At 39.8% G+C, this 57,671-nt stretch carries 49 protein-coding genes and 4 riboswitches; of the genes, 12 read left to right on the forward strand and 37 right to left on the reverse strand.

Features of this window, described 5'->3' with window-relative positions; all coding sequences use genetic code 11:
- Positions 1-851: 851 nt before the first annotated feature.
- A complete protein-coding gene (locus JOD45_RS06210; RefSeq protein ID WP_205003012.1) occupies positions 852-1,181 on the forward strand; it encodes a YolD-like family protein in 330 nt (109 codons plus the stop codon).
- Between the two features lie 368 nt (positions 1,182-1,549).
- On the opposite strand, the gene JOD45_RS06215 is transcribed toward JOD45_RS06210, so the two are convergent.
- The 9 genes from JOD45_RS06215 to JOD45_RS06255 all read right to left on the reverse strand — a co-directional run bounded on the left by JOD45_RS06215 (position 1,550) and on the right by JOD45_RS06255 (position 10,609).
- Positions 1,550-2,473 carry a hypothetical protein gene (locus JOD45_RS06215; RefSeq protein ID WP_205003013.1) on the reverse strand — a complete coding sequence of 308 codons (924 nt, stop codon included), beginning with the start codon at positions 2,471-2,473 and terminating at the stop codon, positions 1,550-1,552.
- Positions 2,403-2,663 (reverse strand): hypothetical protein, encoded by a 261-nt coding sequence (locus tag JOD45_RS06220; protein ID WP_205003014.1) that lies wholly within the window; start codon positions 2,661-2,663, stop codon positions 2,403-2,405. Before JOD45_RS06220 ends, JOD45_RS06215 begins: the two co-directional genes overlap by 71 nt.
- Before the next feature lie 211 nt (positions 2,664-2,874).
- Entirely contained in the window at positions 2,875-3,162 is a 288-nt protein-coding gene (locus tag JOD45_RS06225; protein ID WP_205003015.1) for a hypothetical protein, read from the reverse strand.
- 16 nt (positions 3,163-3,178) lie between these two features.
- Positions 3,179-4,345: a Tle-like phospholipase domain-containing protein gene (locus JOD45_RS06230; protein ID WP_205003016.1), complete on the reverse strand. Its 1,167-nt coding sequence runs from the start codon at positions 4,343-4,345 to the stop codon at positions 3,179-3,181.
- Positions 4,346-4,357: 12 nt separating this feature from the next.
- A complete protein-coding gene (locus JOD45_RS06235; RefSeq protein ID WP_205003017.1) occupies positions 4,358-4,594 on the reverse strand; it encodes a hypothetical protein in 237 nt (78 codons plus the stop codon).
- A gap of 276 nt (positions 4,595-4,870) precedes the next feature.
- Positions 4,871-5,329: a hypothetical protein gene (locus tag JOD45_RS06240; RefSeq protein WP_205003018.1), complete on the reverse strand. Its 459-nt coding sequence runs from the start codon at positions 5,327-5,329 to the stop codon at positions 4,871-4,873.
- A gap of 756 nt (positions 5,330-6,085) precedes the next feature.
- Entirely contained in the window at positions 6,086-7,429 is a 1,344-nt protein-coding gene (locus tag JOD45_RS06245; protein ID WP_239549116.1) for an N-acetylmuramoyl-L-alanine amidase, read from the reverse strand.
- A 420-nt stretch (positions 7,430-7,849) separates the two neighbouring features.
- Positions 7,850-8,467 (reverse strand): cell wall hydrolase, encoded by a 618-nt coding sequence (locus tag JOD45_RS06250; protein WP_205003019.1) that lies wholly within the window; start codon positions 8,465-8,467, stop codon positions 7,850-7,852.
- Positions 8,468-9,040: 573 nt separating this feature from the next.
- The gene (locus tag JOD45_RS06255) at positions 9,041-10,609 is read right to left on the reverse strand and encodes an alkaline phosphatase family protein (RefSeq protein WP_205003129.1); all 1,569 of its coding nucleotides are present in this window, start codon (positions 10,607-10,609) and stop codon (positions 9,041-9,043) included.
- Between the two features lie 211 nt (positions 10,610-10,820).
- Here JOD45_RS06255 and JOD45_RS06260 point away from each other — a divergent pair, with 211 nt between their 5' ends.
- Positions 10,821-11,762, forward strand: a complete 942-nt coding sequence (locus JOD45_RS06260; RefSeq protein ID WP_205003020.1) for a superoxide dismutase — start codon at positions 10,821-10,823, stop codon at positions 11,760-11,762.
- A gap of 134 nt (positions 11,763-11,896) precedes the next feature.
- Here the strand turns inward: JOD45_RS06260 and JOD45_RS06265 are convergent, their stop codons facing one another.
- A complete protein-coding gene (locus JOD45_RS06265; RefSeq protein WP_205003021.1) occupies positions 11,897-12,139 on the reverse strand; it encodes a spore germination protein in 243 nt (80 codons plus the stop codon).
- 138 nt (positions 12,140-12,277) lie between these two features.
- Positions 12,278-13,099, reverse strand: a complete 822-nt coding sequence (gene proC, locus JOD45_RS06270) for a pyrroline-5-carboxylate reductase (protein ID WP_205003022.1) — start codon at positions 13,097-13,099, stop codon at positions 12,278-12,280.
- 183 nt (positions 13,100-13,282) lie between these two features.
- On the opposite strand from proC, the gene JOD45_RS06275 reads away from it, so the two are divergent.
- Positions 13,283-13,951, forward strand: a complete 669-nt coding sequence (locus JOD45_RS06275; RefSeq protein WP_205003023.1) for a GDSL-type esterase/lipase family protein — start codon at positions 13,283-13,285, stop codon at positions 13,949-13,951.
- 78 nt (positions 13,952-14,029) lie between these two features.
- On the opposite strand, the gene JOD45_RS06280 is transcribed toward JOD45_RS06275, so the two are convergent.
- The 9 genes from JOD45_RS06280 to JOD45_RS06320 all read right to left on the reverse strand — a co-directional run bounded on the left by JOD45_RS06280 (position 14,030) and on the right by JOD45_RS06320 (position 24,849).
- Positions 14,030-15,319 (reverse strand): MFS transporter, encoded by a 1,290-nt coding sequence (locus JOD45_RS06280; protein ID WP_205003024.1) that lies wholly within the window; start codon positions 15,317-15,319, stop codon positions 14,030-14,032.
- A 407-nt stretch (positions 15,320-15,726) separates the two neighbouring features.
- Entirely contained in the window at positions 15,727-16,767 is a 1,041-nt protein-coding gene (locus JOD45_RS06285; protein WP_205003025.1) for a ThiF family adenylyltransferase, read from the reverse strand.
- Entirely contained in the window at positions 16,760-17,530 is a 771-nt protein-coding gene (locus tag JOD45_RS06290; RefSeq protein ID WP_205003026.1) for a thiazole synthase, read from the reverse strand. Before JOD45_RS06290 ends, JOD45_RS06285 begins: the two co-directional genes overlap by 8 nt.
- 1 nt (position 17,531) lies before the next feature.
- Positions 17,532-17,735 carry a sulfur carrier protein ThiS gene (gene thiS / locus JOD45_RS06295; RefSeq protein ID WP_205003027.1) on the reverse strand — a complete coding sequence of 68 codons (204 nt, stop codon included), beginning with the start codon at positions 17,733-17,735 and terminating at the stop codon, positions 17,532-17,534.
- Entirely contained in the window at positions 17,732-18,868 is a 1,137-nt protein-coding gene (thiO, locus tag JOD45_RS06300) for a glycine oxidase ThiO (protein WP_205003028.1), read from the reverse strand. Before thiO ends, thiS begins: the two co-directional genes overlap by 4 nt.
- Positions 18,852-19,475: a thiamine phosphate synthase gene (locus JOD45_RS06305; protein WP_205003029.1), complete on the reverse strand. Its 624-nt coding sequence runs from the start codon at positions 19,473-19,475 to the stop codon at positions 18,852-18,854. Before JOD45_RS06305 ends, thiO begins: the two co-directional genes overlap by 17 nt.
- Positions 19,476-19,658: 183 nt before the next feature.
- Positions 19,659-19,758, reverse strand: a riboswitch (TPP riboswitch).
- Positions 19,759-19,880: 122 nt separating this feature from the next.
- Positions 19,881-21,206 carry a nucleobase:cation symporter-2 family protein gene (locus JOD45_RS06310; protein ID WP_205003030.1) on the reverse strand — a complete coding sequence of 442 codons (1,326 nt, stop codon included), beginning with the start codon at positions 21,204-21,206 and terminating at the stop codon, positions 19,881-19,883.
- 17 nt (positions 21,207-21,223) lie between these two features.
- Positions 21,224-21,811 carry a xanthine phosphoribosyltransferase gene (locus JOD45_RS06315; protein WP_205003031.1) on the reverse strand — a complete coding sequence of 196 codons (588 nt, stop codon included), beginning with the start codon at positions 21,809-21,811 and terminating at the stop codon, positions 21,224-21,226.
- A 118-nt stretch (positions 21,812-21,929) separates the two neighbouring features.
- Positions 21,930-22,031: riboswitch (purine riboswitch) on the reverse strand.
- 139 nt (positions 22,032-22,170) lie between these two features.
- Positions 22,171-24,849 carry a phosphoenolpyruvate synthase gene (locus JOD45_RS06320; RefSeq protein WP_239549117.1) on the reverse strand — a complete coding sequence of 893 codons (2,679 nt, stop codon included), beginning with the start codon at positions 24,847-24,849 and terminating at the stop codon, positions 22,171-22,173.
- Between the two features lie 548 nt (positions 24,850-25,397).
- Between JOD45_RS06320 and JOD45_RS06325 the strand changes: the two genes are divergently transcribed.
- Positions 25,398-25,760, forward strand: a complete 363-nt coding sequence (locus JOD45_RS06325; RefSeq protein WP_205003032.1) for a zinc ribbon domain-containing protein — start codon at positions 25,398-25,400, stop codon at positions 25,758-25,760.
- A gap of 514 nt (positions 25,761-26,274) precedes the next feature.
- Here JOD45_RS06325 and JOD45_RS06330 read toward each other — a convergent pair.
- The 6 genes from JOD45_RS06330 to gltB all read right to left on the reverse strand — a co-directional run bounded on the left by JOD45_RS06330 (position 26,275) and on the right by gltB (position 39,564).
- A complete protein-coding gene (locus tag JOD45_RS06330; protein WP_205003033.1) occupies positions 26,275-26,460 on the reverse strand; it encodes a hypothetical protein in 186 nt (61 codons plus the stop codon).
- Between the two features lie 275 nt (positions 26,461-26,735).
- Positions 26,736-27,782 (reverse strand): ribonucleotide-diphosphate reductase subunit beta, encoded by a 1,047-nt coding sequence (locus JOD45_RS06335; RefSeq protein ID WP_205003034.1) that lies wholly within the window; start codon positions 27,780-27,782, stop codon positions 26,736-26,738.
- A 36-nt stretch (positions 27,783-27,818) separates the two neighbouring features.
- A complete protein-coding gene (locus JOD45_RS06340; RefSeq protein WP_205003035.1) occupies positions 27,819-30,050 on the reverse strand; it encodes a ribonucleoside-diphosphate reductase subunit alpha in 2,232 nt (743 codons plus the stop codon).
- A gap of 160 nt (positions 30,051-30,210) precedes the next feature.
- Positions 30,211-30,402: riboswitch (cobalamin riboswitch) on the reverse strand.
- Positions 30,403-30,673: 271 nt separating this feature from the next.
- A complete protein-coding gene (ppc, locus tag JOD45_RS06345) occupies positions 30,674-33,445 on the reverse strand; it encodes a phosphoenolpyruvate carboxylase (protein WP_205003036.1) in 2,772 nt (923 codons plus the stop codon).
- Positions 33,446-33,568: 123 nt separating this feature from the next.
- Complete coding sequence (locus JOD45_RS06350) at positions 33,569-35,035, reverse strand: glutamate synthase subunit beta (RefSeq protein WP_205003037.1); 1,467 nt, start codon at positions 35,033-35,035, stop codon at positions 33,569-33,571.
- Positions 35,036-35,046: 11 nt separating this feature from the next.
- Positions 35,047-39,564, reverse strand: a complete 4,518-nt coding sequence (gene gltB / locus JOD45_RS06355) for a glutamate synthase large subunit (protein ID WP_205003131.1) — start codon at positions 39,562-39,564, stop codon at positions 35,047-35,049.
- Between the two features lie 150 nt (positions 39,565-39,714).
- Here gltB and gltC point away from each other — a divergent pair, with 150 nt between their 5' ends.
- Positions 39,715-40,629, forward strand: a complete 915-nt coding sequence (gltC, locus tag JOD45_RS06360; RefSeq protein ID WP_205003038.1) for a glutamate biosynthesis transcriptional regulator GltC — start codon at positions 39,715-39,717, stop codon at positions 40,627-40,629.
- A gap of 49 nt (positions 40,630-40,678) precedes the next feature.
- Here the strand turns inward: gltC and JOD45_RS06365 are convergent, their stop codons facing one another.
- The 3 genes from JOD45_RS06365 to JOD45_RS06375 all read right to left on the reverse strand — a co-directional run bounded on the left by JOD45_RS06365 (position 40,679) and on the right by JOD45_RS06375 (position 42,836).
- A complete protein-coding gene (locus JOD45_RS06365) occupies positions 40,679-40,864 on the reverse strand; it encodes a YjzC family protein (protein WP_205003039.1) in 186 nt (61 codons plus the stop codon).
- Between the two features lie 236 nt (positions 40,865-41,100).
- Positions 41,101-42,003: a lipoyl synthase gene (gene lipA / locus JOD45_RS06370; protein ID WP_205003040.1), complete on the reverse strand. Its 903-nt coding sequence runs from the start codon at positions 42,001-42,003 to the stop codon at positions 41,101-41,103.
- Positions 42,004-42,020: 17 nt separating this feature from the next.
- Positions 42,021-42,836 (reverse strand): lipoate--protein ligase family protein, encoded by an 816-nt coding sequence (locus JOD45_RS06375; RefSeq protein WP_205003041.1) that lies wholly within the window; start codon positions 42,834-42,836, stop codon positions 42,021-42,023.
- A 339-nt stretch (positions 42,837-43,175) separates the two neighbouring features.
- Here JOD45_RS06375 and JOD45_RS06380 point away from each other — a divergent pair, with 339 nt between their 5' ends.
- The 5 genes from JOD45_RS06380 to JOD45_RS06400 all read left to right on the forward strand — a co-directional run bounded on the left by JOD45_RS06380 (position 43,176) and on the right by JOD45_RS06400 (position 46,944).
- Entirely contained in the window at positions 43,176-43,505 is a 330-nt protein-coding gene (locus JOD45_RS06380; RefSeq protein ID WP_205003042.1) for a hypothetical protein, read from the forward strand.
- A gap of 75 nt (positions 43,506-43,580) precedes the next feature.
- A complete protein-coding gene (locus tag JOD45_RS06385; RefSeq protein WP_205003043.1) occupies positions 43,581-43,895 on the forward strand; it encodes a hypothetical protein in 315 nt (104 codons plus the stop codon).
- A gap of 202 nt (positions 43,896-44,097) precedes the next feature.
- A riboswitch (TPP riboswitch) is annotated at positions 44,098-44,198 on the forward strand.
- A 121-nt stretch (positions 44,199-44,319) separates the two neighbouring features.
- A complete protein-coding gene (gene tenA, locus JOD45_RS06390) occupies positions 44,320-45,006 on the forward strand; it encodes a thiaminase II (RefSeq protein WP_205003044.1) in 687 nt (228 codons plus the stop codon).
- Between the two features lie 289 nt (positions 45,007-45,295).
- Positions 45,296-46,108 (forward strand): CsxC family protein, encoded by an 813-nt coding sequence (locus tag JOD45_RS06395; protein WP_205003045.1) that lies wholly within the window; start codon positions 45,296-45,298, stop codon positions 46,106-46,108.
- A 167-nt stretch (positions 46,109-46,275) separates the two neighbouring features.
- Entirely contained in the window at positions 46,276-46,944 is a 669-nt protein-coding gene (locus tag JOD45_RS06400; protein WP_205003046.1) for a hypothetical protein, read from the forward strand.
- Positions 46,945-47,020: 76 nt separating this feature from the next.
- Here the strand turns inward: JOD45_RS06400 and JOD45_RS06405 are convergent, their stop codons facing one another.
- Positions 47,021-47,182 carry a Fur-regulated basic protein FbpA gene (locus JOD45_RS06405; RefSeq protein ID WP_205003047.1) on the reverse strand — a complete coding sequence of 54 codons (162 nt, stop codon included), beginning with the start codon at positions 47,180-47,182 and terminating at the stop codon, positions 47,021-47,023.
- 143 nt (positions 47,183-47,325) lie between these two features.
- Here JOD45_RS06405 and JOD45_RS06410 point away from each other — a divergent pair, with 143 nt between their 5' ends.
- Positions 47,326-48,411, forward strand: a complete 1,086-nt coding sequence (locus tag JOD45_RS06410; RefSeq protein ID WP_205003132.1) for a CotH kinase family protein — start codon at positions 47,326-47,328, stop codon at positions 48,409-48,411.
- A gap of 202 nt (positions 48,412-48,613) precedes the next feature.
- A complete protein-coding gene (locus JOD45_RS06415) occupies positions 48,614-48,817 on the forward strand; it encodes a hypothetical protein (RefSeq protein ID WP_205003048.1) in 204 nt (67 codons plus the stop codon).
- Positions 48,818-49,376: 559 nt separating this feature from the next.
- Here the strand turns inward: JOD45_RS06415 and JOD45_RS06420 are convergent.
- The 7 genes from JOD45_RS06420 to leuC all read right to left on the reverse strand — a co-directional run bounded on the left by JOD45_RS06420 (position 49,377) and on the right by leuC (position 57,664).
- Positions 49,377-50,714: a family 4 glycosyl hydrolase gene (locus tag JOD45_RS06420; protein WP_205003049.1), complete on the reverse strand. Its 1,338-nt coding sequence runs from the start codon at positions 50,712-50,714 to the stop codon at positions 49,377-49,379.
- On the reverse strand, positions 50,711-51,040 hold the full coding sequence (locus JOD45_RS06425) for a PTS lactose/cellobiose transporter subunit IIA (RefSeq protein ID WP_205003050.1): 330 nt from the start codon (positions 51,038-51,040) through the stop codon (positions 50,711-50,713). The genes JOD45_RS06420 and JOD45_RS06425 overlap by 4 nt, the downstream gene beginning before the upstream one ends.
- A 36-nt stretch (positions 51,041-51,076) precedes the next feature.
- Complete coding sequence (celB, locus tag JOD45_RS06430; protein ID WP_380896648.1) at positions 51,077-52,432, reverse strand: PTS cellobiose transporter subunit IIC; 1,356 nt, start codon at positions 52,430-52,432, stop codon at positions 51,077-51,079.
- Between the two features lie 12 nt (positions 52,433-52,444).
- Positions 52,445-52,747 carry a PTS sugar transporter subunit IIB gene (locus JOD45_RS06435; protein WP_205003051.1) on the reverse strand — a complete coding sequence of 101 codons (303 nt, stop codon included), beginning with the start codon at positions 52,745-52,747 and terminating at the stop codon, positions 52,445-52,447.
- 128 nt (positions 52,748-52,875) lie between these two features.
- Complete coding sequence (locus tag JOD45_RS06440) at positions 52,876-55,557, reverse strand: sigma-54-dependent transcriptional regulator (protein ID WP_205003052.1); 2,682 nt, start codon at positions 55,555-55,557, stop codon at positions 52,876-52,878.
- Between the two features lie 66 nt (positions 55,558-55,623).
- Positions 55,624-56,217, reverse strand: coding sequence for a 3-isopropylmalate dehydratase small subunit (leuD, locus tag JOD45_RS06445; protein WP_205003053.1), 594 nt, complete (start codon positions 56,215-56,217; stop codon positions 55,624-55,626).
- 34 nt (positions 56,218-56,251) lie between these two features.
- On the reverse strand, positions 56,252-57,664 hold the full coding sequence (gene leuC / locus JOD45_RS06450; protein WP_205003054.1) for a 3-isopropylmalate dehydratase large subunit: 1,413 nt from the start codon (positions 57,662-57,664) through the stop codon (positions 56,252-56,254).
- Between the last annotated feature and the right edge of the window lie 7 nt (positions 57,665-57,671).

Genomic DNA, 57,671 nt, shown 5'->3' on the forward strand with positions numbered 1-57,671 from the left:
CTCCAAGTTAATTCTCTAGTTGTATTTATTCATTATATAAAAAAGTACCCTATAGGTAGACTTTTTTATGTGTCTACTCTATAGGGTACATTTTATATTCGGAAGGGGTGTTTTTTTTAAATCAACAGCCTTAATATGCCATAAACCCGGAATAAAAATTATTCCGGGTTTATGGCATATGACAACTTATAAAAAGTTCAGCTTACTCATTGCTCATTAGCCTATATTAATTAGGTGGCTTAAATTCACAACATGATTAAGAAGATGAAGCAGAATCATAGTCAGCACCTCCATTTATAAATTCGAATTATATGGTCATTTGTCATATAATCCCTAACATCATTTTACCGTTAATATATTTTTTAGTATATAATGAATTGGAACTAAAATTCAGAATAGTAGTATTGGCACCCCAAACAGACTCCAACTTTTATTTCCGCAGTATTGACTATTTCTCTATGAATCCACAAATCCCTTCAATATTAATTAAAAAATCCGAATCGTTTATGCGCATATTCTGCTACTTAAAATATTCTCTAAAGCGAAAATCCTAACACAGCGGCGGCGATAGCAATAAGCCTTTAAATAATTATCCGCGACTGAAATTATTTTGACTTTACGTTGACTAAAATTACCGGACTTATCTACATAAATCATTTCAATAATCTCGCCGATACGGTTTTTAAGGTTCATTATTTTCCCCTCTTAACTCATTTTTTAAACATCATACCGAACATTTGTTTGATTTACCAGTATAAATCGAACGTATTTTCGTATATAATAATTTCGAGGTGATAAACGTGAATAAAATACCTCCAGGATCGAATATGCGCTGGGAGGCAAGCCGCATAATGTTGCCAGAGCATATCAACGCTTTAAGAAAACGAAAAATTGAACAAAAGAAAGTTGAAAAGCCAATTTTGGATGAACAAGAATGGGAGATCATTGAACAAAATATTGCTTATGCAATGGGCGAGACTTTGCCTTTGGAAATCCGTTACTTTAGGGATGGGTTTATAATCACTTTGGTAGGTTTTGCACTTTACTTTGATACACCTAATAAAATTCTTAGATTTGAGGATAAAAACGGAGATCGGCGCAATTTGTTTTTTGGAAATATTCTTGGGGCTGAAATCAGCGATGAGAAAATAAGGCCTTATGTGGATAGTCTTGATTGTTGAGCCGCAATTCATTCGACAAAGTTCTACGAAAACGCAAAAAAAGGCCACCTTTTTGGCGTTTTGCTTAGATATAATTTTTATTTTAAGATAGGTATTTTCCACATATTTTATATATTTTTTAACCTGTAATATTAATTTTTTCTTTTAATGTTCACATTTTTCTTTCTTGAAAAATATACATATTGATGGGATCATATAATTAGAATAAGAAGGAGGAGGAGAGGAGGATATGATTAAGTACATTCAGATTATTTATGGTTATTTTTTCACGATGTCCATAATTTATCTTTTTGTGAAATTGCTCTCCTTTTTCCTGCCAGTCGATTTAACTTTTTACGTATTAACGTTTTTGCTATTTCTCGTTATTTTTAGAGTTCGTCCACATTCGGATTCCCAAAATTATCCGTTTGCGTTTGATCTCCAACTATTCTTCCAGCATCGAAACTAGAGATTTGAAGCTGTTGCCGTATCTGCTCAGCTTCAATCTCTTTTTTTATTTGCCACATTTCTTTTTCTTTATATAATTCAAATTCAGCTTTTTTATTTTCTAATTGTTTTGCTTTTTTTTCCTCGTCCATTAACTCTAGTTCTTTTTCCGCTTTTTTATTTTCTATTTTTCGTTTTTTATGAGATTGAAAGTAAGGTATTATTCCCTGCGATTTAATTCCTAATATCTTGACTTCCCCTATTAAAAATCCACCTAAAGCAATTGTTACTGCCAATATAGTTCCATAGTTATTAGAAACAAATTCAATTAAACCAGGACTTTGAACATTTGATTTTACAACAATTTCCTCTGGAACTTGATCAGCATACTTTTTTATTGCTGAGTATAATTTATACCACTCATCAGAATTTAGTCCTTCTCTTTTTGATATTTTTACTGTTCCATGACACGTTCCATTTTGGATATATATAGGGGATAACAATTGATTAACATAATCTTTTTGGTCCTGTAAATCAAAAATAGTTTGATGAGCTGATAATACCCAATAAAGTTTTTCAGAAATCTCGGAACGTGAAACCTCCTTTAGCCAATATACTTTCCTTCTCTTCAAATAAGGATTTATCGCATAATGAACATTCTCACCAGATGGAACTTCGTCATCCTTTATTTCATAAACTGTACTATTTATGATTCCTAATAAAAAGCTAGTTGACCTTTTTGACGGAACTAAAATTAAATCCCCAACCTTCATTTCATCACAAAATTTTTCAGTCCTACTCGCTGCGTGGGCTATTTGTTGATTTGTCTGAATATTTTTCTTTATAAAGTTCTTTATAATGGTCAAGAGTAATACCAGCAATACTATTATTCTGGCATTCACGAATCATTTCAAGTGTTATTTCATTATCAGAAATAGCTACAAAGTCATTAAGAAAAAAATCATCATAATATTTCCCACCATCAGCCCGCAACAACCAATACCCTACGTTTTCAGGTATTTCAAGTATACTAACTACTTCCGGCTCTTTCACCATAAAAATCCTCCTGAAATTAAAAAAATTATACCAATAATAATATAACACTTTTTACATACTTATAATTTTAATTCTATGAATAATCTAAGACAGATAAATAAAAAAACGCATCCAAATTATAATGGACACGAGGAAATTTTTAAAAATCTCAATTATATTGCAACCCTTGATGAAAAATTGAGTCCCTCTCAATAAGAAGGAACCAATTTTTCTATTTACTTTCATTAACCATATTAACAGGTGGAAAGGCTGCTTGAAGTTGTTTAGCGTACAATTCCCCTTTGACTGCTTCCAGATCGCTTGCCTTTTTCTGAATATCAAAAAATGCCGAGTTGAGTTTTTGCTTGCTTTTATCAGCGGAATGTCCTTTCCAATCATTCAGCTGTCCAAAAGTTTGTTTCATTTTAGTTTCTGTTTCTTTTAAAACGCTAATCTCCTCATCTATTCTATAAGCAATTAATCGGCATAGGTTTTCCGCTTCACCAAATGACTTTGTCATCCTTACACCTTCTTACTTATTCCTCATCCGCTTGTTCGAATCGAGAAGCCGCATCTTTTAACATCTGTGACTGTTCCTGTATTTTTTCTGTATGAAAATACTGAACACCTTTAACCGTTTGGATAACGCGTTCTGCAAGCTCCGCCAAATTTAATTCTTTAGCACCTTCCACACTGTATAATCCTTCCGCAGCCATAACAACAGAGCCGGTCGCAGATTCGACAGCACCAATCCTTTGTTCAAGTTCGGTTGCAAGTTCTCGCAATCTATCAGGGGTAACCTCGATTGTTTGACCTCCACTAGAATATCTCGGAGAAGCCATCAGTTGTTCACCTGTTTTTTGATCATAAAGTGGATTAGCGATGTTGCCATCTTTATCAAATTTATAATCTGTATCTAAAGAATGATAACTTGGTCCCGCCACTGCTTGACCATACCACTCAACGTTTGTTAACCCAGCAGTTGCTAGGTCGATTGTTATATTACCTGTCAACAGAGTATTAGGTTTGCCCTTATAAGGGGAATTAATATAATAGGTTGAACCTACATGTTGTTTAAATTCTTTTATGTAACCGCTTCCTATCCAATCTTTCGGATTAACATAGTTCGTTACTTTACCATTGAACTTGCCTTCTTTTACTTCTTTTTGAAGGTCTTTTGGGAGCGTATTGGTTATATCTGGCGCGTTAAAGGTTACACCTTCAAGATCATGATTGGCAGCCGTATATTGGGCTAGCGCACCGCCTAAAGAATGACCAGTCACTGAAATTTTAGCAGAAGGATATTTCTTTTTTACATCCTTTACAAGATTATCTGCTTGTGTAAATTGATCATGTTTAGATTCATAGTTGTCGACAGCAGCCATTGCCTTTTCTCCCCATGTAGGGAAAGAAGGTTCATTCATCATTTCTTGCCGTCTCTTTCTCTCATTAAGAGCCATTTCAACATCTGTCCGAAGATCACCTAGGTCACTTGGACTAGTGCCAGCGAAGGCGATGACGACTTGATCGTCATGTTTAAAAACTTTGGCTTGAAAGCCGCTTTCATTATCATAGCTAAGCCACTTTTTGAAGTCCATTTCTTCCCATTTATGGTTACTCTCAGTTTTAGAAACGCTTATCTTTCTGTCACTGTCATATGATTGCTTGGCTAAAATATGGTAGTCCTTATCTGTTATATTCATCAAAAAACACTCCTAATCCTTATCTTCATAATAGCCATAACTTTCAATAATGAACTTACCATTTTGTCTATTAACTAAAACAACAACTTTATCCTTTTTTTGACTTACTCCATATAAATGAAGTGTATTTGTAGGATCAATCATGTAATCCTTAAAATGAACATTTAAATTCGCCTTTTGTTTCAAATAGTTTTGGGCTGCTTTTTCCGCCTGTGATATTATTTCCTTTTCATCATGCTTATGCTTCAAATAGACCCCTCCTATCAAAATTACGAAAACTAAAACCACAATACCGATAGTTATCCATACTTTCTTTTTAATCTTCAACCAACACCTTTTTATTGTGATTAAGTTAATTTTACCATTTGTTCCAATATGGTTAAAACCATTTTTTTGAATTTAAAAATAAAAGCCAATTGTATCATTGCTCCAAATAAAAAAAATCCCGCATCCAAACGGATACGGGGAAATTTTCCTTTGATATAGCACCTGTTTAGGGGGTGCCTATTTACTTAACACTAATATTTATTTTTTCTGCAACATTTTTGGCCCACCGTTATCATTAGTTATAAGTGTTTTGGAACCAATTTTGTGTTTATACTTAGAATCAGAATATACTGTCATAACGTGTTTTGTTTGCATAGTTGCCCCAGCCATTCTTACATATTGCTTGTCTACTATCCATACAGTTTTTATATTATCATTAATAATTTGCGCAGCTATTCCACTAAACATTCCTGCAACTCTATTTGATATTCCTACTGCTCCAGCTATCGCATTTACTATAGTTTTCGTTCCTTCATCTTCGAATTTTGTACTTCCCTTTACAGTTTTAACATATTCCCAAGAAGATGCATCGGCTTTATTTACTCCAACTTGTAAACTGCCATTTTGATTTGTTACATTGATAGTAGAAACAGAAACAAATCCCAGCACAAACATCCCTAAAATACCCAAAGATAGAATCCTTTTTCTTATTTTCATAATAACACCTCCTTTTGAATATAATAAAATGTTAGAATATAATCAATAGAAAAGCAAATAGGACTTTTTGTTTATTTACAATATAAAGTTTGAATGATAATTTGTTACTAAATTGTTTTTAAAAAGTATTGCAAAATACAAATTTATATACACCTTGACATGAAAGGATTGTTTCACTTGAAATGGAATGATGGTAGACTTATCGTTTGTATATATTTGTTGGCTTTAGGAGTTGTAGAGATGATAACGCCTTCCTATCAACTTTTACATTACTCTCTTTTATCCTTATTATTAGCGATTATTGGTTTTACTGGGAAGAAGACAATAATTGATAAAATATGTATTATTGTAGGGATTGTCGGTTTTTTGATATTACTTGTTTTGTTTTTTATTAAATTGTAAAAATACATATAAATAATATAAACGGCCTTATTTGGCCGTTTATTCTTGTTTCTTTCTCTCTTTGATGTAAAGCACAGTAACTATAATTAACCAGGTGGCAGAGAAAATAAATCTAACCAAAGATTGATATTGAAGAGGGACTATATAACCTAAAAAAAATACAACCACTCCTAATAAGATTGACCCTATTATGTATAATAAAATGTATTTCCATATTAAATTTTTCATAACAATCTAAATCTCCCCCTTTCTCTTTATAAATCAATACCCTTTTTACTGCATTTACAATCCCCCGCATCCACACAGATACGGGGGAGTTAATCATTATTGGGCAGTCTATCATGACATCTTTTTTTAACAGCCTTGCTTTTCAACTTTTTTATTAGAAAAGTTTTTCATCTCATCATATATTCTCAAAATAGATTGGCCATAAGTATCACCAGGAACCGCCCACTTTCCGTTTAAATCTATCCAGGTTGGGGCTGATCCTCGATCTACCCGATCAAAACGCGGATCAACTAATGGATATTTATTTGGCAGCGGATCATTAGTCGCATATGCAAATAAATGTTGGATTTGTGCAAGAACCCCGTCTTTAGGCGTATCAAAGCTTATACCAGGGTTATCTGGTCCCGTTGCGCCTATGCCGGCAAAATTATTTTGTTCCTTCTTCACAATACCTGTAAATTTAAAATAATTGGTTTCAAGCAAGCTTTGAGCAAATGCCATATCTCCTCTAATGCCATAGTATTTGCCAAACTCAGAATAGTAGTCCGCTATACTGAGGGCATCAGGGTTCACTGATTTGACATACTGGTTCATTTGCTCTGGCGTTAAATGAACCGCTCCTTTAATGCTGACATCTTCAGTTATGATATAAGCATCGTTAATCCCCAACGCTTTGATTTGCGAAAGGGTGTTTTCCGCATTTTTCTTATTTGTAAATGCGCCTGCCTGAACGCGATACCATAATTCTCCTGACATTGTCAAAGTAACTATGAAAGATTCTATGCCTTTTGACTTAAGTTCATTGACACGTTCTTCAGCATTTTTTTTACTCTTAAAAGACCCTGCAATAACCTTATAAATAATCTGAGATACTTTGCGTTCAAGATTAAAAGCTTTTTCTAATCCATTAACATGCCCTCTTGCGACTTTTTGCCTCCAATCTGAGTTCTTCATCAACTCAGCATCATGCTTGCTGTCAATAAATCCATTTTCCGACAACATCGCCGGCATGGCAGATTCACGCAAAACGAAATAATCGGCCTTCTTTTCTCCTCTGTCATGCAATTCATTCATCTTTACAACTTCTTTATGAATGATATCGCGATATTTTCCTGTCTGAGATGAGTCAGAAATATTTATATAAATATAATCCTCATACCCGTCGGCTGTTCCATCATCCGAATTGCAATGAATGGATAAAAAATAATCAGCCCCCCAAGCATTTGCTTCACTCGTTCGCTGATTTAAGCTTATAAAAGTATCTGTTGTCCGGCTCATTTTGACATCAATATTTTTATATTCGCTATTTAAAATATCACGTATTTTCAAAGCAATATCTAATACAATATCCTTTTCTTGCAGACCATTTCCTTGTGCCCCAGAATCCTTCCCGCCATGACCCGGATCTAAATAAAGTTTCATAGCCATCCCTTCCTCATCATAGATTTGGCACATATCAAGTACAACCAAGAAAAACGGATGATAAATCAATAGACTTATAAACCATTAACGCAGCCTCCCATTATATGATTGAATATTCAAAAATATAATGAGACTTTTAGCTTCATTCACCTCCATTCTTATATATAAGAAAATATTATCATGGACTGGTATTTATTACTATCGACGTAAGCACTACTTTTTTTTAGGCTGAAAGTATGAAAATCAAGGATTTTCCTGAAACCTCAACTGTTTTACCAGTTTTTTTTAACGGTTTTAGTGTATGCAGACCGTTTTTAAAGCATCAAAAGATCTAATTTTTTCTATCAAAAACTAAAGCCGGCTAAACAAAACATTGTTTAGCCGGCCGCGTTGTCATTTTACCTTCTAACACCTTTTTAATTGATAAAGTTTAATCCATCATCTTCTAAAAGTTTAATTAAAGAGCTTTTACTGTTTAAAAACATGGTTGCCAATCACTTGTGATGTTGGCAGATGATCCAGCCAATGGTTGGTGGCTATAGTCGGATTATAGAAATAAAGTGAGTGAGTTTGCCGGTTTCCACTTGCAAGTGCTTGATTAACGGCTTGGTAATCTGCCGCATTAGGCGTATTATTTATTCTGCCATTTTGAACGGGTGTAAACTGCCCAGGCTGGTAGATGACATCGTGAACGTTGTTTGGAAATTCAGGACTATCGACTCTGTTAAGAACAACATCGACTACAGCTATTTTTCCTGACATTGGTTCGCCGCCGGCTTCAGCATGAACAAGTTTTGCCAAAAGCTCTCTATCATAAGACGAAACCGCGGTATGAGATACATTAGAAGTATTGGCAGCCGGACTTGAAACATTTGAAGCACCGGAAACATTGATATTGCTTCCAGCAAAAATGCTATTTGCATTTGAAATTTGCGGATTAAGGTTTAATAAATTTTGTACAGTGGTATGGTTTTTTATTGCGATTGTTGATAAAGTATCGCCTGGCTGAACAGTGTAAGCAAAACTTTGAGCGGCCGGTACAATGATGGCAGCTGCAGCAATGAGTGTTGATAGTAATTTTTTCATTTTTTATCACCTGTTTTCCCTTGTTATTTTACTTTTTGAAATAGTAAATTTAAATGGAATTATCTGACTCGTACAGATACAATAGATAAATCAAGCCCAATGCAATTTTTGATTATTAATGATATAATATGTATAATTTTATTAAACCTTTGCCGCTTGTATCGGCTAAATTTTACATAATAGCAATCAATTCTTCTCTAAGATATACTAAATGATATAGGTTGACAACAGGAACAGGCGTTATTTAACTTTACGTTATCGTCTTGTAACGTTTTTGAAATATTAGAAAAACTTCTATTAACTTAATGATGGTTCGATAGCGCTTTCTTTACGTTTGATATTTCATTTGGACGTAACCGAGATCTTCCGCTTATATCTCCTCCGTCAAACTTCTTTAATTTTCCTCTTCTTAACATAGGCAATTTGTTAGTCCTTCACCTGATTGACATGTTCACGTGATGGTGCTTTTCATGGGCAGAAAAAATAGACCGATCCTTCAGAGGGCTGAGAATCGGCCTTTATGAAACTGAACTTCAGTCCTTTATGAATAATAGATATTACAGAAAAGCACTTTTAGTGATCATCCTTTATCAGTTGCAAGAGATAATCTTTTAGATCGACATGCCGCAAATGTTCGGGCGCCTTATCTGTCCCAACGACAATCATCGGCGCTGCGGAATCTTTTCTGTGCAATGAACCGTGTGCAGCGCCTCCGGCATGGCTCGGTGAATCCTCTCCTGCCAACTCATATCCAGGCTTGGCATCGACAACAAGGAATCGCCCTTTATGTGAGTGAAGCGCCGCATGAAGACGGGCAAGTGCATCGGGATAATCCCCGTAACTGATATTGTTATTGTCGATTAAAAGGTCTAGAACTGTAAAATCTCCATCTAATGACCATGATTGATTATATTGATCAATATAGCGGCCGTTCCGGCGGAATTTCAGCGATTGATTTGTCCCTCCTTTAACAACATGAACAGTGCCGCCCTCTTTCCAAGAAATTAAATCTATCCTTTCATCCTTTTTCAGCTTAGAGGCAATCTCAATAAGCGTGATCGTTTCATCCAGCGAGTAAATATAAGCCATCCGCTCATTAACAACAATAACAATTTCATCGTTTATGTTTGGCGGTTTGACAGATTTAGAAATCTGATAATCCCTTAATAGAGCATTTAATTGAATCCTTGAATGATTTTTGTTTCTGCTAACTGCTGATTGTCCACTGTCTCCCATCACCACCCAAACGGCGTGTTTTAAGGCGTCGTTCCAAGTATCATATGCATTTAATATTTTTTGAAGCTGTTTATCTGCTTTCCTAATCCCTTTTAAATCCATTGGGCCGTTTTTATGGACTGTTTTATCATGATCAGGAAAATAAGCGATCGTTAAAGAAGGCTGTTTGTCTTGTTGAATAAGATATTTCAATTCCTTTGCTGTAAATTTGTCATTCAAACCGAATTTTTGAAAAAAATGATCAAGCTGATGAGTTAAATCTATTTTGGCTAATCTTCCAAACGAAAAAAGATCCGGTCCTTTCGCTTTTAATTTGTCGGGCAGCAGTTTAAACAATGCGGCTATTTTCGGAACGTTTAGAGCATGTTGGATATTCGCACGATAAATCAGCCCATTAATAGAGGCCGTCTGTTTCCCTTGTTCACTCAACGTTTCATGAAGGGTTTTTACGGATTGATTTAAATGCCTATCGTTTAAATAACAAATACTGTCATGAAGAACATTTTTCAGGCCAAGAACCAAGATTTCTTTTATACCGCTTCCATAGCCTACAACTCGATTTTCGCCGCCATCGTACCAAAGAAGACCGGGAATATGATGGCGATCTGGATAAGTACCGGTCAGCAATGTACTGTCCACTGTTACAGACATCGTTGGATAAGCGCTGACCATATCAGGATAATATTTGCCGTTTTCCAGAAAAAACTTAAGAGCCGGAGCTTGTCCTTCTTTAACTATTTTTTGCAAGGGTTTGTCCATCAAAGAATCAATAATTAAAACAATGACGGGTTTTTGAGACGGTTGAATCGTCCTAGTTTGAAATTTAGATGCCCTTTGTTTATGTCTGGTTAAGTAAGTGTAGAGTATAAAAAATATAATTAGAGCTGCGATCACGATGGTAAGCATTATTTTATACAAAATGACGACATCCTTTTTGTGATATTTTCCTTTTAGCTATTATGGCTAAAAAGGAATAAATTAATGATTTTCGGATAGACATTTCCAGATTGAAGCGAGATAACTATGCCAAAAAAAGATGGCAAGTGTCGTCGTTCTTTAATTTGCATAGTGTAAAATAGGCAGGATATTAACTGGATATAGGAGGACATCGGATCTTATGTACACTTCTTCAGAGTTGCAATGGCTTCAGCGTTTGATTTATTGGAGTCAAAATCATGAAAGGTATATTTCTGCGCTCAAGCAACAGTCCGGCAACGATTCAGATAAAGCAAAAGGGCTTCAAGAGTGGCTAGATCAATTTATTCAAGTAAGAGAAACAGCCGAAAGTATGCTGGACGGTTCATATCAACAAAACTTATCCGCAAATCTTATAGACATTCATCAGATTCAGCAGGTATCCCAAGATTTAAATGACCGCTTTCAAAGTTTTTTAACATCACAATCCGAAAGAAGTGAACAAGGAGAAAGGCGGCCGATTCCCGTCGGAGGACATACCCTTCCCCCGCTGCCATATGATTATAGCGCCTTGGAACCCTATATAAGCGAAAAAATAATGCGGCTGCATCATGATGGACATCACAAAAGCTATGTCGATGGTTTAAACAAAGCCGAAATAGAGATGCAAAAAGCGCGAAAAACGGGTGACTTTTCTCTCATTAAGCATTGGGAGAGGGAAGCCGTTTTTAATGGGGCGGGGCATTATCTTCATACAATATTTTGGAATAATATGAAACCTCGAGGCGGCGGTAAACCCAATGGACCGATTGCTAAGGAAATCAATCAGACTTTTGGCGGTTTCGAGACATTCAAAGAACACTTTTCGAATGCGGCAGAAAAGGTAGAAGCTGTTGGTTGGGCTTTACTTGTATGGGCGCCGCGTGCAGGCCGTACAGAAATTCTTCAGGCAGAAAAACACCAAAATCTGTCTCAGCAAGATGTGATCCCTTTATTGGTGCTTGATGTTTGGGAACACGCATACTATTTGCAATATTATAATAAACGGCGGGATTATATTAATGCTTGGTGGCACGTGGTTAACTGGGATAATGTGAACGAACGATTAATAGAGGCCAAAAAAGTGAAATCGGAACTATTCTGAGAGAGTCATTCATTCAAACTAACAAACTAAAAAAGGAATCGCAGGGGAGAAATACAAGCTTCACCCCATGCATACATGTCTTAAATATCTGTCTATGACCGGCCATATTCTCCTCTTAACCGCTTGACTAATCATTAAAACTGTCCAGAAGCGGGGGCTGATGGGTTTGCTGTTTGTCCTTGATCAGCAACATCCGGATCAAAATAATTATTATAGCTTAGCGAATTAGCCGGAGAGAAGTCTCCGAATGCAAGGCAAGGACCAACGGCCTTTGAGTTGGCCGTATGGCTGTTTTGAATGGTCGGACCGATATCAACATTAGCATTTTTTGAAACGCCATTGATCTTCATATTAAAAATATTTATGCCATAGGGCATGGATATCACCTTTTTCGGTCTAATGATCTTCCTCCAATTAGTTTATAAATTTTTACAGCCTCTTGTATGGTTGAATCTCTTGAATCAAATACCTTATTTTCTTAATCTAAAAAAACTCGCCCAGGTGGGTGGCGAGTTTTAATATTGCTGCTTCTCTAATTCTTGCGATCTGATCGTTGCTTCCTTAACGGCTTCAAGGAGCGCTTTCGGCAATTGGTGATTTTCTAAAGCTCTAAGCCCTGCCGCAGTAGTACCGCCGGGGCTGGTAACTTTCCTTCTTAATTCTCCCGGATCAACATCTGAATTCTTCAGCATTTCGGCTGCACCAATGATGACTTGGCGAACAAGCGCTTTGGCCGCTTCCTCTTTCAAGCCTAGTGACACAGCTGCCTGTTCAAGGGATTCAACGATCCTGTAGATGTAAGCAGGGCCGCTGCCGGCGAGCCCCGTTACAAGGTGCAAATCATCCTCATCAACAACAGTCGTCGTACCAATAGCTGAAAAAATCTCTTCGGCAATACGAACATGAGAATCGTCAGCATTTACCCCTCGTGCAATGCCTGTCGCAGATTGGCCTACTGTTGCTGACGTGTTCGGCATCGCCCTTATAATTGGATTTTTCGTCCCCAGACATTCTGAAATTTGTTTAGAAGATGCTCCTGCCAGCACAGAAATAATCAGCTGATCGCTTTTCAGGTGCGATTTCAGATGGTCCAAAGCAGCAAAGAGGTCTTTTGGTTTCATTGCCAATATAACAACTTCCGATTGGTCAATTAACTCTTGGAGCTGACGGTCGTAATTGACGCCGATGCCATAATTGTTATTCATATATATTAAACGCTCGTTATTGCTTTTATTTGTTACAAATATGCGTTCCTTAGGGCATCCTGTATTTAACAGGCCAGTAATGATCGCCTCGGCCATATTGCCCGCTCCGATAAATGTCATTGTATGCTTCATTATATTAAGTTCCTCCCAAACTTAAAGTTTCCGAACGATGTATTTGTAATATTATCCCTGCTTTACAGCCTCTTGTCAATCCTTATGAAATGTTCACTTATAAGATAATGTACGGAAGCCTCGTCACTTTTAATTTCAAAAATCATACTTTATAAGTAAGTCTATTAAAATGAGGTGTACGTAATGGCATTATTTGATCATTGCAATAGCCGGGTTCCCCATTACGTGGCCTTGGGTGATTCTCTTACCGTCGGTGTTGGAGCCGGAATATTCAACCCCGGATTTGTTAACATTTACCGAACTATGGCAGAAAGTGCTCTATCAAAGCCTGTATTGTTTAAAATTTACGCAAAAACCGGCGCCACCTCAAAGCAGATCTTGAACAGTTTGTCCTTTCCGGAAATAGCCTCGCATATACGCCATTCTGAAATTATTACGCTTACAGCTGGAGGAAATGATCTGATTCAAGCAGGGAAAGACTTTTTAGCAAATAGAAATGAGAACAGGCTTGAGGAATCGCTGCGGCATGCGTCAGCTAATATCTCAGAAATCATCCATACTATCAATCAGATTCATATTGCGAATGACCCCTTTATATTAAGAATTTTCAATGTGTATAATCCATTCCCAAATATAAAATTTATAGACCATTGGCTTCAAGCATTCAACGCACATCTCCAAAATTTTTCTAAATACCCTCATGTCAAAATTGCCGATATATATACAGCCTTTTCAGGAAGGCAAAAATTTTTGCTTTCATTAGACCATATTCATCCTAATATACTTGGATATCAAGTGATGGCTGAAACGGCAAACCAGTTAGGATATGATGGCTTGCTAGACAAAAAATAACGAACTCTCCTTAGCGCTTCTTAGGCTAAAGGAGAGTTAAATGAACCGAACAAGAATGATATTTTTTTCTAAATCTATCTATTTTATGGCCGTAGTCTGAGGGAGATGATTTCTTCTATGATCCAGCATTTTAAACATCCCGCCGTATAGGGCAGCACTTATAAATGATAATGCGCCCAGAATAATAAATGTCCAGCGAAAGCCAAACCACACGGTCATTGGTATGGCCAGCGGTGCAATAGATCGGCCGATTGAATATCTGAGACTGGCCGCTGCGAAGTATTGTCCTCTCATATGTTTGGGTGCAAGCTTTGAAACAAAACTTTCTTGTATGCCTGTCACCATTAATTCAGCGGCAGTAAAAACAGCTACCGCAAAGAATAAAGTCCAGACATTGGCAGATTGGCCAAAGATAATAATGGCTATCCCGTAAAGCAAAGCTGAACTGATAAACACGTTCCGTTCACGATATTTTGTCATCCATTTTGTCATAATGACGGTTAATAAAACAACAAGCAGACCGTTTTCAGATACAAACCAGCTAAACGCATGCTTGCCGTCAACTACAAGAGACCAATCGCCAATGGATATCAACGTCTGTTTAGGGACTTGCTCTGTTGAATATACGGCCATTAATAAATCAAGCTGCATGAACGTTTGGGCAACGAGAACACCTGCAATAATAAACATTAAAAAGACCTTATCCGTAATAATGACACGGTAATCGGCTAGCTGCTGGGAAACATAATCCGTCCACCGCAGCGATGATTGTTTTTCATTATCTGATATTTTCTCAGGTTTTGTCTCATCAATAAACTTCTGTAAAATGATCGTTAAAATAATGCTGACCGCTAAGCAAGCCAAAAGCAGCTCAAATCGGTAATTAAAAAAGAAAATGCCGCCCAAAATAGGACCGATAACGACCGATACATTAATAGAAGTATAGAAGACTGCGAATACCGATGCCCGGTGCTGTTCGGGAACAACATCAGCAACCATCGCGTGGCTTGCCGGCATATACAGCGCTCCAAACAAGCCTAAAGCAGAAAAACTCATAAAAGTAAGAATCGGCGATGCGAGCCAAGGCGAATTGCCCAGCGCAAAGAAAATAAAACAAAGCACATTTCCGACGGCAGAAATCACCATCATTCTTTTTCTTCCAAAGTGATCCGCACAATAGCCGCCGATCAATCCAATGACGACGCCGATAACTTGAGAAACAACAAGCAGCAGTCCTGCCTTTTCTTTGCCAAATGCATTTGAGAAATAAATCGACATGAACGGGAAATACATCCAAAAAAGCATGTTGCTGACGCCTTCACCTAAAAGCCGAACCTTAAGATTAGTGTCCCAATCTTTCCATTTCACGACTCATCCCTCCCCTGTATAAGCCATAAAGATCATCGCTAAGGAGGTGAAAAAACAAACAAAAAAGGCCTAGATAAACGCACTTATACCACGCCCATCATAGACCGCAATGTAAAGCCTTAAGAGGATCATGGCCACCTGCCGCATGATGAAGAAAACCAGCATTTAAAACCCACTGACCGAGAATGTATAAAAGCTTACAGGAACAAGCGGCAAATAACTCCGCCTTGTTTGTTCCTTCCTTTAAACATTCTTCCAATGTGAATAGAGCTTATTCTGCAAGCACCGCATCATGGACTGAGTTAACCATTTTTCCAGCTCCCTAATAGTTTGAATATTATTAAGTTATCACCTTTTTTGCAAAATTTCAAGAGGCTGACCCCCAAAAATCATCCTCCTATCTCTCTTTATGTTTGGGAGTTAAGGGCCGGCAATATCATTTGTTGATAAATCATTTTGGCTTCCCGCTCATCTTTTGTTCCGTGAATAAGCGCCCGGCCATCACGAAAAACGACGGCACGTTTGTCTCTAAGATGAACATTAATAAGAAAGTTATTCGCATCCACCTGATAATCTGATTGTTGAAACCAAGATGTCAGCTGGACAAAGTCAACGTCAAGTCCGCCTCCAGGTCTAATTTGAACAGTATCCCTTCCGCATAGCACGGTTGACTCAGTGTTTCTGTTAACATTTAAATAAGGATAAGTTGGATTTGACCCGCAAGACGGACAGTCTTCTCTTTTTAATTGATTAACTTTAATGCTGGACCATTCGTTATCCCATAAATCTGTAAACACAAGTGTGGAACGCAATGATCGATCATCTTCGACTAAAATTTTAAGCGCCTCAACCGACTGTTGAGAACATACCCACTGGACAATCGGCGCAATGACCCCTACTGTATCACATGTATCTCCGGCAAAAGGCACTTTGCCCATTAAACATTCAAAACAAGGCGTTTTTCCTGGAATAATGGTATAAGAAATCCCCGTGCTTCCTACACATCCGCCATAAACCCAAGGAACCTTAAACTTTTGCGAAATATCATTGATATACATGCGGGTTTCAAAGTTATCTGTTGCATCAATTATAACGTTAACATCCTGTATGATGTTTTGTATGTCGATGCCGAAAAAGTCAGCGATAATCGGAATTAACTCAACTTCAGCGTTTATTTGTTTTAAATGTTCGCAAGCCGCAACCGCCTTAGGCATTCTCCTTCGCGCATCTTCTTCTGTATAAAGCTGCTGACGCTGTAAATTCGACCATTCTACATAGTCTCTATCTACGATCGTAACCTTTCCCACGCCGCTGCGGACAAGTATCTCGCAAGCGCCGCTGCCGAGAGCTCCAGCCCCGATGACGAGCGCGTGTTTTCTCCTGATTTTCTCCTGTCCCGAAGCACCTATCGGCTTAAAAAGCATTTGTCTGGAATACCGATCAGTCAACGACACTCATTCCTTCAACCGGACTGCTTGGCACAGCGGACAGCTTCTTCTCTATCCGTCCGGCCTCATATCCTAATCGTCCCGCCTCAACAGCCAGTTTCATCGCTTTAGCCATTTTGACAGGATCCTTCGCTCCGGACACTGCACTATTAAGCAGCACGCCATCTGCACCGAGCGACATCGCCGCCGCGGCATCAGCAGGTGAACCAATACCGGCATCAACAATGACCGGGATATCTGCTTTGTCAATAATATATTGAAGATGAATAGGGTTTAACAGTCCGAGGCCCGATCCTATTGGTGAAGCTCCGGGCATGACCGCATGAACACCTAAATCTTCCAGTCTTTTGGCAAGGACGACATCATCCGATATATAAGGCAGCACGACAAACCCTTCAGATAAAAGAGTTTCACAAGCCCGGTAAGTTTCCAGCGGGTCTGGGAGCAGCGTTTCTTGATCGCCAATCACTTCCACTTTAATCATGTCGCACAATCCCGATGCTTTTGCCAGCCGGGCAATCCTAACCGCTTCTTCGGCATTTGCCGCGCCCGCAGTATTCGGAAGCAGCGTATATTGATCTGTATCAATCAACTCTAAAAAATTGGGCTGATCAGCGTCAAAAATATTCATCCGCCGAACGGCAAAAGTTAAAATTTCCGTTCCAGATTCAATCACCGCCTGCTTTTGTACATTGAAATCAGAAAATTTGCCTGTTCCTAATAACAGCCGAGAATGAAACGTTTTATTTGCAATGGTTAACATATTAACCGCCTCCTACGAAATGGACAATTTCTATTTGATCGCCTTCATTTATTGTTCTTGTTTTATATGTCTTTCGGTCAATAATTTCTTTATTTTTTTCAACAATGGCCAGTTTATTTTCCAAATGGAAATGACTTAACAACTGTTCAATCGTTAAAATATCGTCTGGAAGATCAATGCTTTTGCCATTAACCCGAACTTTCAACGGGATGCCACCTCCTTATGCTGCTTCAATGACCGGCTTACATTAAATGGTTCAAGTTCAGGGGCATCATTTCCCGATATGACCATATCAGCAACAAGTCTGCCTGTGATTGGGCTTAATAAAATGCCGTTCCGGTAATGGCCGGTCGCGTACATTAAACCGTCAATTAAAGTATCCCGGCCAATATAAGGCATTCCGTCGTTAGTTTGAGGCCTTAATCCGCTCCAGGCGCGATTAAATTCAGCCTTGCTGAGAATCGGCAAAATATCTATGGCTTGTTTAAGCAAGGACTGTACCCCGCCTGCCGTCACTGATTGGTCATATTCATAAGGTTTCATTGTAGCGCCGATAAATATTTCCCCGCCCCTTTTTGGTGCAATGTAGCATTTCTCCGTAAACAATGTTGATGTCAAGGCGGAAGAATCTGTTGTTACAGAAACCACTTCCCCTTTAACCGGATATATATTGACTTGCGGTTGATGAGAGAACCACATATGGCTCCAAGCGCCGGCGGCAACAATCACCCATTGACTGCGATAAGTCCCCGCTGTTGTTTTAACGCCTTGAATGCGGCTATCCTTGACTTCCAAGTCAACAACGTCTGTATATTCCCGCAGTTTTGCACCGTAATGCATAGCTCCGCGGGCAAAGGCTTGGGTTAAATCAACAGGATGGACTTGTCCTTCATTCGGAAAGTAAAGACCGCCGACGGCAAGGTCAGATAGAGCCGGCACTTTTTCCCGGATCATATGCTGGCCGCCTAAATCAACCGCTTCACCTTGGCTTTTCTGCCACTCAGCGATATCCGAAAGTTGTTTGAATTCACAAGGGTTAAAAGCAAGTTTTAAAGCGCCGCTTTTCATGTAGCCAATATCAATGCCTGTTAATTCCTTTAGTTCTTCCGACAAATGAGGGAACAAGCCGCGGCTCTTTCTTGCTAACTGAAATAACGGCCCATCCTCTTCAATTTCCGATTGAACGCCTAACATTCCTGCTGCGGCGCTCGACGCTTTTTCACCGATGCGATCCTTTTCAAAAAGTAAAACGCTATGTTTCTCTTTGGCCAAGTAATAGGCAATTGAACAGCCGATAACGCCGCCGCCAATAATGATCACGTCATGAACTTTCCCCATGCTTCTCCTCCTCCTTAAGCTGCCTTACATACTCCTGACACATCCAAACGGGATCTTCGGCATTCATAATTCCTGACATGACGGCCACACCTAAAGCACCTGTTTGCCTTACACCATAGACCGATTCCGGATGTATGCCGCCAATAGCAATGACCGGAATCGACACGGATTGCACGACATGCGACAGCTGTTCCAATCCCTTTCCTTCTAAGCCCGGTTTGCATGAAGTCGAAAAAACATTGCCGTAGAAAAGATAATCTGCATGTTGCTTTTCTTTTTTGACAGCTGTTTCTTTTGAATGAACGGAACACCCAACCACTAATTCAGGATACAGCCGTTTCACTTCTTCTGGGTTCGGCCCCTTCTCTGGAAGGTGAACGCCTTTTAACCCTAATTCGCCTGCGGCTTCGGCATATGTATTAGCAATGATTTTATTTTTAGGAATACCGTGTTTCAGAAGAATTCGAACAAATTGAATATATGCTTGTTGAGAGAGAGTTTTTTCTCTCACATGCACAGCTGTTACAAAAGGGATTATGCCTTTTATTTTTAAAGCTGCTTGGTGCGCTGAATCCTTGCCTGTTGTAATGACATGAAGTTCTCCCACGCTTCCACCCTCTTAATAAATAAGAAAACTCGGCTGGTGCTAATAATTAACTGCCCGGTGCTCAAGAAGTCTTTTTTGCTCTGTTTGCCAGAGTCGCTTTATTGCCGGGACAGAATTTCTGATAGTATAAAAAAACCGCTTTCTAAGAAAGCGGTTGACTACTTCAACTAGACATACAGCTGCTGTATTTAGCCTCCACTTTCCTACGCTGGTACAAACCAGATCAGGTTCTAGGGTTCGGAAATATCCGTCTCAGCCTCATCAGGCACCCCTAGCAGAGTTACTTCGTTATTTTGCTAAGTTAAGAGTAACATAAAATATTTTTGTTGGGAATGCCTTTTGGAAAAAGTTTTTCCATATAAAATAAGCTGCCTGAAAAGACAGCTTATAAAATAAAAACATGTGTCAGCGGGCATGCGCCTCTTCAGCATACGCCGCAGCTTTCGATTCCGAATGCTTTTCAGCTTTCTTAAATTTCACGTTAAAGATCAGATTCAATAAAATCGCTGTAACGCTCCCGGCAACTATGCCATTATTCGTTAAGAGCTGAATGCCGCTTGGAAGCTGCTTAAACAAATCAGGCTGTACGGACACTCCTAAGCCTAAACCAACCGAACAGGCAATGATCAATAAATTTTCATGCCGATTGAAGTCTACACGGCTTAACATCCGGATGCCGCTTGCAACGACCATGCCGAACATGGCAACCATGGCTCCGCCTAAAACCGAACTCGGAATCAACGTCGTAAAGGCGCTGATTTTCGGAATGAAACCTAATATGATCATCATTAAGCCGCAAACAACAATAACTTTTCTTGATTTCACTTTAGATAATTGGATTAATCCGACATTTTGCGAAAAAGTCGTATACGGCAAAGCATTAAATAATGAGCCGATAATGGTTGCCAAGCCTTCTGAGCGGTAGCCGCGTTCAAGAGCCTTATCATCTAAAGGCTGTTCACAAATCTCACTTAATGCAAAGAAGACGCCTGTTGATTCTATCAGACTGACAATCGCCACAATAGTCATTGTTAATATTGCACTTAAGTGGAATGACGGTGCGCTGAAATGCAGCGGTTCAAGCATATGGAACCAGCTGGCTTCCTTAACTGGGGATAAATCAACCATGCCCATGAAGTATGCAGCAATCGTACCGCCGACTAATCCGATTAATATAGATATAGAACGTATAAATCCCTTAAACAACCTGTTCATGATAACGATGAAAAGTAAAACGCCAAATGAAAGCGCAAGATTTTTTAGGCTTCCAAAATCATGAGAACCTTGCCCGCCGGCCATATTTGCAATCGCTGTTGGAATAAGCGTTATCCCTATCACTGTTACAACTGTTCCAATCACGATCGGCGGAAATAGTTTAATAACTTTGCCAAAGAACTTGGCAAGAATGAATACAATCATGCCTGATACTAAAATCGCGCCGTAAATGCCTGAAAGACCGAACTGTTTGCCAATCGCAATCATTGGCGCAACAGCGGTAAATGTACATCCAAGGACAACCGGCAAACCAACGCCAAACCATTTATTTTTCCATACTTGCAGCAATGTTGCCAGCCCGCTCGCCGCTAAATCAACTGAAACTAGATAGGTTAGATCTTTTGCATCCATGCCCATCGCCCCGCCAATAATCAGAGGGACAATAACAGCTCCTGCATACATAGCTAAAACATGCTGGATGCTCAGAGATAATAGTTTTCCAGGTTGAAGTTTCATGGCTTAAGTCTCCCCTTTTAGCGGCAAGCCGCTTCATCGACAAATGTCACAGCATTGTTCTCTAAAGATGCGATCCTTGCTAACGAATAGACATGATATCCTTTTTCATCAAGCTTTTTCCTGCCGTTTTGAAATGCCTTTTCTATCACAATGCCAATCCCTGCAACCTTGGCTCCGGATTGTTCAACTAAACGGCATAAACCTAAGGCTGCTTCGCCTTTTGCAAGAAAGTCATCAATAATCAGCACTCGATCTTCTTTTGATAGAAACTTTTTTGATAGATAAACTTCTTTTGTCTCCTGCTTTGTATATGAGGTAATTTCAGTTGTCAGCAAATCCTCTTTCAATGTCAGCGACTGCTTCTTCCGGGCAAATATCACTGGAACATCCAAGATTAACCCTGCCATGACAGCCGGCGCAATGCCTGATGATTCAATTGTGACAACCTTCGTTATGCCTGCTTCCTTAAATTTATCCGCAAAGGCCTGACCCATTTCTTTCATTAAATTTGGATCAATTTGATGATTTAAAAAACGGTCAACCTTTAATACATGACCATCCAGAACTTTGCCTTGTTCTTGAATTCGCTGCTTTAATAATTCCACTTAAGCTGCCTCCCATAACATATTTGCAAAACAAAAAGCCCAAGGAGCCTCTTACATTGAGTGAGACTGCTCCTTGGGCAATGTTTGTAAATAAAATAAAACAAACGGCGACAAAAGACCATTGTTATATCCCACTCGTAGTCAGATTATTTACGGTAATCTGGTAGAGACTTGCGGGCCATATTCCCGCGATTATACGAGGATTCATTTATGTCGTTTTTTGTTGTAATGTATTTGTATTATAACGCAATTTAAACAAAATGAACAAGATGTCAGATTAAGTTTAAATTTTCAGTTGATATATCTCTTTCATTCGCATGCCGTTTAAAAAAATGCTCTTAAGATATAACCGATGGGGTCTATCCTTCTTTTGTGGATAATACAGCAGCATCGGGACTTTCTAAGACTGCTATCTCACCTCTCGCACCATCCACTCGAATGAACTGTCCGCTCTTAATTTCCTTTGTCGCTTTGTCGACGCCGACAACTGCAGGAATCCCAAATTCACGCGCAACGACAGTGCCGTGAGTCATTAATCCGCCCACTTCCATAACAAGGCCTTTCGCTTGCTGGAATAGCGGCGTCCATCCCGGATCAGTAAAAGGGGCCACTAATATTTCATTTGGTTTAAGCGAGGCTCTGCTCGGGTCCAGTACAACCTTTGCGTATCCTTCGGCGACACCCGGCGAAACAGGGGTGCCGTAAAGCAATCCTTCAATCGCCTCAGGCTCTTCTTTTCTTGCGATAATCACTTCCCCTTCACTTGTTATAACCCGCGGCGGCGTTAGACGTTTGTAATGATTATAGTATGCCTTGCGAGAAGCAATCAACTGCCGTACGTCCTCACAGAGCTCTCCTTTCAGAAGCTCCTTCAATTCTTGAATCTTTAAGAAAAACACATCGTTTTTAGTTTGAAGAATGTCTTTTTCAACAAGAGTTTCAGCTTCTTTTAGAATCGCTCGCTTAAATAAATCTAGATGCTGTATAATAACAAATTTGTGATGCTCCCTTAATCCCATGAAATTTCGATATACGTCAATCACGTGCGACATTATTTTTACTTTAAAACTGCCGTCTTTAGTATGTCGCAAACTGGAAATAATGCGCTCTCGAGCCTCCTTCGCTTCAATTTCCCCTTCGAGAAAGCGCTTTCTATGTTCTCCAGGTTTCACGTTCTTTGTATGACCTAGGATTGAGGAAACGAGCATATAAGGATTCTCGTACCAACGCATACTTGCCAAATCAATTTCGCCCGGACAGCGCATTCCGTATAACTGTAAGAAACGGTCAAGTTCTTTTCGGAAGGCAGCTCCTCCCTTAACGGATTCTAACCCATCATAAAAAGAATCTTCTCTTGCGGTTTCTAAGTATTGAACCAATTCCGGGTAAGAACGCGCTGTATCAGCCAAATCGCCGATCATAAGCCCCATCTCTCCAGTGACATTATTCGGAAGAGATTTAAATAAACATTGGATATCTTCTGTATCTTCAAGCCATAGCTTTGCAAGCGTTTTAAGCAGATTGTCGGCTATCATGCCGGAAACCGCATAATGGATATCATGAGGCCCGAGGTTTTTCAACAGGTTTCGGCTCTCTTCTTCTATAGCCTCAATCCGATCAGGGCCATTTGTCTTTTCGAGCCTGCTTTGGCAATTGATAAGGCTTTTTTTCCTGAATGCTTCAACTTTATCGTTCGCTGTTTCACCATTTTCACCCTCGATCAAATCTTTGAGTATTTTAGTAGCCATGACCGGATGAGATATCATGGTTTGTTCCGGCTTCCCAACAGACCGGCTGTGGAATGCTTCACGCCGCATCACTTCTAATAATGATCGGCTCATTGATTCATCCATGCTTTTCAGGAACAGGGGAATCATAAATTGGCTTTGTTCGCTGTTAAGAACATTTGTATAATCAATAAATAATCTGCCGCCCGCTTCAACCAATCTGCTTGGATTATCGTTATGCTGCACAATAAGTTTCCAGAGCGATATGCCGGCCGGCGATATAGGATCGGTCATCATTTGCTGGTGTCCGAATGATAGAAATACGCGAAGATGATGATCCAGCGCTTCCGGAACTGGATAAAGCGTCGTTATCGGCCTTGTTTGAACAATATAAAATTGTCCGTTAATAAAGCACCATTCAATATCTTGTTCTCGTCCATAATGTTTTTCAATACTTTTGCCCAAATTCGCTAATTCTACAATTTTATCATCTGTTAGCGCTTGCTTTTTTCTTTCATTGAAAGGTATTTCTTTTGAAACAACGCCGCCATTTGACGATGGAACGATGGCGGTCTCTTTTTTCGATACTTGCTTTTTGACAATTTCACCGAAACGAACCTGATATAAATCCGGGGAGACAAGTCCCGAAACAATAGCCTCTCCTAACCCAAAACTGGCATCAATAGAAATCGTATGTCTATTCCCAGTAACAGGATCAGCGGTGAACATAACGCCTGAAATTTCAGGATTGATCATTTTTTGAACAACTACCGAAATTTTAACAGCCCGATGATCAAACCCATTTCTCATTCTGTATAGAATAGCCCGGTCTGAATAAAGTGAAGCCCAGCATTTTTTTACAGCCTCAAATAACTGTTCCTCCCCTTTAACATTCAAATAAGTATCCTGCTGACCCGCAAAAGAAACATCCGGCAAATCTTCAGCTGTTGCACTGGAACGAACAGCATAGGCATTTTCGCTCCCTAATTCTCTGCATGCCTTAGAAATATCTGAAGCAATATCACTGCGAATAGGCTTTAATTGGATTTGATCTCGAATTTGTTTTGCTGTTTCTTTAATTTTTTCCTTTGAATCATCATTGAATTGTTTGAGCTGTTCAATAAGTTCATTTATTTCTGGCGAATGATCGACAACCGTCTGATATGCAGCGGTCGTGATGCAAAAGCCCGGCGGTATTGGAAAGCCCGCCTTTGTCATTTCACCAAGATTTGCCCCTTTTCCTCCGGCATGCTGAATGAGTGATTTGTCAATTTCTTTAAAGTGCATCACGTATTGAACCAATAACTTCAACTCCCTTCATCCTTTTATATGTCACATAGACCCTCATCAATAACTCAAAACATGGATGTGACCACCTGTGCCTTGAACCCTGTCGCTAATGAACTATATGTTAAATAAGTAACAAATTGTTAATTATAATTTTATCAAGCGACAATTATCGTGTTCAATCATCATTTTCCATTATTTTGTCAATTAATGGACAAAATCTTTGGGAATGTTCATCATTTTACAAAACAGGAGATATTTACTATATGAGGAAAGCAGGATCTTAGAATCAGTCGGACGCAAAAAAATGATTGATAAATTCCAAGTTGCATTTATGAAAATTAAATGGATGATAAATGATATTTTTTAATTAATCATTAAATTTTTCCTGGCATTTTCAATCTACTAACTCCGAAGAAAATGAGAATAACAATTACTAAACCAAAATATTTTGATTAAAAAAAGTTTCCAATGATATAAAATAAGGCTAAGAATACCCAAATTGCACAATTATAATTAGCGATCTGCTATTTTATTATTACAACTATTATTTTTTCAGTAGGAGAAAAATAATGAAAAAATGGATTTTGAGTGTTTTTGCAATCATTTTAGTGTTAGGGATAGTATCGTTTTATTTTAATTCCGGTTTTAAAATGAGATCTGACTTTGAGAAGAGTATAAATCATATGATTCAAGAAAAGGATAAACAGGCTATTAGTCGTGTTACTCATGATAGAAAAACCTACGACTTTTTAATGAAGCTTCCAAAAGGAACTACTTGTAAAAAGTCATCAGATGCACAAGGAAGCGATGGTAAAACAGTTTATTTTGTAACAGATTTAGATAATAAAAACATAGGTCTATATATAAAAAAAGAAAACCGTTTTTTAAGTAATTTATTTCCTAAATGGGAAGTAGTAAGTATACGTCTATAAGTACAAATTTTCATAGATTTGCCCCCCTTTTTAATTGTATAATTTTGTTCTAATGTATTTATACCGAAAATTTACGCAAAATAAAGGGATGTGAGTAAATATTTTGATCAAATTAAAGAAAAAATTACCTTTAATAGGGACAATATTTATAGGCGTGATAACCTTAGTAAACATTTTTTTTAGAGGTGAAGTTTGGGCTAATGCCCTTAGCATAGTTCTATTTTTAGTGATATTGATTTTATTTTTGATTACAAAAAATACATCAGAGAATTAATCTTGTACATCACTAACCAATAAAATGTATCACATTGTTAATTATTGTTATGTTGTAAATCTATATCAGAATATTCGCGAGTAATTTACCGAGAAGAAATTAAATTGCCCAACCTCCTCTTAACCATATCTAAAGATTAGGTGCAGAAGCTATATTTTGAATTTCTTGTAATATCAATTATTGTAACTTTGACAATGGATACTAAATTTTTTTTGGTTATTTTCCTTTTTTGAAAGGCATTCACAGAAATAAACGCATTGAATCAAAAATAATCAAACCAATTTTCTTATACTCTTTAATTTCCTTAGGATCACCTCTATTTATAGAACGATTAATCACCATTCTCAACCACCAACATGTTATATAAAAGACCCCAATAAACGCTAATAAAGAAACAATAATAAAAACATTCAAAAAATTCCCCATAAAAATCCTCCAAATTTATAATCCTATTAATGCTCTTTTAACCAGATGAAAAAAGCTATTAATAATCATCATTATCAGTATGTAAAGGAGTATGCCCGATATCGGCCAAATTCGCCGATATCGGGCTAAGTTTTAAGTCGGGAAATAATGAGAGAATCGGGCTTATAATCAACAACAGCGATCTCGGAGGATTTCTCAGAGAAACCGGGGTGCCTTTTCTCACTATGGCTCAATCCCCGTTTAAGACACCTGGTCTCAAAGGAGGGATATTTATCTTACAATTCATCGAAACCATTTTCATCTGTAACTTTCGTATATTGCCTTGACTTTTGTTCAAAAAAGTCACTTTTTCCCATATTAACATCTTGATAAGCTTTAATCCATTTTAAAGGGTTCTTTGTCGGGGCTTCCGGGAATGGCTTTGTCTCAAATCCAAGCTTGCGGATTTGCAAATTAGCCATGAACTGAATGTAGTCTTCAAGGTCTGACATCAGAATGCCTTGAATGTCGTTTCCTATAATATATCTGCCCCAATTGATCTCTAACTCGGCTGCCTTTTGAAAGGTTTCAATCGCAAACTTTTCTAATTCTGGTGTATCATATTGCGGATTCTCTTTTAATGTCTCTTTAAATATCTCTGCAAATAATCTCACATGCTGGTGTTCATCGCGATTAATATAGTTAATCATCGTTGATGTGCCGACCATTTTTTGATTCCTTGCCAAGTTGTAGAAAAAGGCAAAGCCTGAATAAAAGTTAAGGCCTTCCAAGATCACATCGTAAACGATTGACTCTAAAAAGGTTTGCGTTGTCGGATTATCGACAAATTTTTGATAGCCGTTAACGATAAAGTCATTTCGCTCGCGCAGTACAGGATCATGCTTCCAATACTCAAAGATTTCATCCTGTTTTTGTTTTGTTGTCACACTGGATAATACATATGAATAGCTCTGATTATGAACAACTTCCTGAAAGCTCAGGACAGTCATTAACGCAGATAAACTTGAATCGGTTAAAAAATCGGCAATCCTATGGGAGTAGTCCGTTTGAATAGAATCCAAGAAAGCCAGCAGTCCGATAATTTTATTAAATGTATCGCGTTCCTTTTCGGTTAATTCATTTTTGTATTGTTTAATATCATTGGACATGTTGATTTCAAACGGCGTCCAGAAGTTAGCGAGCATTGTTTTATAAAGGCTGTACGCCCATTTAAATCTCGTATCATCCCAGTTAAGGACATTCGAACTTCTGCCGTTAATAATACCTGTCGACGCATTTGGCGCTTCCGGGTCGTATAATTTTCTTTTCATAAGTTCTGACATTGATTTTTCTCCCCTTTATATAAGCGGATAAACTGTTTAGCTTTCACATGATTCGCAGTCATCTATTTCAACCGAAGTTGATCTCGTATAATAGGTTGTTTTTAACCCTTGTTTCCAAGCTTCGAGATGCAAGTTTAATAGATCTTTAGCTTTAATGTTGTGCTTGACATAAATATTGAATGAAATGGATTGATCTATATGGCGCTGTCTTGCCGCATTTTGGCGAATGCTCCACAGCTGATCAATATGATAAGCAGACTTATAGTACCATGTGGTTTCCGGCGATAAATCTGGTGCTGTTACAGGAATTTTATAGTTTTTCTTTTCCTCGGAGTAAGCCTTTTGGAAAATAGGATCAATCGATGCCGTTGAGCCGGCGATAATTGCTGTTGATGAATTTGGTGCAACCGCCATAAGATAGCCGTTTCGAATGCCGTGCTCTTTAACTTTTTCCTTTAACATCTGCCAAGCATCGCCTTGATAGCGTCTATCTTCAAAGTAAGCGCCTGTCTCCCATTCAGACCCTGCAAACAGCGGGTAGCTGCCCTTTTCTATGGCTAAGTCAACGCTTGCCTTTATCGTCAAATAACTGATTCTCTCATAAATTTCATCCGCATATTGGACAGCCTCTTTACTTTCCCATGCAATGCCTTTTAATGCGAGCAGGTGGTGCCAGCCAAACGTGCCAAGACCAATTGCACGATATTTTTTATTGGTTATTGATGCTTGCTTAACCTCAATATTGTTAATATCAATAACATTATCCAGCATTCTCACCTGGATCGGAATTAACCTCTCAAGCACACCATCTTGGACAGCTTTGGCAAGTGATATTGAGGAGAGGTTGCACACAACAAAATCCCCGGGCTGCTTTGTAATTTTAATCGTTCCGTCGTCAACTTCCTCTTCAATAACGGTTGTAGCTGACATATTTTGCATAATCTCTGTACATAAATTGCTTGCGTAAATCATCCCGGCATGTTTATTAGTATTTAATCTATTCGCCGTATCGCGGTAAAACATATAAGGCGTTCCTGTTTCAAGCTGCGATTTCATGATTCGTTTAAAAATTTCAATGGCCGGGATTTTTTCCTTTGATAGTCTTGGATTATTGACGCAAGCCATATATTTTTCCCTGAAGCTGCCTTCGCCTTTTTTCTCATCATAATAGTCTTCCAGTGAAAAGCCCATGACCCGCTTCACTTCATGCGGATCAAATAAGTACCAATCGTCTCTCGCCTCAACCTTTTCCATAAATAAGTCCGGAATGCAGACGCCTGTGAATAAGTCATGTGTCCGGTAGCGTTCATCACCGTTATTTAATTTCGCATCAAGGAAATCAAGGATATCTTTATGCCAGCAGTCTAAATAAACGGCAATCGCTCCTTGTCTCTGTCCAAGCTGATCAACAGAGACAGCTGTGTTATTCAGCTGCTTCATCCATGGCAGCACGCCGGATGATACACCTTTGAAACCTTTTATATCTGAACCTCTTGAACGGATTTTCCCCATATAAACGCCGATGCCGCCGCCATTTTTTGATAATGTCGCTATGTCTGTATTTGAATCAAAAATGCCTCTCAAACTATCATCCACTGTATCAATAAAACAAGAACTCAGTTGGCCGTAAGATTTGCCGGCATTAGCAAGCGTAGGCGTCGCCACCGTCATATATAAGTTTGACAGCGCCCAATAGGCTTCTTTTACCAAGCTGAGCCGTTTCTCCGGAGCTTCTGGAATCATTAAAGTCATCGCAATAATCATGAACCGCTCCTGAGGAAGCTCGTAAAGCGTTCCGTCATAAGATTTAGCCAGATAGCGGTCGCTTAGCGTTCTTAAGCCGATGTAAGTAAAAAGGCAGTCTTTTTCAGGGTCAATAACCGACTCCAGCTCTTCAATTTCTGATTTTTTATATGTCTTAAGCAACGCTGGATCATAGATGCCCATGTCTGTTAAACATTTGATTAAATCATAGAAACAGCCATAACCTTTATGAATATCCGTCTTTCTCTTTAATGCCGCTTGCTTGTATAGATATTTCAGCCATACATAACCGGCCGTATAGCTCCAATTCGGTTCTTCTACCGATACATTCTCCAGAATATTTAATAAGAGATATTGAATACTCTCACTCTCGTCTTGTGTGTCAAGCTGCTCAAGCTGGTATTGAGTCCTTTCAATGATTCTATCAATTCCAGTTATATCAAATGATTTGAGATCATTAAAAAGGGCTGTTATCAAATCTGTTTGGGGAACCATAGTGGCCATGCTTTTTCCTCCTTCATTTTAGGAACAATTAAAAAAAGCCCATCCCCAGGGATGAGCTTAAAAACGACACAAAGGAGCAGCGGTGTTTACATGCATATGTATACCGTATAAAATATATTTTGTGACTCTGTGCCGCTTCTATTTCTCAGTCCCCGAAGAATAGAAACTACGAAAAAAGGCAGGTCTACTGACTGATGCTTCATCCTACTCTGAACCTTCCCGTATAGACGCCTTTCAGCAAATCTATGCAGTGGTCTTTTCATTTCGTCCGCATTCACAGTTGCGGGGACAGTTCTGGATTCTCACCAGATTCCCTATTAAGTCCTCGGACACCTTTTTTCGACGATATTCATTTTAAAATCAATATATTGATGTTCTTATATTAAGCTACCACAATATATCGTGTTGTGCAATAAAAAAGTTGTCGGATAACAAGGTTGAAAAAGTCAAGCCATTCTCATTGTTTAAACAAATAAAGGAGCGGCATTTTAACAGCTAAACCTTAAAGTGTGATTTGAAAAGGTTCAGTTATAGACGTCATCCCGGAACAAACAAAAAAGTACGGGTGTTTCCCGCACTCTTTTTTACTGCTGGTTTAATCGAGTTAATCACCTGAAACGACATCAGCCTGTATTCCTTAATCCTGCAGCAACGCCATTAATCGTCAGAAGCACTTCACGCAGCAGCTCATCTGCCTCTTCATTTTTATCTATTTTTTGCCGAAGTTCGGTTATAAGCTCAACTTGTAGGAAATTCAGCGGATCAACATATGGATTGCGCAGCTTCACAGACTCTTTAATATTTGGAATATGATCAAGCAGGTCTTTTTGCTTTGTAATTTTGAGCACCATTTCTTTTGTAATATGATATTCTTCCTTAATTTCATCAAAAATCCGTTTCCCGACAGCCTTATCTTTAACCATGTCGGCATATTCTTTGGCTGCAGGAAGGTCGGCCTTCGTTAAAGCCATTTGCAAATTGTCAATTGTTGAACGGAAAAATGGCCAGTTCTGGTACATGTGCTGCAATAAGTTTAAGCTGCCTTCCTGTTGTGCAAAACGGTATAGGCCTGTTCCCGCCGCAAACCAAGCCGGAAGCAGCTGACGGCTTTGCGTCCAGGCAAACACCCATGGGATGGCCCGCAAATCTTCAAACCGAGCGCTTCCTTTCCGGCTCATTGGCCTTGATCCAATATTAAGCGCTCCTAACTCAAGCAAAGGGGTAGCTTGTCTGAAATACGTTAAGAAGTCAGTGTCTTTAAATACAAGCGATTGATACTTCTCCAATGAAAAAGCCGAAATTTCATCCATTGCCCTTTCCCATTCAATCGAGCGCGACTGATTCCGTTCCGCTTCATGAGATACATGAGCGATCGCCGTTAATAATGCTGTCGTCGCTTGTTCCAAGCTTCGATAGGCAATATCAGAAAGCAAATACCGGGCTGAAAGAACTTCTCCTTGTTCTGTCATTTTAACGCCATCGCCCAATGTTTCAAAAGGCTGTGACAGCAGACTGCGATTAAGCGGACCGCCGCCTCGGCCAAGCGAACCGCCCCGGCCATGGAAAAACTTTAGGCGAATATCATATTTTTTCGCCATATTATGAATTTCCTGCTGAGCTTTATAGAGTTTCCAATTTGCTGTTAACGTTCCGCCGTCCTTACTGCTGTCCGAATAGCCCAGCATAATTTCTTGGGAATCGCGCCGGGCAGATAAATGCTGGCGGTATACATCCGTTTCAAACAGCTGTTTCATTATTTTCGGGCCAGATATTAAGTCATCGATCGTTTCCAAGAGCGGTGCAATATCTAGCCTGCTGACTGTTCTGCCATCCGGATAAACGCGATACAATCCAGCTTCCTTCGCTAACACAAGCACCTCTAATAAATCGCTGGCAGATTGCGTCATGCTGATTAAGTAAACTTGAATCGCCTGCTCGCCAAATTCCTCTTGTGCTTTTCGTATCATTCGAAAGACATCGATCATTTCCTGTGTTTCCGGTGAATAGCGGTCATAGATTGAAATAAGCGGCCGGGGATCTTGCAGCACTTGGGTTAATAGATTGACTTTTTCCTCTTCGGTTAATGCTTTGTAATCCGAAACGATATTCACTGAGCGGAAAATTTCCGCAACCGCTTCTTCATGTTCGCCGCTGTGATTACGTATATCAAGCGATGCAAGATGAAACCCGAACAATTCCACTTGACGTATTAATTTTTGCAATAGATTGAAAGAATAGCCATGATGATGATGGCGCTCTATGCTCTTTTGAATCATATATAAGTCATCCAGCAGCTCATCAGGCGACTGATATCCAGCCTCTGTCTTGCCAACTTGCGATAACCTTTCGAGCATAATCTTCACTTTGCAGCGGTAGATTTCATCTTCATTCCGCCATTTTTGCTTATTTTCAAGCAAGCTGATATCTTTCTTGATTGAAGCCTTCAATTCGTCGGTTACTTGCACTCTTTTTGTTGAATGGCTTAACCTGTCCTTTAGCTCTTCAAGCGACTGTTGATATTTGCTTAAAGCTAACTTGCGGTGGCGCTCCAAAGTTTTCCATGTTGTTTGTGCAGTAACATTTGGATTGCCGTCACGGTCGCCGCCGATCCATGAACCAAAGCGGAGAAAGCTTGGCACCCGCCATTTTTGCTTATATTTTTCAAATAGCAATTCCTCTAAATCTTGATGGATTTGCGGCAGAACATCAAACAAAGTTTCATCAAAATAATATAGTCCGTTAGACACTTCATTCATAACTGTCAGTTTCTTATCTCTTAATTCATTTGTTTGCCATAAAGCGGTAATCTCAGTAAATAACCGGTCTTGCAGGCTCTTTTTTTCACGTTTTGTACACGGCTTGTCCAATGCCATCAGCAATTCAGCAATGCGTTCATGAATTTGCAGGACAGTCCGTCTGGTTGCTTCTGTAGGGTGTGCCGTAATGATAAGTTCAAGAGATAATGTCTGCAAAAGGTCATTAACCTCATCGGATGTAATGTGATTTTCTATTAAAGTCTCGACCCCTTTTTCTAGAGAACCGGGTTGAATCACGGCATCTTCTCGCTGCTGGTATTCACGCCGGCGGCGAATACGATGGTTTTGTTCAGCAATATTAACAAGATGCAAATAAATCGCGAAAAAACGAATCACATTTTGCCTGAACGGTGGCTTTAAATTTGTTATTTCTTCTTTTAATCGTTTATAAGCAGACGGATGATGATCTTCTCGCAGCAGTTTAGCTGACTCCCTGATTTTTCTTATTTTATTTAATAATGTTTCACCGCCTTCATAAAGAATGATCTTATCCAGCCATTGTTCGAGAAACTCAATGTCTTTCTTCAGCCGATATTGGCTGCTGGCTGGTTCCGTTTTTACTAATGATTTTACTGTCATATGCCTTCGCGCCTTTCTTAGAAGTATTTTTTAGATACACCCCTTCTATTCATCAGCCAAATCATTTAGAAGAGGTGTATTTTTTGTTAAAAGGATATCAATTAACCTATCATTTAAAATGATTTAAACCTTTCTTGATAAATAAGCATCAACTTCCTCGGCCGCTTTTCTTCCTTCTTGAATAGCCCAAACAATCAAACTCTGCCCTTTTCGTGCGTCTCCGGCAGCAAACACACCTTGTAAAGCCGTTTCGAAACGATTCTTTTTTGTTTTTATGCATTGATTGTTATTTTCAACATTGAGGTTTTCAAAGACATCATCTTCCGCGCCTTCAAACCCGGCAGCTATGAGAACAAGGTCAGCCGCCCATGTTTGTTTTTCTTCATGATTCTCACGAAGCTGTTTATTCCCTTTTTCATCAAAATAAGATTCAAAAGCGACAGTTTCCAGCGCCTTTACTTGACCGCCGCCATCTCCAATAAATCTCTTCGTAGAAACGTGATATTCGCGCGGATCTTTTCCAAAGACAGCTGCGGCTTCCTTATAAGCATATTCCATTTTAAATACTTGGGGATATTCCGGCCACGGATTATCAGCGGTCCGTTCATTGGGCAAACGGCCGTGCTTGCCAAATTGAACAACGCTTTGGCACCCTTGTCTTAATGCCGTCGCAACACAATCCGCACCAGTATCTCCGCCGCCAATAACAATGACTTTCTTCCCTTTAGCCGATATTTCAGGATGTGTGCTCTCGGGGTTTAATAAATGCTTTGTGCTGGCCGTTAAGTAAGTCATCGCCGGATATATCCCTTTCAGCTCCCTCCCCTCAATCAGCAGTTCACGATGTTTAGCCGCCCCTGTGCAAAGGAGGACTGCATCATACTGCTTACGGAGTTCCGCCATCGTGATGTCTTTTCCAATATTAGTGTTGGTTATAAATGCAATGCCTTCCTTTTTCAATAATTCGACTCTTCTGCCAACAACCTGTTTGTCAATTTTCATATTTGGAATGCCGTACATTAATAACCCGCCTATACGATCTTCTCTCTCATACACGGTGACATCGTGGCCGGCTTGGTTCAATTGGTCAGCGCCGGCAAGACCGGCGGGTCCGGAACCGACGACCGCAACGCGGAAGCCGGTTCGCTTTTTTGGTGTTCTTACGTTGACCCAACCCTTGTCAAAAGCCTTATCAATAATCGCCTGCTCTATCGATTTGATGGCTACCGGCGATGAAACCAATCCGGCCGTGCATGAACCTTCACAGGGAGCCGGACAAGCTCTTCCAGTAAATTCAGGAAAATTATTTGTCTTTGCCAAACGTTGATAAGCTTCATACCACTTTCCTTGATAGACAAGCTCGTTCCATTCAGGTATTAAATTGTAAAGGGGGCAGCCCGTTGTCGCACGATTGAGATCCATTCCTATTTGACAAAACGGGATTCCGCAGTCCATGCATCGGGAACTTTGCGACTTAAGATCAGAATCTGAAAGGTTTTGCTGATATTCATTCCAATTTTTCAGTCTTTCCCGCGGATGAGCTTCTTTTGGCTCTGTTCGTTTGATATCTATAAATGCGGTTTTCACCATTTACACCCCTCCTATACCAGTTCACGAGCCGTATCTATTTGATCATCTAAAGACTTGCCGTCCCTTTTCCAGTTAAAGGCTTCTAATTTGGCGTCTTGTTCACTCAGACCTTGAGATTTAAAATAACCAATCAGTTTCTGCATATCTTGATATTCACGAGGAACGACTTTTATGAATGATGATCTGGCTTGATGCCAATTGTCTATGATTCGTTTTGCTTTTGGACTGCCGGTTAATTGGGCATGCTGATGAATCATTGTAAAAATTTTCATAGATTCATCTTCATCTTGTATTCTTTGTATATCTACCAGGTCAAAGTTAATATGATGGCCGGCTCTGTTATCAGATAAAATATATGCTGTTCCCCCCGACATACCAGCAGCAAAGTTCTTCCCTATATCACCGAGAATAACGACGCAGCCGCCCGTCATATATTCACAGCCGTGATCGCCAATGCCTTCTACAACCGCATGAACGCCGCTGTTGCGAACACAAAACCGCTGCCCGGCCTTTCCTCTTATATAAGCAGAACCTGATGTTGCACCGTAAAATGCGACGTTTCCAATAATCGCCTGATCGTCAGCGCCATGTTCCGCCGGGCGGACAATGAGTTTGCCTCCTGATAAGCCTTTACCAACGTAATCATTGGCGTCTCCTATTAAGGTCATTGAAATCCCTTTAGGTAAAAATGAACCAAAGCTTTGGCCGGCCGCCCCTCTTAATGTAAGCAGCAATGAATCTTCAGGCATCCCGCTTTCACCATAGCGTTTCGTCAATAAATGTCCAAGTGTCGTTCCTGCCGTTCTATCGGTATTTTTAATATTAAAAGCAAATTGTCCTTGGCGATGCTGATTAATTAAAGGCTCACATGCAGGGATGAGTGTCCGGAAATCAAAGGATTGTTCAAACTTGTGATCCTGCTGTTTCGTACAATAGGTAGGCCTGTCAGAACGATGCTGGCACAGCAGTTTTGAAAGGTCGAGATGCCGGGCTTTCCAATGTTCTGCCACACTTTCTTTTACCTTTAGCAAATGATTCTTGCCTACAATTTCCTTAAGGGAACGATAACCGCAAGCGGCTAAGATCCTTCTAATGTCCTCAGCAATAAACCGCATATAATTAACGATATGGTCAGGGCTGCCCATAAATTTTTCCCTTAGCTTTGGGTTTTGCGTCGCAATGCCCACCGGACATGTATCCAAATGGCAAGCCCTCATCATCAAACATCCTAATACAACGAGAGGCGCTGTTGAAAAACCATACTCTTCTGCACCGAGGCATGCCGCTATAACAACGTCCTTTCCGGTCATTAGCTTGCCGTCGGTTTCTAAAACAACCCGATCGCGAAGCCCATTTAACATTAAGGTTTGATGCGTTTCAGCTAAGCCAATTTCCCATGGTATGCCCGCATGCTTTAGACTTGTTTTCGGAGAGGCGCCTGTGCCGCCGTCATGACCGCTGATCAATATCACATCGGCCATTCCTTTCGCCACACCGGCTGCGATTGTTCCTACACCGGCTTTTGCCGCCAATTTAACGCTGATTCTCGCCGAAGGATTCACACGCTTAAGGTCGTAAATTAATTGGGCCAAATCTTCAATCGAATAAATATCGTGATGAGGCGGAGGCGATATTAATCCGACCCCAGGCGTCGAACCTCTTACTTCGGCTATCCAAGGATATACCTTGTGACCCGGCAATTGACCGCCTTCACCCGGCTTAGCCCCTTGAGCCATCTTAATCTGAATTTCTTCGGCTTGAGAAAGGTAATGGCTTGTTACCCCGAAGCGTCCTGAAGCTACTTGCTTAATAGCACTTCGGCGCCAATCACCGTTCTTATCACGGGAAAATCTTTCAGCTTCCTCTCCGCCTTCACCGCTGTTGCTTTTGCCGCCGATACGATTCATAGCAACAGCTAGTGCTTCATGGGCTTCCTTGCTGATTGAACCATATGACATGGCCCCGGTTTTAAACCGCCGCATAATGCTTTCAGTTGATTCTACTTCTTCAATAGGCACAGGTTTCCGATCGCTGCTAATATTAAACATGCTGCGAATGGTAGAAAAAGGCTCTTGTTCCTTCAATTCCGTAAATTTCTGATAAAGTGTTTCATTATTTTCCCGTGCCGCCCGCTGCAAAATATGAATCATTTGAGGATTAAATTGGTGGTATTCCCCTTCTTTTCGCCATTGCAGTTCACTGCCTGAATCTAAGGTTTTGTCATGGGACATTCGATCTCGGCAAGCTTTTTGGTGGCGAATAAGTGTTTCTTTCGCAATCTCTTCGAGCGTTATGCCGTCAATCTGTGAATGTGTTCCCGTAAAATATCGATCAAGGACATCATTGGAGATACCGACAGCTTCAAAAGTTTGCGCGCCCCGGTAACTTTGGATGGTTGAGATGCCTATTTTGGACATCACCTTAACAACACCGCTGACAAGCGCTTCAATATAATGATCAATCGCTTCTGATATGGAAAGATCCAGATGCCCTTGCTTGACTAATCCCGCAATGCTCTCATAAGCAAGATAAGGGTGAACAGCATCTGCACCATAGCCTAACAGCATAGCCATATGGTGGACATCCCTTGGCTCGCCCGAATCAATAATCAGACTGACTTGCGTCCTCGTTCCTTTTCTAATTAAATGCTGATGCAGGGCGGATACAGCCAATAGGGCCGGAACGGGCGCATTATTCTCATCGACGCTGCGATCGGAGAGAACAATCAGCGAACTGCCGTTTTCAATCGCTTGATCCGCTTCTTTAAAAAGTTTTTCAAGCGTATCTTCCAATCTCTTTTCAATAGAAAAAGATATATTCAAAGTCCACGGAGATGAAGAAAACTGCTGTACATTATAGAACATTGATGGCGTTAGAAAAGGATGCTTTAATTGTATGAATCGGTCTTGGGCACCGCTCCATTTTCCTCTTGAACCTAACCATGTTAATGTTGAAGTCACACAATCCTCTCTGATCGAATCAATGGGCGGATTGGTGACTTGAGCAAACGTTTGTTTAAAATAGTAATATAATAGTTGGGGCCTATTGGAAAGAACAGCCAAAGGTGTATCAATCCCCATTGAACCGGCGGGATCCTTCCCCTCTTCTGCCATTGGCTTTATCGTTTTCATTAATTCTTCATAATGGTAGCCATAGATTTTTTGAAGGAAAATAAGTTCCTCTTCTTCAGGCGCTTGAATCATAGATGGTGCCTCATTTAAGTGAATGACTGATTTCTTAAGCCGTTCACTGTACGGTTCTTTTCTGGCAATCGCTTCTTTAATTTCAGAATCAGAAACGATGCGCCCTTTATCTAAATCGATAAACAGCATCTGTCCAGGCATTAGGTGGCATTTTTCTTTTATATTTGCTTCTTCAACATCAACAACGCCAACTTCAGAAGAGAAAATCATTCGGTCATCATGAGTGACATAATATCTTCCCGGTCTTAATCCGTTGCGGTCCAGAACAGCGCCAATTTGCCGCCCGTTTGTAAAGGCTAAGGCCATCGGTCCATCCCATGCTTCCATGAAAAGGCTGTTAAATTCATAGAAAGCCCGCTTATCTTTATCCATAGCGTAGTCTTTCTCCCACGGCTCAGGAACCATCATCATGACAGCTTCGGGAAGAGAATACCCGCTCAATATCAGGAATTCCAGGACATTATCAAACATCGCGGAGTCACTGCCTTCTTCATTTATGACAGGCTTTAAGTCATCCTTGTCATCTTTGAAAGATGTTTCAAGCAGCTGTTCTTCCCTCGCTTTAAACCAATTGGCGTTTCCTTTAATTGTATTAATTTCACCGTTATGCACAATATAGCGGTTGGGATGAGCTCTTTCCCAGCTTGGAAATGTGTTTGTGCTGAAACGCGAATGAACAAGCGCCAAACTTGATTTAAATTGCGAATGACTTAAATCCTTATAAAAAACGGCTATTTGCTTGGGCGTGAGCATACCTTTATATACAATCGTTTGACTTGAAAGGCTTGCGATATAAAGATCAGAAGAAAACTGCCGTTCCAGACGTCTTCTGATCACATACAAGCGCTTTTCAAACGCTAATGTTGTCTGATTGGGCCCTTTTTGAATAAAAACTTGTTGAATCAACGGCTGAATAGACCTGGCCTGTTCACCGATGCTCTCAGGTTTAACTGGAACTGTCCGCCAGCCAAGAATGGTTAATTGATGAGCAGCGGTTTCCTTTTCCAATACTTTCCGCACTTGTGCTTGTTTTTCTTTATCTTGGGGCAAAAATAACATCCCCACTGCATAATCCCCTTGATCAGGCAAAGAAAATGAACATGCTTCTTTGAAAAAAACATGCGGGATTTGCAATAGAATCCCCGCACCATCACCGGTTTCGCCATCCGCACTTCGTCCGGCCCGATGATCCAGCCTGCATAACATGTCTAAAGCGGTTGAAACGATCTCATGAGAGGCACGGTCCTTCATATCGGCATAAAAGCCGATCCCGCATGCGTCATGCTCATATTCCGGGCGATAAAGCCCCGCTGTGCTGATATTCATATGTGCGTTCAATTGCATCATCCTCTCCATTAACAAACCGGTCTATCTGAAAATTTCGGTATATTCAGTTTACATGAAGGCAATTAATCTTTACAATATATATATAAGAACATAATAATCTCAAATTGAGATTGATAGGAATTGAAGGTCATGGAATTAAGACAATTAATATACTTTAAGGAAGTTGCTAAACTTGAACATGTGAGCCAAGCAGCTGAGTCGCTCCATGTCGCTCAATCTGCTGTCAGCAGACAAATTTCTTTATTAGAAAAAGAATTGGGCGTTGATTTATTTACGAGGGAAAACAGAAGTGTAAGGCTTACTCGAATCGGACGTCTGTTCTTAGAACATACAGAAAAGATTATTGTAGAACTAGAACATGCGAAACAAAAAGTCGAAGAGTACTTAAATCCTGATAAAGGGACCATCCGCCTTGGTTTTTCAACAACACTCTCCATTCACACTTTGCCGATGGTTATGACGCAATTTCGTTCTGAGCATCCAAACATCAATTTCCAATTGCATCAAGGCACGATGGACTATTTAATTAAATTGATTGAGCGCGGAGATATTGATATTGCTCTGGCGTCACCTGTTCCGACAAACCATGAAAATATAGAGGGAAAGGTTTTTTTCACTGAAAAAATGTCCGCACTTTTACCTAAAAACCATCAGTTCGCCGATAACAATCACTTAAGGCTGATTGACCTGCGGGCTGAGCGGTTTGTCACTTTCCGCAGCGGTTTCTCTCTGCGCGATATTGTGATTAAGGCTTGCAAACAGACAGGCTTCACACCAGAAATAGCCTTTGAAGGAGAAGATATGGATACTATTAAGGGGTTAGTTTCCGCAGGGTTAGGCATTGCCATTATCCCCGAGCATGCTATGGCTTACGACACTCCAGACATGGTCACTGTCCCTATAGTTGAACCTGAGATTACAAGGTCGGTCGGTGCAATGATTCCAAAACATAGAGAGCTTGCTCCCTCAGAGCATCTGTTCTTTCAGTTTTCGAAGAACTTTTACGACCGGCTGTACAGATTTGGACAACAAAGCGACTTCTAGAGCAGCTTACGCTATTGATATCAAAATAGTGTTGTCTCATGAGACAACACTATTTTGACTTTTTAGGCCTTCTCATCCATTTTCGATTTTCGTTTTTATTTTCTGGAAAACGTTCACCTGCCGCTAATTCAACAACTTGCGGATCTTTCACCATGCTGCCTGTTTCGCCGATTTCCATATAAATCCCATGGTTAGGCGCCTTTTCCCCAGGATGAAAATAATTTTGCTGTCCCATTTTCTTACCTCCTTCACTTTTTTAATGTTCCCAAAAACGCTCATTACATCATTTAAACGATGAAAATTTTTAATGTGTATGCGAATAAAAGATATAAACCACATTAAAATATATAAAATAAAATCACACATGGACTCTCAAAGCGTACATGTGTGAAAATCCAAAAGGCGGAATATTAATGGGATTTCCATTAAAAATTAAAAACCCATGAAAATATATTCACGGGTTTTTGATGGCTATTCTTCCATTTGCATTTGTCTTTTGCGCGCGGCCTCATTCACCTGTTCATCGGCATGGTATGATGACCGAACAAGAGGCCCTGCTTCACAGTGTCTAAACCCTTTTTCAAGAGCAATTTCCTTAAGTTCCGCAAATTCATCAGGATGGTAATATCTCACAACTTCTAAATGTTTTTTCGTAGGCTGCAAATATTGGCCAATCGTCATAATATCGACATCATGGGCAAGAAGGTCATCCATCGCTTGGATAATCTCTTCCTTTTCTTCGCCTAATCCAACCATAATGCTCGATTTTGTCGGCGTATTCGGGCTGATTTCTTTTACCCGTTTTAACAGTTGCAGCGAACGGTCATAAGTAGCCCTGGCCCGGACCCGTTTTGTCAGGCGGCGGACAGTTTCAATATTATGGTTAAAAATATCCGGCTTAGCATCCATAAGCGTATGCAGGCTTTCATAATCGCCTTTCATATCAGAAGGAAGAACTTCCACTGTACAGAATGGCACGCGGCGGCGAATAGCACGAATTGTTTCCGCAAACACCGCAGCACCGCCGTCTTTTAAATCATCTCTCGCAACAGCTGTGACAACGACATGGCGAAGTCCCATTAATTCTACTGACTCCGCTACTCTTTCCGGTTCTTGCCAATCAAGCTCTGTCGGCATGCCTGTTTTAACGGCACAAAAACGGCAGCCGCGCGTACAAACATCGCCCAAAATCATAAAAGTCGCCGTTTTGCGGGAAGCCCAGCACTCATGAATATTTGGACATTTTGCTTCTTCGCAGACCGTATGTAATCGTTTCTCGCGCATCATTTTTTTAAGTCCGGTGTATTCTTTATTCGTGTTAAGCTTAATTTTTAACCATTCAGGTTTCCTAAGGTGTTCTTGTTGTTTGGCCATTCAATAACACTCCCTTGTTATCGCGAATAGTTCCATTTTTGGCTTAAATACTTATTTTCAGCAATATCATGGACTATTGCAAGTTGCTCATTATTTAAAGTGCAGGGTTCAAATTCAATATCCAAACCTTTTTTAAAGCCGTCATAAAAAGCTTCCTTCACTTCATCCAGACTAACCTTCCGTCCAGCACAGTCATTGATTGATACCGCTTTATTAATAAAGCTTTGCAATGCACGCTGTTTGACGCGGTCACTAGGATAGATAAAGCAATCAAAAAGGGCTTCAACATCCATACTGATCGGGATTGACCCGTGTTGGAGGATGACTCCTTTTTGACGGGTTTGAGCGCTTCCAGCCGCTTTTTTTCCATCGACAATCAATTCGTACCATGAAGCTTCATCAAAACAAACCGCTGAACCTGTCATGCCAAGTTTGCCTTCAGGAATAGAAAATTCAGCTTTGATGCCAAGTTTCTTATAGCCTTCAAGCAAGCCTTTAGATATCACACGATAAGCTTGAGAGACAGACTTAGGCATCATATCATGATTTTCACTGACAATGACACTATACGTCAATTCATTATCATGAAGCACTGCCCGTCCGCCAGTCGGCCTTCTGACTAATTCATATCCATGTTTTTCGACAGCTTCATAGTCAATTTTCCCTTTAGTCTTTTGAAAATAACCAACCGAAAAACCCGGAGGATCCCATCCGTAAAATCTAACAGCCGGAGGAATAAGTCCTTGGCTATGCCAATCCAGCAATGCTTCATCCAATGCCATATTAAATGCCGGCGTATTGATTCCTGAATCAATAAACAGCCATTTTTCCATGATATTTCATCCCTTTTTATCTAATACAAAATTCCCAATTTTGTCTTAAGGATATGTTCAATCAAGACCGGTCGCATGACCGGGCTTTTTTAAACATCTATTTAAATTCCATATTATCATAACAACAAAGGCTTCAAGTTGTAAACCATACTTTAGCACTCAGGATTTCAATTGACGAGAAAAAATAGGTTTAATGAATGTGCATATACATGGCGCGTGCGAATAACAGCGTGCGCCAGTCTATTAAAATTTAATGTAAATATATGAATATATCAACCTATACGTCATTGAAAATACGCCATATATATATAACATATCAAATTTCAAGGGGGATTAATAATGAGCTTTGAGCATGGAAGCGGACATGAACACACTTCCGGTCATCATAAAAGGCAAAATATCTGGGTAGACGTAGATACTGACAATGAAAATCTAAACGAAAATGACATAAAAGATAAAAACAACAACACGGCCAAAGTCGTAAAAAGCGGCAACTCCTATGTTGATATTCGCATCAATAACCGTGCCGTTTCAGCGGCAGAAGACGTTGAAGAGCACGAAAGACGCAGTCATAAACATCGCCGAAGAACAAGCGGCAAAAAGCGCACTTGCGGCAAAAGACGCACCAGCGGCCGCAAAAGCCATCGTCACACCGGCTTCGATTTTTAAGAGAAGAGACCGTACTTTTTTTCAGGGTATTAGCCTAGGCTAATATCCTGAACCTACTAAAAAAGGAGGCACACTATGAATTTTCATGAACCGTTAAATGAATTAGATGAGATAAAAGAAGATCATAAGTCTACAAATCAAGCACTAGTGACTAAAAGCGGAAACTCGGATGTCGACGTTACAGTTATCGTAGATACAACAGCAATAGCTTATGCTATGGCTTGCATGATGAACGCAAATGGTACATTAAACGAAGATGAATTTAATCATATGCTGGGTAAACTTAATAGACTTTTAGGAAAAAACCGTTCAACTCATGATGAGGAAGATGATGCCCATCATCATTCCAGAGCAAGCAAGCCTTGGATAAGACCAGTAAGAACCTTTTAAATCTTTGAATCCCCTCTTAGCCGCGGTTAAATAGAGGGGACTTTATTTTTTTCCGGCGCAGCTAAAAGCTTAAACATGCCGATTCTTATTGCGGCGGCCCGTTACATATTTTAGTCCAAAGTGATCGATTCATATGACTATTGCAATAAAAATAATTTGACATATTAGAATACTTAAGTTAACCTAAAAAAGAATTTTATAGGAAGTCCACTAGGGGTGCCATTAGGCTGAGATAAGGTTTTCCTTGATCCCTTTGAACCTGATCTGGTTAATGCCAGCGTAGGAAAGTGGAGTTGGTTAATAGCTTATTTTGCATGGGCTTTATCTAAAAAATACAGTTGACCGCTCCATAACATGGGGCGGTTTTTTTGCAGTCTAGAGTATTTCCTTCGTGGCTTCCTTGAAAAATAAAGGAGGAAAATCAATGACCTTTACTGTAGAATTGCGAAAAGAGGCCGATCCAATTTTTGAAGCAATATTTAATCATCCTTTTGTTCAAGGCATTGCGAAAGGACATCTAGAGAAAGAACAGCTCATCCATTATGTCAAGCAGGACTTCGAGTACTTAAATGCCTTTATGAAAGTCTATGGGTTGGCGATTAGCAGATGCGATACACGCGACGATATTAGTCTATTTAATCGCCAAATCTCTTTCGTACTTAACAGTGAAATTCATCCTCATCATAACTTTTGCCAAGCGGCCGGCGTTCATTATGATGATCTGCAATACGAACCGTTAGCGCCGACTGCCAATCATTATATTAACCATATGTTGTCTGCAGCCGCTACAGGCTCGCTTGGGGAAATTATCGCTGCCCTTCTTCCTTGTCCATGGACCTACTGGGAAATAGGCAAGAAATTAATCAAAGAGATTAATCCAGACCAAAGCCATCCTTTCTATGACTGGATAACCTTCTATGGAAGAGACATCGAAGGAGAATCATTAACCGAAGTGTTATGCGAGCGTCTCGATCGCTGGGCGGCTGATGCCAGCGAAGATGAGAAGCAGAAAGCGAAAAGCCACTTTATTAAAAGCTGCCAATTAGAATATGGTTTCTGGGATATGGCTTATAAACTAGAAAAATGGCCGGTCGATTTGGTCACTGTCTAAATAGACTAGAATCAATAAAATGACGAATAAGGCTGAAATTTCGCACACTTAGGCTTCATTATAAGAGATCAGCCCGGCGTTTTCAATGCAATTATTTGATGCGGGGATAGTTTCTTGCCGACAAAATAGGCAGGAACTTGCCCGCTTTCTATTTGGCCGGTTATAGCAGTGATTTCCCTTGCTTTAGGATAATATATCAAAAAATCAGCTATTTTATGAGAATGTTAGTCCAACCCTATCCCCTTCCGATGACATAAAGTGTAATAAACAGTTGAAGGGAGTTTTAAATATGTCAAAAAGTAAACATTCTCATAACAGCCATGCGCCTGCACCTTATATAAATCCGCATCGCCCTTGTGTCGAATTAAATTTATCATCCAGCCTTTCAGAGACTACCAACACGCCAGTTACACCTACTATAACAACTGGAACACCTTATGTTAAAGTGCCTGTTGTTCTCGCAGAAACTACCGTACACATTGATATGGATTCAACCATTAACTTTCCTGATCCCGTTCTCGAAATCAAAGATATTAAAAAGAATTTGAAGGTTACCCAATGCCGTCTGTTATTGCCAACCAATAGACTGTTTATCCGGGGTTTCGTAAGGAAAACAATCCTATATACGACGCCTTGCAAGGGTTCGCGCAATTGTCTGTCTTCTGAGATTCGATCTCTAACCGTCGATGTGCCGTTTTCTACTGTAACACCAATTACATTTATTAATAGACCTGTGTTCAATGCAGGTACAGCGACCACTGAATTCGATTATTTTACTTCTTCTAGCTTGCCATGGGGCTGTGAAGACGACAAACTATTATCCGGAGATTTTTGCAAATTCAACCAAGTATCAACAGAAACTTTCAATGAACCAACGTTTTGCGAATTGATTTCCAGCCGATTTGTAGAATTAGATGAAGCTATCGGACGTAAAATGGGATGTGTTACAAATGAATGCGGAGAAGACATTGAAGCGCCTTTTGAAGAAGGAACATTTAAATCAATCGAAGAAAAAATGGTCGTTGAACTTACCCTGAAAGTTCTTCAAAAACAGCAAATAAGGGTATCAAGCAACTCTAGCAGCGGCGACTGTGACGAATAACAGGAAATAAAAAAATGCCTAAAACCTTGGAGAATATCTTCAAGGTTTTAGTTTTTTCGATTAGACTTTTCGATTAGACGCCAGACTCTTCAGCCCCGCTTAAAAATAGTCACCGGATAAGTCCCTACTACATACGCTGGCAATGACTCGTGAATGGAGGGAGACCTATGGATAAAGAGCAGCCTTTTTCTAAATTTCCCGCGATGAAAATTGCTAAAATTAACCTTGAAACGGATGATTGCGAAAGCGAAGCAGAGAATGCGGATAACCTGAAATTATGTCCCCTTAAGCTAAACACAAGCCATTTATCTGAAACCGCCGCTTCAATATTTATTCTTATTGCCAACCCTGAATTGCAATTAAATATAGACACGCCGCATTCTTTAAAACATTTGGCCGACCATATCACCGATATAAGCTGGCGTTTGGAAAAATTGCACTGCGACATGCCCGCACAATCCAATCACCTTTTTTCTAAAGGCACATTATCAGCCGATATCGAATATGTTCCAAAGGGTCATGATAGCGTCCTAAGCGAAAGGGCTTATGTTCCTTTTCAAGCTGCCGCGCATGTTCACTTGCTTAATCCGCCGCATTTTTCCCCGCAAAACCAATCTAGAGAATATACTTTCGAATCTAAAAGCAGCGATAAACAGTATAAAAATCGTGAACAAATCATATACGGTCCGTCGGTTCCATTGACTTACCGGCATCATTGGACCCGCATTGTATCGACAGAGACTTGCAGCGACGGCGAAACCACTGGCATTCAATTTCAGCTAAATGTAACCATATCAGTTCTGATTTTTCAACAGCAATTAGTTGATATTACATAGGCAGCCAAAGTATAAAAAAGAGCGTTCTGAAAACCTGTTCAGCATTGAACGCTCTTTTAGCGATTTGATATAGAAATTAACGATGTGAACCTTTCATTTTTCTTTGTTTATAAAAAGACTCCAGTTGTTCTATCGTATATTCATAAAGCTGCTTACCATTAATTTTAAAAATACCTTCATTCAATAACCTTTGAATATAAGTATCTTTTTGGTTGGAATTGGCGGATTTTTCCTTCATATCATCCCCTCCCAACAAGTTGATACCCCATCTCAAACGTTCTTAAACCCCAAAATAACAAAAATATCGTTAAAAAAATCCCATTCAAGCGGCTGCATTCATATGTTATGAATATGAATATCAAAAGAAAAGGGAAAGATGAAATGAGTATTCAAAGAGATATCCCTCTTTATCAAATCTTCATTCATCCTTTGGATTTAAAAGAATTGCGAAGCGACATCTGGTGTGACGACCCAGTAATGGCTAAGCTCATCATTGGCAAAGACCAATACAACATAGACATTGCATACCGGGGCGCTCATATACGCAAATTCAAAAAAAAATCATATCGGGTAGAATTCCCGCGAAATGATTTTGGCGTAAAAGAACTTCATTTGAATGCCGAATATATGGATAAATCGCTGCTTAGAAATAAGCTTTCATTAGACTTTTTTTCAAGCATCGGCATCTTATCTCCTAAATCAAGATATGTCATGCTGAATATTAACGGAAAAGATCAGGGCGTTTATTTGCAGTTGGAATCTGTTGACCGGCAATTTTTGAAGATCCGGAACTTGCCGAGCGGCGCTATTTATTATGCCGAAGATGATGATGCTAATTTTTCTTTAATAAGTCCTATCGATGAAGATGTAAAAAAAGCTTTTGATTGCGGTTACAGCAGAAAAGAAGGGACTGATGAAGATGACCGTCATCTAAAGGATTTGATTTACAAAATCAATACCCTTCCTAACGGTGATTTTGAAAAGGAGATTGTTAAACATATAGACATTGATAAATACTTGCGCTGGCTCTCCGGAGTCATTTGCACGCAAAATTTCGATGGTTTTGTCCATAATTATGCGTTATATCGACGGGACGACAATGGTTTGTTTGAGATTATTCCATGGGATTATGATGCCACTTGGGGGCGCGATATTAATGGAAAAATAATGGACTATGATTATATTCCGATCACCGGCTACAACACCTTAACAGCCCGTGTATTAGATGTGCCGTCATTTCGAAAGCATTATCGCCGTTTGCTTGAAAATATACTTAATCAACAATTTACAGTCGGTTATTTAAAGGAAAAGATCTTGTCTATGCATGAATTATTGCGCCCTTATGTATTAAAAGACCCTTATATAAAAAAAGACATAGATATTTTTGATGAAGAACCGAAGCTTATCTTAGCGTTTATTAAAGACCGAAACCTTTACTTGAAAAAACACCTTTCTGATTTGGAATAGAAAAGGCCGGCTATATTCACAAGCCGATATAATATCATTTCCTTTAAAACAATCAAAAAAGACTCCATGTTGTTGAATGGAGTCTTTCTTTCACATTGATTCACCAAACGCAAAAAAAATCTTCGCCTAAAATATTCTGCCGACTTTAATATACCCCATTGAAGCGCTTGGGTGAACGGGTCTAGGAATCTGTCTTTTATGATTGAAGCATGACGATGCCTTAGATCTGCCCGTTCGTATTGAACGATGTGTTCTTCTTGAACTTCTTGACCTTATTGACCTGCTGGATATCCCTGAAATGCGGGAGCTTCTGGTTCTTCTCGACCTGCTCGATCGCCCTGAAATGCGGGAGCTTCTGGACCTTCTCGATCGTCCTGAAAAGCAGGATCTTCTGGCGTGTGATTGACTTCTTGAAGCCCGAGAGCTTCTAGTGGAAGAGCGATATTCATTAGACGTTTCCCATGGCTCATTGTACATATATTTATCTGTCCCAGCTTGCTTTGCTGCTTCAACGGCTTCTAAAACCTCGTTATGCTTGCGATTCCCGGTAGAACTGTTCCGGTTTGACCGCCGGCCGGCCGATCCGGAACTTTCAAGGCGTTCTGACACATGACTGACACTCACTGTATGGCGGGAAGATTGATGAGACATATATACAAATGTCCTCCTCCTATTATAGAATTTTAACCCGTTATAACCGTCTATTAGATTTAAAAATTTTCTCCGCTATTAGAAGCTTTCCTTATCCGCTTATACAATGGCATTATATGTGTCACTGTAGGTTAAAGATATAGTTATATTCATTATCTCTCTCAAAAATGGCCGTTTTTATCAATTTGATAGATTAATGTCTATATACACCTGATACTTAATGAAAGTCGCCAATCTGGCATCCCTTACTGCAAACAGCCAAACGGCTTCGCAAAATAAAAAAAGCGTGCAGAGAACACCTTTCTCTCTGCACCTCAATATGATGCATTTGCCGATTGCAAACCCTTAAATTGCGGCAGATAACCCTTATGGGCTTCAAGCATTTCATCAAGCATTTGTTTAGCCGCAGCATCTGACGGCACTAAAGGATTGATGGCCATTGCAAGGAGCGCCTTATGATAATCGCCTGTAACGGCTGCTTCAGCTGCGGTCCGCTCAAACGACTTAATTTGTTGAACCAAGCCTTGAACTGGAACAGGAAGCTCTCCAACTGAGATTGGCCGAGGGCCGTCTTTTGTAATGACACAATTAATTTCAACAGCGGAATCTGCCGGGATGCCGCTAATAGCACCGTTATTTCTCACATTAACCGTTTGTATATCTTTTTTATCATTATAAATGGAATCAATAAGACTGCATGCTGCATCGCTGTAATAGGCGCCGCCCCGTTTTTCTAATTGCGGCGGTTTAATATTTAAGTGAGGGTCCCTGTATAATTCAAACAGTTCTTTTTCTAACTGTTGCACCACTTCTGCCCTTGTCACATTTCTTTTATAATCTTTTAATTGTTCATCAAGCATTTGCTTTGTCTGATAATAATAGCGGTGATATGGACACGGTAAGATTCCCAGTGCTTTAATAAAGTCTTGTTCCCATTGAAAATCGGGAATGTTCTTAACTGTGTCTCCGGCTTCCCCTGAAGCAATAAGATCCAGTACTCTATCTGTCACCTCCTTGCCGTCAAGGTAAATATTCAAACCAAATACCATATGATTTAAACCGGCAAAGTCGATATGAATGCGATCAGCGTTAACCTCTAATAATCGCGCCACATTCATTCTCATGCCAATAGGCAAGTTGCAGAGTCCGACAGCCTTTCTTATAGGGCTGTAACGAAGAACCGCTTCCGTGATGAGCCCGGCAGGATTGGAGAAATTGATCAGCCAGGCGTTTGGGCATAATTGCTCAATATCACGGCAAATATCGAGAATCACCGGTATGGTTCGGAGCGCCTTAAACAGACCTCCTGGACCATTGGTTTCTTGGCCAATAACGCCATATTTTAACGGGATTCTTTCATCTTTGGCTCTTGCTGCAAGAAAGCCGACTCTAATCTGTGTTGTTACAAAATCAGCATCTTTAAGCGCTTCTCTTCTGTCACACGTTAAATGAATCTCCATCGGAACACCCGCTTTTTCAACCATTCTTCTGGCCAGTGCGCCGACAATTTCCAATTTCTCTTTGCCTTTTGGAATATCAACGAGCCAAAGTTCGCGAACCGGAAGCGTCTCGTACCGTTTTATTAAGCCTTCAACAAGTTCAGGAGTATAGCTGGAACCGCCGCCGATGGTTACAATTTTAATGCCTTTCACAATTTCACTCCTCCGGAAATAAATAATTTTTCATAAAGATCCACAAATTCTTTTGCAAAATCCTGTATTGTCAAAGCATTCATTAAGTGATCCTGCGCATGAACAAGGAGAAGAGAAACATTCGTTTTTTCGCCTCCAGCTTCTTTCTGTATCAGTGTTGTTTGCGTTTTATGCGCCTCGGATATCTCTTCAGAAGATTCCCTCAATTTTTCTTTTGCTTTATCAAAATTTCCGTTTTTGGCAAGGGATACCGCTTCCATTGCTAAGCTTCGTGCATTGCCGCCGTGTAAAATGATGCGGAAAATGATTTCTTCGCCTAATGACATGAAGTGCTTCTCCCCTTTTTATCACAGTTAACAAATTTAAACATTTACAGACCCATCAAATGATTCATTTGTTTGAGAAGGTGTATGTTCTTCTTGATATTTCTGCTTATCGTAAAGCCGTAAAAATGGGTAGTAAATCAAAATTGAAATGATAAGATTGACAATTTGAACCGCACCGCCCGAGATCTTACCAGTTGCCAAAAATCCGCTAATACCGAGAGGCGTCGTCCAAGGAATCAGCACTCCGTTTGGCTTTGCAACAAGCCCTGAGGCCATGGAAAAATAAGTGACTAACACGACGATAAGCGGTGTCAGTATAAATGGAATCATCATGATCGGATTCATGACAATCGGCGTACCAAAAATCGCTGGTTCATTAATATTGAAAAGGCTTGGCGCTGCAGCGATTTTGCCTAATTGCTTCATTTGTTTGCTTCGTGCTCTAAACATCATCAATAGTACCAGGCCGAGAGTCAATCCTGAGCCGCCAGCTGTGACCCAAATATTATAAAAAGGTGCAGTAATAATATTTGGCAGATCTGCATGGTGGTTAGCCATATAAACTTGTCGATTCTGATCCATGAGTGCGAGCCAAATCGGTGCCATTAAACTATCGACGATAATGGCATCGCCGTGCAATCCAAAGCACCATAACAATTGAATGGCAAGAACAGCGATTAGCATCCCCCATAGACTGCCCCCCAAAAAGCTTAGAGGCGTGGTTATGATGAGATTGATGAGATGGTGAAGATCCTGTAAGGATGTGGCCTCTAATATGAGCCGGACTATCCAAACAATCGTTAATACAATAAAAGCTGGAATTAAAGCAGTAAAAGATTTAGATACAGCCGGCGGTACACCTTGGGGCATTTTAATAACAAATTCTTTTTGAATAACTTTCCTATAAACTTCCGCAGAAAATAAAGCAATAATCATAGCAACAAATAAACCTTGGCTGCCCATAAGCGTAACCGGTATGACACCGGGTACTTCAATTGCTTTTTTGGCGCCTTCTGGCGTAAACATCAGGACTTGCGGCGTCGAAAGGATGAAGGCAGATAAAGCAATAGCGCCTGAAGACAGCGCATCAACCTTATGCCTTTCAGCTAGACGATAGGCGATGCCAAAGCAGACAATAATAGACATGATGCTAAACGTTGCATTAATCGGATAGCTGAACTTTTTTGACCAATCAGCCCCAAACACGCCTGCCATAAAATGACTAAATCCAGGTATCGGCAAGTTGGCGATAATTAAAAATATAGATCCAACGATGATTAATGGCATGGCAAGGATAATGCCGTCCCGAACAGATTGCAGATGTTTTTGTCCTTGAATTTTCTCCGCTACGGGCAGCATATACTTTTCCAAAAAACCCATTAAAGCGTTCAAGCGCTGCACCCCCTACTTTTGAAAAGTTAAAGCATGTTCGAGAACATTTTTTCCGTTAACCATGCCGTAGTCTATAGGATTAATAACATCAATGGGGATGCCCTTTTCTTCTGTTAATTTTTTTAGCTCAACTAGTTTATAACGGACTTGCGGACCAAGCAGCAATATATCAGCATCATCTATATGCTGGTCCACTTCATTGAGGCCTACCGCTGAAATATTAATCTCCATACCTTTGCCCTCAGCCGCCTCCCTCATTTTTGTAACTAATAAGCTTGTGGACATACCGCCTGCGCAACATAATAAAATATTCATAAATAACCCCCTCATTTGAAAGCGATTTCAATTTTAGTCATGCAACCTTTATGCCAACACCTTAACTGATAGGTTTTATTAAAGTTTATTTGATAGTGTGTTAACTTTCTGGAAGTGTGTCGGCCATTTCAGCCAGTGTGTGGCTTGTCTTGATTTAAAATCAAAACATTCATCATATAACAGCATTCATCATCACTTATCTTAATGTTATATTTCTCTTCAATAGGTTTGACAGCATCCTTAATAATGGTATATAAATGCAGATTTCTTTCTATTAACACTTCCTTTCCTTCATATAGGACCGTTTTTTTATTAGACAATAGACGGTCAATCATACAGCTCATATGAAGGACAATGCCTATTAAATCATGATGATCGATTGTCCTGTTTAATGCAGTTTGTATTTGGGACAGGCAAGTTCTTATATCAAAAATGACAGTTTCTCCTGAAATATTTACCAGATGGCTATCTATCGTTTCGGACATTTTCAAGTACGTTTCTTCTATTTCAATGAGTGTTTGGATCTTTTTAATCGCTGTAAAGTTAAGAATATCTTCTATACTGTAATGAGGGCAATCTTCTTTAAAATGGAAGTTGCTGATAATACATACAATTCTTCTTTCTTTTTTTATCGATGTCAGTAAGTGATCCTCATCAGACTCGGGGATTTTCACCGGAATAATTTGAATGAAATCATGATTCAACCGCAATTGGCTTTCTAACATTTTCTTAAGAGCGACGGCGCTTCCTTTACCAGTAGTACATGCGACAACAATCGCTCCTTTGTAAGCGGGTGCCGCTGAATATCGGCAGCCTGATCCATTGGATGAATAGATAGACACTGTGTGTTTTAAGTCTTCATACAACTCATCCAATGAATAGCCCAGCATCGCTTTTCTTGCAGCTTCAAGAACATGTGCCGTACTGACCATTGAAATAACTTCAACTGGAATAGACAGCTCACTTTCCAAACTTCTTTTAAAGTTAATAAGAGACCCCATATCAACAAGCAATAATATGCCAGATCGGGGGGCTTTAGTTCGAATTAATTTTTTGGCTCTTCTATAAATATCATCCGGATTGGCAGCGAGGGGCATATCGATGGCTTCTGCCGCATATTCCGTACCTAATAATTGCCGTACGACCTCAACCATTGATGAAGCTGTACTTTCTCCGTGCATCATAACAACCACTAAGACATTTTCTTCACCTTCTTCGATGTCTTCTTTGTCAAGAACGAAAAACATTGTTAAAAAACCAGCTTCATCAATCGGCAAATTAATTTTTAGCCTATCCTCTATTAAATTAATGCAATCCAAGGCGGCATCAAATTCTTTTTTATAAGAGGTTCTGACTTTATTTAATTGCGGATTAATCATCTTTTTGCCGCTTTGCAGTCTCTTTAATGACGTCTGTATATGTAATGCCATGCCCAGAAAAACTTTATTGCTGAGAACGATATTTAATTTCTTTTCGACATATTGAATAATGTCTTCCGTCAGTTTTGACACTTTTTCGTCGATGATTTTTGTCATTTCCCCCTTATTTATACGCTGATGAATACCTTTCAAATATTGTTTAAAATAATTTTCTATATCAATTTCCATCAATAAGTCAATTTCTTCGTCATTAATGCCCCTTGACTTTAAATCTTTAAAACGTTGCTCAACTTTTTCATAAACCGTTTGATGGTGCTGAATCCCGTCTTTATACAATAAATCTTTCTTATCAGGCTGAAAAATGCAGTATTGATGATGCTTAATTTCCTCGATATCTTGACGATGTTTCGATTTAAAAAGCCCTTCTTTTATATAATGAAGCAGATCAGTACTATTAATTTGCAGCCGGCTTTTTTTCTTAGTCACATAATCTGCATAGGCTTTGGCGCAAGTTAGTTGAATATCTGTTTTGAGCTGACCGATATTATTTGGACAATCATAATGTAAAAAAGAACGTATAGTATTTGTAGATACATAAAGGCTCTTCCCTAATCGTGCCGCTTCTGCTCTTAGAAAGTTTAAAATTAAGCGATACCGTTCTTCAATGGTTCGTTCTCTTAAAGGCGGAAGATGAATAATCATCGGTATTCTTCTTGTAAAAGTTTCTAATAGGCTTGATTTAGGATTTTCAGTTGTTGCTGCCATAATCAGCACCTTTGCTGTTCTTTCTGCTTCTGTTTCTCCAAGCCTTCGGAATAAGCCTTTATCCATAAAAGTAAATAACATCTCTTGTCCCTCAGCCGGAAGACGATGAATTTCATCCAAAAACAATATGCCTTGATCAGCCTTCTCTATTAGACCCTTATGCTCAATTGCACCTGTATAAGCGCCTTTTTTCACCCCGAATAGCTGGCCCAAAAGCAGCTGAGGATTATTGGCATAATCTGCGCAATTAAATGTTATAAATGGAGAATTATTTTTCATTTTTTTAACTTCAATAGCATAGCCATACAACATATCGGCAAACATCGACTTTCCAACGCCTGTTTCTCCATATAATAAAATATTCATCCCTTTGGGAGGGTACAATATCGCTGCTTTTCCTTGTTCAACGGGAAGGGATAAACTAGTATTCTCCTGTACAAATTGATCAATGCGTGTTAATGCCTCGAGCTGCTGCGGTTTATAGGGCGAAAATAATACAGGGCGCCCGTTGCTTTTATGGACTTTTCCTTCTTTCCATAGCTTGTTTAAATCACTGCTGACATTAGCTCTGTCTAAATCCAGAAGATCTGCCAATTCCTTAGCATTCACTCCCCTATCACCGGCTATTTCTTGCAATGTCGAGAAAACCAATTCCTTCCTTTTCATTTTTATCACCCGCTGACTATTATTGTTATTAAACTTTTCTAAATGATAACAAAAACAAGCGTTGGCCTAAATCAACGCTTGTTTCTTTTGCTCATAAGCTGTTATTTTGTCATCAAGTGTTAAAGTCATAGCAATTTCATCCCGGCCGTTCATGAGCATTTCTTTGGGATAACTGTCTATATCAAAATAAGCTTGAAAAGAATGATTATCATAAACCGTTTGTTTTTCAAGATTAACGGTCAGTTTATAGTAAGGCTGTTTGGCATTTTCCAATAACTGATCGACTTCTTCTTCCTTCAATTTAATCGGCAGCACGCCGTTTTTAAAACAATTATTATAAAAAATATCCGCAAAGCTTGGCGCAATGATCACTCTAAAGCCATAATCAAGCAAAGCCCAAGGCGCATGCTCACGGGAAGATCCGCACCCGAAGTTTTGTCCGGCAACTAAAATAGAAGCATCACGATATTGCTCATTATTTAACAAAAAGTTTTCTCTTAGTTCTCCCTGATCATCAAATCGCCAATGATAAAATAAAAATTGCCCAAACCCTTGACGTTCAATGCGTTTTAAAAACTGCTTAGGGATAATTTGATCCGTATCAACATTAACTCGATTAAGTGGATAGACAATGCCTTCATATTCTCTAAGCGGCTCCATTCATATTCCCTTCTTTCTAATGCTCTGTCTTTCTTTACACCTTAGCTGTCTCAAGCTGTCTGACATCGACGAATTTCCCTGCGATCGCGGCCGCGGCTGCCATGGCCGGGCTGACCAAATGCGTGCGTGATCCATTTCCTTGCCGGCCTTCAAAGTTGCGGTTCGATGTCGATGCACACCTTTCGCCTGGCGGAACAATATCATCATTCATTGCCAAACACATGCTGCAGCCTGGTTCACGCCATTCAAATCCGGCTTCAATAAAGATCTTATCCAGCCCTTCTTTTTCCGCTTCATTCTTAACCGTTCGCGATCCTGGAACAATAAGAGCTCTAACACCCGGGTGAACTTTCCGGCCTTTAATCACTTCAGCCGCCGCCCTTAAATCACTCATTCTTGAGTTGGTGCATGACCCGATAAATACATGCTGAACACTGATGTCTTTGATAGGCATGCCGGGTTGTAGATCCATATAGGCCAATGCTTGCTTTACAGCTTGCCTCTCGCTCTTTTCTTTAATATTTTCCAGAATAGGCACTTGGCTGTTTACAGAAGCGCACATTGAAGGGTTTGTTCCCCACGTTACTTGAGGTTCTACTTCAGATGCATCGATTTCAATGGTTCGATCATATTCGGCTCCTTCATCCGTTGCCAACGCTCGCCATTCTTCAATTTTTTCTTCAAAAGCATCGCTTTGCGGTGCATGTTTTCTTCCTTTCAAGTAGGCGAATGTCTTCTCATCTGGACTGATTAACCCTGCTCTTGCACCTGCTTCAATTGACATGTTGCAGACAGTCATCCGCTCTTCCATCGACATATCGCGAATAGCTTCACCCGTATATTCTATGACAGAACCCGTGCCGACATCGACGCCGTATTTTGCAATAATTGCCAGAATCAAATCCTTTGCGGTAACGCCAAGTCCGAGCTTGCCATTGACTTTGACTTGAAGTGTTTTTGGCCTTTTTTGCCATAGCGTTTGTGTCGCTAGAACATGCTCTACTTCACTGGTGCCGATGCCAAAAGCTAGTGCCCCAAAAGCACCGTGAGTCGATGTATGGCTGTCGCCGCATACGATTGTTTTTCCCGGCTGAGTTAATCCTAGTTCCGGTCCAATAACATGGACGATGCCTTGATCCGGATGCTGAATACCTGCCAGTGCAATGCCAAATTCCCGGCAATTTTCTTCAAGCACATCCATTTGCTTTCTGGCTATTTCATCTTTAATGACATTTTGGTGGACGGTCGGGACATTGTGATCCATTGTAGCAAAGGTAAGATCAGGCCGTCTTATTTTCCTTTGATTCATCCGCAAGCCTTCAAAGGCTTGCGGTGATGTCACTTCATGAACGAGATGGAGATCAATATAAAGCAAATCCGGTTTGCCAATTTCTTTGTGCACAATATGTCGTTCCCAAATCTTATCAATGATGGTTTTTGGCTGCATGAAACAT

The organism is Scopulibacillus daqui (assembly GCF_016908855.1).
Lineage (GTDB): Bacteria > Bacillota > Bacilli > Bacillales > Sporolactobacillaceae > Scopulibacillus_A > Scopulibacillus_A daqui.

Excerpts from the sequence above, each read along its gene's own strand:
- JOD45_RS06405 (WP_205003047.1), bottom strand. The coding sequence starts at position 47,182 with ATGAAGGAAAAATCCGCCAATTCCAACCAAAAAGATACTTATATTCAA.
- JOD45_RS06330 (WP_205003033.1), bottom strand. The coding sequence starts at position 26,460 with ATGGGGAATTTTTTGAATGTTTTTATTATTGTTTCTTTATTAGCGTTT.
- JOD45_RS06340 (WP_205003035.1), bottom strand. The coding sequence starts at position 30,050 with ATGGCCACTATGGTTCCCCAAACAGATTTGATAACAGCCCTTTTTAAT.
- JOD45_RS06435 (WP_205003051.1), bottom strand. The coding sequence starts at position 52,747 with ATGAATATTTTATTATGTTGCGCAGGCGGTATGTCCACAAGCTTATTA.
- lipA (WP_205003040.1), bottom strand. The coding sequence starts at position 42,003 with ATGGCCAAACAACAAGAACACCTTAGGAAACCTGAATGGTTAAAAATT.
- proC (WP_205003022.1), bottom strand. The coding sequence starts at position 13,099 with ATGAAGCATACAATGACATTTATCGGAGCGGGCAATATGGCCGAGGCG.
- ppc (WP_205003036.1), bottom strand. The coding sequence starts at position 33,445 with ATGACAGTAAAATCATTAGTAAAAACGGAACCAGCCAGCAGCCAATAT.
- JOD45_RS06310 (WP_205003030.1), bottom strand. The coding sequence starts at position 21,206 with ATGAAACTTCAACCTGGAAAACTATTATCTCTGAGCATCCAGCATGTT.
- tenA (WP_205003044.1), top strand. The coding sequence starts at position 44,320 with ATGACCTTTACTGTAGAATTGCGAAAAGAGGCCGATCCAATTTTTGAA.
- JOD45_RS06250 (WP_205003019.1), bottom strand. The coding sequence starts at position 8,467 with ATGAAAAAATTACTATCAACACTCATTGCTGCAGCTGCCATCATTGTA.
- JOD45_RS06325 (WP_205003032.1), top strand. The coding sequence starts at position 25,398 with ATGAAAAAATGGATTTTGAGTGTTTTTGCAATCATTTTAGTGTTAGGG.
- thiO (WP_205003028.1), bottom strand. The coding sequence starts at position 18,868 with ATGGGGAAAGTTCATGACGTGATCATTATTGGCGGCGGCGTTATCGGC.
- JOD45_RS06400 (WP_205003046.1), top strand. The coding sequence starts at position 46,276 with ATGGATAAAGAGCAGCCTTTTTCTAAATTTCCCGCGATGAAAATTGCT.
- JOD45_RS06395 (WP_205003045.1), top strand. The coding sequence starts at position 45,296 with ATGTCAAAAAGTAAACATTCTCATAACAGCCATGCGCCTGCACCTTAT.
- JOD45_RS06365 (WP_205003039.1), bottom strand. The coding sequence starts at position 40,864 with ATGGGACAGCAAAATTATTTTCATCCTGGGGAAAAGGCGCCTAACCAT.
- JOD45_RS06440 (WP_205003052.1), bottom strand. The coding sequence starts at position 55,557 with ATGAAAAGGAAGGAATTGGTTTTCTCGACATTGCAAGAAATAGCCGGT.
- JOD45_RS06275 (WP_205003023.1), top strand. The coding sequence starts at position 13,283 with ATGGCATTATTTGATCATTGCAATAGCCGGGTTCCCCATTACGTGGCC.
- JOD45_RS06265 (WP_205003021.1), bottom strand. The coding sequence starts at position 12,139 with ATGCCCTATGGCATAAATATTTTTAATATGAAGATCAATGGCGTTTCA.
- JOD45_RS06410 (WP_205003132.1), top strand. The coding sequence starts at position 47,326 with ATGAGTATTCAAAGAGATATCCCTCTTTATCAAATCTTCATTCATCCT.
- leuC (WP_205003054.1), bottom strand. The coding sequence starts at position 57,664 with ATGCAGCCAAAAACCATCATTGATAAGATTTGGGAACGACATATTGTG.
- JOD45_RS06375 (WP_205003041.1), bottom strand. The coding sequence starts at position 42,836 with ATGGAAAAATGGCTGTTTATTGATTCAGGAATCAATACGCCGGCATTT.
- JOD45_RS06260 (WP_205003020.1), top strand. The coding sequence starts at position 10,821 with ATGTACACTTCTTCAGAGTTGCAATGGCTTCAGCGTTTGATTTATTGG.
- JOD45_RS06350 (WP_205003037.1), bottom strand. The coding sequence starts at position 35,035 with ATGGTGAAAACCGCATTTATAGATATCAAACGAACAGAGCCAAAAGAA.
- JOD45_RS06225 (WP_205003015.1), bottom strand. The coding sequence starts at position 3,162 with ATGACAAAGTCATTTGGTGAAGCGGAAAACCTATGCCGATTAATTGCT.
- leuD (WP_205003053.1), bottom strand. The coding sequence starts at position 56,217 with ATGGAGCCGCTTAGAGAATATGAAGGCATTGTCTATCCACTTAATCGA.
- JOD45_RS06255 (WP_205003129.1), bottom strand. The coding sequence starts at position 10,609 with ATGCTTACCATCGTGATCGCAGCTCTAATTATATTTTTTATACTCTAC.
- gltC (WP_205003038.1), top strand. The coding sequence starts at position 39,715 with ATGGAATTAAGACAATTAATATACTTTAAGGAAGTTGCTAAACTTGAA.
- JOD45_RS06230 (WP_205003016.1), bottom strand. The coding sequence starts at position 4,345 with ATGAATATAACAGATAAGGACTACCATATTTTAGCCAAGCAATCATAT.
- JOD45_RS06385 (WP_205003043.1), top strand. The coding sequence starts at position 43,581 with ATGAATTTTCATGAACCGTTAAATGAATTAGATGAGATAAAAGAAGAT.
- JOD45_RS06425 (WP_205003050.1), bottom strand. The coding sequence starts at position 51,040 with ATGTCATTAGGCGAAGAAATCATTTTCCGCATCATTTTACACGGCGGC.
- JOD45_RS06210 (WP_205003012.1), top strand. The coding sequence starts at position 852 with ATGTTGCCAGAGCATATCAACGCTTTAAGAAAACGAAAAATTGAACAA.
- gltB (WP_205003131.1), bottom strand. The coding sequence starts at position 39,564 with ATGAATATCAGCACAGCGGGGCTTTATCGCCCGGAATATGAGCATGAC.
- JOD45_RS06290 (WP_205003026.1), bottom strand. The coding sequence starts at position 17,530 with ATGTTAACCATTGCAAATAAAACGTTTCATTCTCGGCTGTTATTAGGA.
- JOD45_RS06380 (WP_205003042.1), top strand. The coding sequence starts at position 43,176 with ATGAGCTTTGAGCATGGAAGCGGACATGAACACACTTCCGGTCATCAT.
- JOD45_RS06240 (WP_205003018.1), bottom strand. The coding sequence starts at position 5,329 with ATGAAAATAAGAAAAAGGATTCTATCTTTGGGTATTTTAGGGATGTTT.
- JOD45_RS06220 (WP_205003014.1), bottom strand. The coding sequence starts at position 2,663 with ATGGTGAAAGAGCCGGAAGTAGTTAGTATACTTGAAATACCTGAAAAC.
- JOD45_RS06335 (WP_205003034.1), bottom strand. The coding sequence starts at position 27,782 with ATGTCAGAACTTATGAAAAGAAAATTATACGACCCGGAAGCGCCAAAT.